Annotated in this window: 75 protein-coding genes (2 of these 75 running past the window's edge); 67 read left to right on the forward strand and 8 right to left on the reverse strand. The window is 47.4% G+C overall.

Annotated features, from left to right (window positions below):
- The 13 genes from bshA to nth all read left to right on the forward strand — a co-directional run.
- A protein-coding gene (bshA, locus tag KNP87_RS02280) for an N-acetyl-alpha-D-glucosaminyl L-malate synthase BshA (protein ID WP_026832715.1) crosses the window boundary here: on the forward strand, nt 1-163 show its 3' portion. 980 nt of this gene lie to the left of the window's left edge; 163 of the gene's 1,143 nt are visible here — the last part of the coding sequence; the start codon falls outside the window, past its left edge; the stop codon is at nt 161-163.
- The gene (locus KNP87_RS02285) at nt 150-1,295 is read left to right on the forward strand and encodes a CCA tRNA nucleotidyltransferase (RefSeq protein WP_251135377.1); all 1,146 of its coding nucleotides are present in this window, start codon (nt 150-152) and stop codon (nt 1,293-1,295) included. The genes bshA and KNP87_RS02285 overlap by 14 nt, the downstream gene beginning before the upstream one ends.
- The gene (locus KNP87_RS02290; protein WP_214720669.1) at nt 1,256-2,227 is read left to right on the forward strand and encodes a biotin--[acetyl-CoA-carboxylase] ligase; all 972 of its coding nucleotides are present in this window, start codon (nt 1,256-1,258) and stop codon (nt 2,225-2,227) included. Before KNP87_RS02285 ends, KNP87_RS02290 begins: the two co-directional genes overlap by 40 nt.
- A 242-nt stretch (nt 2,228-2,469) precedes the next feature.
- Nucleotides 2,470-3,309: a 3-methyl-2-oxobutanoate hydroxymethyltransferase gene (gene panB, locus KNP87_RS02295; protein WP_214720670.1), complete on the forward strand. Its 840-nt coding sequence runs from the start codon at nt 2,470-2,472 to the stop codon at nt 3,307-3,309.
- Nucleotides 3,306-4,136, forward strand: coding sequence for a pantoate--beta-alanine ligase (gene panC, locus KNP87_RS02300; RefSeq protein ID WP_214720671.1), 831 nt, complete (start codon nt 3,306-3,308; stop codon nt 4,134-4,136). The genes panB and panC overlap by 4 nt, the downstream gene beginning before the upstream one ends.
- Nucleotides 4,137-4,138: 2 nt before the next feature.
- Nucleotides 4,139-4,522: an aspartate 1-decarboxylase gene (panD, locus tag KNP87_RS02305; protein WP_026832720.1), complete on the forward strand. Its 384-nt coding sequence runs from the start codon at nt 4,139-4,141 to the stop codon at nt 4,520-4,522.
- Nucleotides 4,523-4,622: 100 nt separating this feature from the next.
- A complete protein-coding gene (gene dinG / locus KNP87_RS02310) occupies nt 4,623-7,436 on the forward strand; it encodes an ATP-dependent DNA helicase DinG (RefSeq protein WP_214720672.1) in 2,814 nt (937 codons plus the stop codon).
- 62 nt (nt 7,437-7,498) lie between these two features.
- A complete protein-coding gene (locus tag KNP87_RS02315; protein WP_064506551.1) occupies nt 7,499-7,669 on the forward strand; it encodes a YpmA family protein in 171 nt (56 codons plus the stop codon).
- The gene (locus KNP87_RS02320) at nt 7,666-8,133 is read left to right on the forward strand and encodes a hypothetical protein (RefSeq protein WP_214720673.1); all 468 of its coding nucleotides are present in this window, start codon (nt 7,666-7,668) and stop codon (nt 8,131-8,133) included. The genes KNP87_RS02315 and KNP87_RS02320 overlap by 4 nt, the downstream gene beginning before the upstream one ends.
- A gap of 16 nt (nt 8,134-8,149) precedes the next feature.
- Nucleotides 8,150-9,331 (forward strand): pyridoxal phosphate-dependent aminotransferase, encoded by a 1,182-nt coding sequence (locus KNP87_RS02325; RefSeq protein WP_028106069.1) that lies wholly within the window; start codon nt 8,150-8,152, stop codon nt 9,329-9,331.
- Between the two features lie 29 nt (nt 9,332-9,360).
- Nucleotides 9,361-10,650 carry an asparagine--tRNA ligase gene (gene asnS, locus KNP87_RS02330; protein ID WP_119923378.1) on the forward strand — a complete coding sequence of 430 codons (1,290 nt, stop codon included), beginning with the start codon at nt 9,361-9,363 and terminating at the stop codon, nt 10,648-10,650.
- Between the two features lie 71 nt (nt 10,651-10,721).
- Complete coding sequence (locus tag KNP87_RS02335; RefSeq protein WP_026832725.1) at nt 10,722-11,300, forward strand: DnaD domain-containing protein; 579 nt, start codon at nt 10,722-10,724, stop codon at nt 11,298-11,300.
- A gap of 5 nt (nt 11,301-11,305) precedes the next feature.
- Nucleotides 11,306-11,974: an endonuclease III gene (gene nth / locus KNP87_RS02340; protein WP_214720674.1), complete on the forward strand. Its 669-nt coding sequence runs from the start codon at nt 11,306-11,308 to the stop codon at nt 11,972-11,974.
- Nucleotides 11,975-12,021: 47 nt separating this feature from the next.
- On the opposite strand, the gene KNP87_RS02345 is transcribed toward nth, so the two are convergent.
- A complete protein-coding gene (locus tag KNP87_RS02345) occupies nt 12,022-12,936 on the reverse strand; it encodes a DUF3800 domain-containing protein (RefSeq protein WP_214720675.1) in 915 nt (304 codons plus the stop codon).
- Between the two features lie 23 nt (nt 12,937-12,959).
- Nucleotides 12,960-14,081: a site-specific integrase gene (locus KNP87_RS02350; RefSeq protein ID WP_214720676.1), complete on the reverse strand. Its 1,122-nt coding sequence runs from the start codon at nt 14,079-14,081 to the stop codon at nt 12,960-12,962.
- 248 nt (nt 14,082-14,329) lie between these two features.
- Between KNP87_RS02350 and KNP87_RS02355 the strand changes: the two genes are divergently transcribed.
- From KNP87_RS02355 to KNP87_RS02375, 5 genes are all read left to right on the forward strand, one after another.
- Nucleotides 14,330-14,794, forward strand: a complete 465-nt coding sequence (locus tag KNP87_RS02355) for a Panacea domain-containing protein (RefSeq protein ID WP_214720677.1) — start codon at nt 14,330-14,332, stop codon at nt 14,792-14,794.
- A gap of 5 nt (nt 14,795-14,799) precedes the next feature.
- A complete protein-coding gene (locus tag KNP87_RS02360; RefSeq protein WP_214720678.1) occupies nt 14,800-15,477 on the forward strand; it encodes a hypothetical protein in 678 nt (225 codons plus the stop codon).
- Nucleotides 15,478-15,800: 323 nt separating this feature from the next.
- The gene (locus KNP87_RS02365; protein ID WP_214720679.1) at nt 15,801-16,184 is read left to right on the forward strand and encodes a hypothetical protein; all 384 of its coding nucleotides are present in this window, start codon (nt 15,801-15,803) and stop codon (nt 16,182-16,184) included.
- Nucleotides 16,181-17,443, forward strand: a complete 1,263-nt coding sequence (locus tag KNP87_RS02370; RefSeq protein ID WP_214720680.1) for a hypothetical protein — start codon at nt 16,181-16,183, stop codon at nt 17,441-17,443. The genes KNP87_RS02365 and KNP87_RS02370 overlap by 4 nt, the downstream gene beginning before the upstream one ends.
- Nucleotides 17,444-17,627: 184 nt before the next feature.
- Complete coding sequence (locus tag KNP87_RS02375) at nt 17,628-18,299, forward strand: HNH endonuclease (protein WP_214720681.1); 672 nt, start codon at nt 17,628-17,630, stop codon at nt 18,297-18,299.
- On the opposite strand, the gene KNP87_RS02380 is transcribed toward KNP87_RS02375, so the two are convergent.
- The 5 genes from KNP87_RS02380 to KNP87_RS02400 form a co-directional block, all read right to left on the reverse strand.
- Nucleotides 18,296-19,636, reverse strand: coding sequence for an ISL3 family transposase (locus KNP87_RS02380; protein ID WP_214720682.1), 1,341 nt, complete (start codon nt 19,634-19,636; stop codon nt 18,296-18,298). The two genes, KNP87_RS02375 and KNP87_RS02380, sit on opposite strands and share 4 nt — an antisense overlap.
- Before the next feature lie 5 nt (nt 19,637-19,641).
- Entirely contained in the window at nt 19,642-20,430 is a 789-nt protein-coding gene (locus KNP87_RS02385; RefSeq protein WP_214720683.1) for a BRO family protein, read from the reverse strand.
- Nucleotides 20,427-20,681, reverse strand: a complete 255-nt coding sequence (locus KNP87_RS02390) for a hypothetical protein (protein WP_214720684.1) — start codon at nt 20,679-20,681, stop codon at nt 20,427-20,429. The genes KNP87_RS02385 and KNP87_RS02390 overlap by 4 nt, the downstream gene beginning before the upstream one ends.
- Before the next feature lie 135 nt (nt 20,682-20,816).
- Nucleotides 20,817-20,963, reverse strand: a complete 147-nt coding sequence (locus tag KNP87_RS17365) for a toxin-antitoxin system HicB family antitoxin (RefSeq protein ID WP_214720685.1) — start codon at nt 20,961-20,963, stop codon at nt 20,817-20,819.
- Nucleotides 20,964-21,338: 375 nt separating this feature from the next.
- Nucleotides 21,339-21,971, reverse strand: a complete 633-nt coding sequence (locus tag KNP87_RS02400; RefSeq protein ID WP_214720686.1) for a hypothetical protein — start codon at nt 21,969-21,971, stop codon at nt 21,339-21,341.
- 335 nt (nt 21,972-22,306) lie between these two features.
- Between KNP87_RS02400 and KNP87_RS02405 the strand changes: the two genes are divergently transcribed.
- Complete coding sequence (locus KNP87_RS02405; RefSeq protein WP_214720687.1) at nt 22,307-22,477, forward strand: hypothetical protein; 171 nt, start codon at nt 22,307-22,309, stop codon at nt 22,475-22,477.
- Nucleotides 22,478-22,485: 8 nt separating this feature from the next.
- Here KNP87_RS02405 and KNP87_RS02410 read toward each other — a convergent pair whose 3' ends face one another.
- Nucleotides 22,486-22,878: a helix-turn-helix domain-containing protein gene (locus tag KNP87_RS02410; RefSeq protein ID WP_214720688.1), complete on the reverse strand. Its 393-nt coding sequence runs from the start codon at nt 22,876-22,878 to the stop codon at nt 22,486-22,488.
- A 142-nt stretch (nt 22,879-23,020) separates the two neighbouring features.
- On the opposite strand from KNP87_RS02410, the gene KNP87_RS02415 reads away from it, so the two are divergent.
- From KNP87_RS02415 to KNP87_RS02650, 48 genes are all read left to right on the forward strand, one after another.
- A complete protein-coding gene (locus KNP87_RS02415) occupies nt 23,021-23,251 on the forward strand; it encodes a helix-turn-helix domain-containing protein (protein WP_214720689.1) in 231 nt (76 codons plus the stop codon).
- Nucleotides 23,252-23,320: 69 nt separating this feature from the next.
- Nucleotides 23,321-23,992 carry a BRO family protein gene (locus KNP87_RS02420; RefSeq protein ID WP_214720690.1) on the forward strand — a complete coding sequence of 224 codons (672 nt, stop codon included), beginning with the start codon at nt 23,321-23,323 and terminating at the stop codon, nt 23,990-23,992.
- Nucleotides 23,993-24,010: 18 nt separating this feature from the next.
- Nucleotides 24,011-24,304, forward strand: a complete 294-nt coding sequence (locus tag KNP87_RS02425) for a helix-turn-helix domain-containing protein (RefSeq protein WP_214720691.1) — start codon at nt 24,011-24,013, stop codon at nt 24,302-24,304.
- On the forward strand, nt 24,291-24,587 hold the full coding sequence (locus KNP87_RS02430; protein WP_214720692.1) for a hypothetical protein: 297 nt from the start codon (nt 24,291-24,293) through the stop codon (nt 24,585-24,587). The genes KNP87_RS02425 and KNP87_RS02430 overlap by 14 nt, the downstream gene beginning before the upstream one ends.
- A gap of 103 nt (nt 24,588-24,690) precedes the next feature.
- Nucleotides 24,691-24,843 (forward strand): hypothetical protein, encoded by a 153-nt coding sequence (locus KNP87_RS02435; protein ID WP_214720693.1) that lies wholly within the window; start codon nt 24,691-24,693, stop codon nt 24,841-24,843.
- Between the two features lie 55 nt (nt 24,844-24,898).
- Nucleotides 24,899-25,219, forward strand: coding sequence for a hypothetical protein (locus tag KNP87_RS02440; protein WP_214720694.1), 321 nt, complete (start codon nt 24,899-24,901; stop codon nt 25,217-25,219).
- Nucleotides 25,220-25,252: 33 nt separating this feature from the next.
- Nucleotides 25,253-26,209 carry a DnaD domain protein gene (locus KNP87_RS02445; RefSeq protein WP_214720695.1) on the forward strand — a complete coding sequence of 319 codons (957 nt, stop codon included), beginning with the start codon at nt 25,253-25,255 and terminating at the stop codon, nt 26,207-26,209.
- A 29-nt stretch (nt 26,210-26,238) separates the two neighbouring features.
- Nucleotides 26,239-26,466: a hypothetical protein gene (locus KNP87_RS02450; RefSeq protein ID WP_214720696.1), complete on the forward strand. Its 228-nt coding sequence runs from the start codon at nt 26,239-26,241 to the stop codon at nt 26,464-26,466.
- A gap of 65 nt (nt 26,467-26,531) precedes the next feature.
- The gene (locus KNP87_RS02455; protein ID WP_214720697.1) at nt 26,532-26,870 is read left to right on the forward strand and encodes a hypothetical protein; all 339 of its coding nucleotides are present in this window, start codon (nt 26,532-26,534) and stop codon (nt 26,868-26,870) included.
- A 38-nt stretch (nt 26,871-26,908) separates the two neighbouring features.
- Nucleotides 26,909-27,361, forward strand: a complete 453-nt coding sequence (locus tag KNP87_RS02460) for a hypothetical protein (RefSeq protein WP_214720698.1) — start codon at nt 26,909-26,911, stop codon at nt 27,359-27,361.
- A gap of 101 nt (nt 27,362-27,462) precedes the next feature.
- Nucleotides 27,463-28,026, forward strand: a complete 564-nt coding sequence (locus KNP87_RS02465; protein WP_214720699.1) for a Holliday junction resolvase RecU — start codon at nt 27,463-27,465, stop codon at nt 28,024-28,026.
- Between the two features lie 63 nt (nt 28,027-28,089).
- Nucleotides 28,090-28,398, forward strand: coding sequence for a hypothetical protein (locus KNP87_RS02470; protein WP_214720700.1), 309 nt, complete (start codon nt 28,090-28,092; stop codon nt 28,396-28,398).
- The gene (locus tag KNP87_RS02475; protein WP_214720701.1) at nt 28,395-28,637 is read left to right on the forward strand and encodes a hypothetical protein; all 243 of its coding nucleotides are present in this window, start codon (nt 28,395-28,397) and stop codon (nt 28,635-28,637) included. The genes KNP87_RS02470 and KNP87_RS02475 overlap by 4 nt, the downstream gene beginning before the upstream one ends.
- Before the next feature lie 53 nt (nt 28,638-28,690).
- Nucleotides 28,691-28,996 (forward strand): phage antirepressor KilAC domain-containing protein, encoded by a 306-nt coding sequence (locus KNP87_RS02480; RefSeq protein ID WP_214720702.1) that lies wholly within the window; start codon nt 28,691-28,693, stop codon nt 28,994-28,996.
- Nucleotides 28,997-29,010: 14 nt separating this feature from the next.
- Nucleotides 29,011-29,469 carry a replication terminator protein gene (locus tag KNP87_RS02485; RefSeq protein WP_214720703.1) on the forward strand — a complete coding sequence of 153 codons (459 nt, stop codon included), beginning with the start codon at nt 29,011-29,013 and terminating at the stop codon, nt 29,467-29,469.
- A 91-nt stretch (nt 29,470-29,560) separates the two neighbouring features.
- Nucleotides 29,561-30,274: a hypothetical protein gene (locus KNP87_RS02490; RefSeq protein WP_214720704.1), complete on the forward strand. Its 714-nt coding sequence runs from the start codon at nt 29,561-29,563 to the stop codon at nt 30,272-30,274.
- Between the two features lie 77 nt (nt 30,275-30,351).
- Nucleotides 30,352-30,690 carry a hypothetical protein gene (locus KNP87_RS02495; protein WP_214720705.1) on the forward strand — a complete coding sequence of 113 codons (339 nt, stop codon included), beginning with the start codon at nt 30,352-30,354 and terminating at the stop codon, nt 30,688-30,690.
- A complete protein-coding gene (locus KNP87_RS02500; RefSeq protein WP_214720706.1) occupies nt 30,668-31,114 on the forward strand; it encodes a hypothetical protein in 447 nt (148 codons plus the stop codon). Before KNP87_RS02495 ends, KNP87_RS02500 begins: the two co-directional genes overlap by 23 nt.
- A complete protein-coding gene (locus KNP87_RS02505) occupies nt 31,111-31,611 on the forward strand; it encodes a dUTP diphosphatase (RefSeq protein ID WP_214720707.1) in 501 nt (166 codons plus the stop codon). Before KNP87_RS02500 ends, KNP87_RS02505 begins: the two co-directional genes overlap by 4 nt.
- Nucleotides 31,612-31,780: 169 nt before the next feature.
- The gene (locus KNP87_RS02510) at nt 31,781-31,987 is read left to right on the forward strand and encodes a hypothetical protein (RefSeq protein WP_214720708.1); all 207 of its coding nucleotides are present in this window, start codon (nt 31,781-31,783) and stop codon (nt 31,985-31,987) included.
- Nucleotides 31,988-32,088: 101 nt separating this feature from the next.
- The gene (locus tag KNP87_RS02515) at nt 32,089-32,313 is read left to right on the forward strand and encodes a hypothetical protein (protein ID WP_214720709.1); all 225 of its coding nucleotides are present in this window, start codon (nt 32,089-32,091) and stop codon (nt 32,311-32,313) included.
- Between the two features lie 201 nt (nt 32,314-32,514).
- Nucleotides 32,515-32,946 carry a hypothetical protein gene (locus KNP87_RS02520; protein ID WP_214720710.1) on the forward strand — a complete coding sequence of 144 codons (432 nt, stop codon included), beginning with the start codon at nt 32,515-32,517 and terminating at the stop codon, nt 32,944-32,946.
- Nucleotides 32,947-33,103: 157 nt separating this feature from the next.
- The gene (locus KNP87_RS02525; protein ID WP_214720711.1) at nt 33,104-33,364 is read left to right on the forward strand and encodes a YjcQ family protein; all 261 of its coding nucleotides are present in this window, start codon (nt 33,104-33,106) and stop codon (nt 33,362-33,364) included.
- A gap of 364 nt (nt 33,365-33,728) precedes the next feature.
- Complete coding sequence (locus tag KNP87_RS02530) at nt 33,729-34,052, forward strand: hypothetical protein (RefSeq protein WP_214720712.1); 324 nt, start codon at nt 33,729-33,731, stop codon at nt 34,050-34,052.
- Between the two features lie 402 nt (nt 34,053-34,454).
- Nucleotides 34,455-35,051 (forward strand): hypothetical protein, encoded by a 597-nt coding sequence (locus KNP87_RS02535; RefSeq protein ID WP_214720713.1) that lies wholly within the window; start codon nt 34,455-34,457, stop codon nt 35,049-35,051.
- Nucleotides 35,029-36,819, forward strand: coding sequence for a phage terminase large subunit family protein (locus tag KNP87_RS02540; protein ID WP_214720714.1), 1,791 nt, complete (start codon nt 35,029-35,031; stop codon nt 36,817-36,819). Before KNP87_RS02535 ends, KNP87_RS02540 begins: the two co-directional genes overlap by 23 nt.
- Nucleotide 36,820: 1 nt before the next feature.
- The gene (locus tag KNP87_RS02545; RefSeq protein WP_214720715.1) at nt 36,821-37,048 is read left to right on the forward strand and encodes a DUF6148 family protein; all 228 of its coding nucleotides are present in this window, start codon (nt 36,821-36,823) and stop codon (nt 37,046-37,048) included.
- Between the two features lie 16 nt (nt 37,049-37,064).
- Nucleotides 37,065-38,642 carry a phage portal protein gene (locus KNP87_RS02550; RefSeq protein ID WP_353049347.1) on the forward strand — a complete coding sequence of 526 codons (1,578 nt, stop codon included), beginning with the start codon at nt 37,065-37,067 and terminating at the stop codon, nt 38,640-38,642.
- Nucleotides 38,632-39,714, forward strand: a complete 1,083-nt coding sequence (locus KNP87_RS02555; RefSeq protein ID WP_214720716.1) for a head maturation protease, ClpP-related — start codon at nt 38,632-38,634, stop codon at nt 39,712-39,714. Before KNP87_RS02550 ends, KNP87_RS02555 begins: the two co-directional genes overlap by 11 nt.
- Entirely contained in the window at nt 39,711-40,085 is a 375-nt protein-coding gene (locus KNP87_RS02560) for a head decoration protein (protein WP_214720717.1), read from the forward strand. Before KNP87_RS02555 ends, KNP87_RS02560 begins: the two co-directional genes overlap by 4 nt.
- A gap of 15 nt (nt 40,086-40,100) precedes the next feature.
- Complete coding sequence (locus tag KNP87_RS02565) at nt 40,101-41,135, forward strand: major capsid protein (protein ID WP_214720718.1); 1,035 nt, start codon at nt 40,101-40,103, stop codon at nt 41,133-41,135.
- Nucleotides 41,136-41,137: 2 nt separating this feature from the next.
- Nucleotides 41,138-41,512, forward strand: coding sequence for a hypothetical protein (locus tag KNP87_RS02570; protein ID WP_214720719.1), 375 nt, complete (start codon nt 41,138-41,140; stop codon nt 41,510-41,512).
- 9 nt (nt 41,513-41,521) lie between these two features.
- Nucleotides 41,522-41,842, forward strand: a complete 321-nt coding sequence (locus KNP87_RS02575; protein WP_214720720.1) for a hypothetical protein — start codon at nt 41,522-41,524, stop codon at nt 41,840-41,842.
- Complete coding sequence (locus KNP87_RS02580) at nt 41,839-42,405, forward strand: phage tail protein (protein ID WP_214720721.1); 567 nt, start codon at nt 41,839-41,841, stop codon at nt 42,403-42,405. The genes KNP87_RS02575 and KNP87_RS02580 overlap by 4 nt, the downstream gene beginning before the upstream one ends.
- Nucleotides 42,402-42,884 carry a hypothetical protein gene (locus KNP87_RS02585; RefSeq protein ID WP_214720722.1) on the forward strand — a complete coding sequence of 161 codons (483 nt, stop codon included), beginning with the start codon at nt 42,402-42,404 and terminating at the stop codon, nt 42,882-42,884. Before KNP87_RS02580 ends, KNP87_RS02585 begins: the two co-directional genes overlap by 4 nt.
- On the forward strand, nt 42,881-43,210 hold the full coding sequence (locus tag KNP87_RS02590) for a hypothetical protein (RefSeq protein ID WP_214720723.1): 330 nt from the start codon (nt 42,881-42,883) through the stop codon (nt 43,208-43,210). Before KNP87_RS02585 ends, KNP87_RS02590 begins: the two co-directional genes overlap by 4 nt.
- Nucleotides 43,210-44,661, forward strand: coding sequence for a phage tail sheath family protein (locus tag KNP87_RS02595; RefSeq protein ID WP_214720724.1), 1,452 nt, complete (start codon nt 43,210-43,212; stop codon nt 44,659-44,661). The genes KNP87_RS02590 and KNP87_RS02595 overlap by 1 nt, the downstream gene beginning before the upstream one ends.
- Nucleotides 44,661-45,179, forward strand: a complete 519-nt coding sequence (locus KNP87_RS02600) for a phage major tail tube protein (protein ID WP_214720725.1) — start codon at nt 44,661-44,663, stop codon at nt 45,177-45,179. Before KNP87_RS02595 ends, KNP87_RS02600 begins: the two co-directional genes overlap by 1 nt.
- 32 nt (nt 45,180-45,211) lie before the next feature.
- The gene (locus tag KNP87_RS02605) at nt 45,212-45,556 is read left to right on the forward strand and encodes a hypothetical protein (RefSeq protein WP_214720726.1); all 345 of its coding nucleotides are present in this window, start codon (nt 45,212-45,214) and stop codon (nt 45,554-45,556) included.
- A gap of 171 nt (nt 45,557-45,727) precedes the next feature.
- Nucleotides 45,728-49,771, forward strand: coding sequence for a transglycosylase SLT domain-containing protein (locus KNP87_RS02610; RefSeq protein WP_214720727.1), 4,044 nt, complete (start codon nt 45,728-45,730; stop codon nt 49,769-49,771).
- Between the two features lie 12 nt (nt 49,772-49,783).
- Nucleotides 49,784-50,041: a tail protein X gene (locus KNP87_RS02615; protein ID WP_214720728.1), complete on the forward strand. Its 258-nt coding sequence runs from the start codon at nt 49,784-49,786 to the stop codon at nt 50,039-50,041.
- Nucleotides 50,038-51,060, forward strand: coding sequence for a phage late control D family protein (locus KNP87_RS02620; RefSeq protein ID WP_214720729.1), 1,023 nt, complete (start codon nt 50,038-50,040; stop codon nt 51,058-51,060). Before KNP87_RS02615 ends, KNP87_RS02620 begins: the two co-directional genes overlap by 4 nt.
- The gene (locus KNP87_RS02625; RefSeq protein ID WP_214720730.1) at nt 51,060-51,464 is read left to right on the forward strand and encodes a phage baseplate assembly protein V; all 405 of its coding nucleotides are present in this window, start codon (nt 51,060-51,062) and stop codon (nt 51,462-51,464) included. Before KNP87_RS02620 ends, KNP87_RS02625 begins: the two co-directional genes overlap by 1 nt.
- A gap of 19 nt (nt 51,465-51,483) precedes the next feature.
- Nucleotides 51,484-52,146 carry a phage tail protein gene (locus KNP87_RS02630; RefSeq protein ID WP_214720731.1) on the forward strand — a complete coding sequence of 221 codons (663 nt, stop codon included), beginning with the start codon at nt 51,484-51,486 and terminating at the stop codon, nt 52,144-52,146.
- A 17-nt stretch (nt 52,147-52,163) separates the two neighbouring features.
- A complete protein-coding gene (locus KNP87_RS02635; RefSeq protein ID WP_214720732.1) occupies nt 52,164-52,487 on the forward strand; it encodes a GPW/gp25 family protein in 324 nt (107 codons plus the stop codon).
- The gene (locus tag KNP87_RS02640) at nt 52,471-53,583 is read left to right on the forward strand and encodes a baseplate assembly protein (protein ID WP_214720733.1); all 1,113 of its coding nucleotides are present in this window, start codon (nt 52,471-52,473) and stop codon (nt 53,581-53,583) included. Before KNP87_RS02635 ends, KNP87_RS02640 begins: the two co-directional genes overlap by 17 nt.
- A complete protein-coding gene (locus KNP87_RS02645; protein WP_214720734.1) occupies nt 53,576-54,559 on the forward strand; it encodes a phage tail protein I in 984 nt (327 codons plus the stop codon). The genes KNP87_RS02640 and KNP87_RS02645 overlap by 8 nt, the downstream gene beginning before the upstream one ends.
- On the forward strand, nt 54,556-54,746 hold the 5' portion of the coding sequence (locus tag KNP87_RS02650) for a hemolysin (protein ID WP_214720735.1). It continues 112 nt past the right edge of the window; 191 of the gene's 303 nt are visible here — the first part of the coding sequence; its start codon is at nt 54,556-54,558; the stop codon falls past the right edge of the window. The genes KNP87_RS02645 and KNP87_RS02650 overlap by 4 nt, the downstream gene beginning before the upstream one ends.

Consider the following 54,746-nt stretch of genomic DNA (forward strand, 5'->3'; position numbering starts at 1 on the left):
AGCAGCAGAGCGGATCGGACGGTTGGCGGATGACGCGAGACTCCGGGAAGAGTTCGCGGAAGAAGGCATTCGTGATACCCGCAGACGATTCGATTCCAATCAAGTTGTCCGAGCGTATGAACTTTTGTATGAACGGGTGTGTGCACGTTATGAAAATGCTTGAGTATGCCAATCATATCATTCGGACGATTGAATGCGCCGGGGGCGAAGCGTATATCGTCGGCGGGGCAGTCCGGGACATGTTGCTGAAGCGATCTCCCGGTGATTACGATTTGGCCACGTCGCTGTTGCCGCAGGACGTCATGAAGCTTTTCCCTGTCGTCGTCCCGACCGGACTCGATCATGGGACGGTCACGGTCGTAATCGACCATCTGCCGTTTGAAGTGACGACGTTTCGTTCCGAAAGCACCTACAGTGACCGCCGTCGTCCGGATGAGGTGACACTCGGGGTCAGCTTAGAGGAAGATTTGACACGTCGTGATTTTACGATCAATGCGATGGCGCTCAAGCCGACCGGTCTCGTCGATCTGTTTGGCGGTCAACATGACTTGGCAGCCAAAATCGTCCGGACGGTCGGTCGGGCGGAGGAACGGTTCGACGAAGATGCGTTGCGGATGATCCGCGCCTTTCGATTCATGAGTCAACTCGAGTTTTCACTGGATCGTCAAACGGAACAAGCAATTCTTGTAAAAAAACAACACCTGTCATCGGTGGCAATGGAACGAATTGCCGTCGAATTTGAAAAAATCTTACTCGGACCCGGTCGCGCGACAGCATTACAAGCGATGATCCGGACAGGTATCCCTGAGTATTTGCCGCATCTTGATCCATCGATCCTTGAACGTTTGATCGAAATGCCGTTAAACGGCGTCTCGACCGACGACGTCTGGACGCTCGTCCTTGTCGCCGGGATACGACCGGAAGCGTTACGGGCATGGAAACGTTCAAAAAAGCAACAAACCCGCGCGAAAACACTGGCCCCCCTTGTCAACGAAGAAACGTTATCCGATTGGCAACGGTATTGCTTGTCGGATGAAGAATTATTACGGCTAAACGAAATGACCGGGCGTCATCATCAGGACCGGTCGACGCTGCCGATCCGGCAATTAAAGGATTTGGCCGTCAATGGACGTGATATGATGGCCCTCGGATTACAGAAACAAGCGATCAAGGAAGCGTTGGTCCACTTGGAGCAGCAAGTGGTCGTTCACCGGCTCGACAATCAACGGGAGACTTTACTAAGGGAAGTGATGATGTGGAAAAAACAACACGAGACCGGATCCTCCATGCCTTGATGCAGACGGACTGGATATCAGGTCAAGAACTGGCGGATCAACTAAATATTTCACGTACCGCTATTTGGAAACAAATCGTTTCTTTAAAAGAAGCCGGGTACGCCATTGAATCCCATAAGAAAACGGGATACCATCTCATTGATCAAGGGGATCGTCTGACCCCTCTTGCCATCGAACAACATCTTCAGACCAAACAATTAGGCCGCAAGATTTTTCATCTCGAGGAGACGGAGACGACACAACGCATCGCGCATGAACAAGCGCAACAAGGAGCACCGGAGGGAACCCTGATTGTCTGTGATTTTCAAACAAACGGACGGGGACAACTCGGTCGTACCTGGCATGAAGCACGAGGTGCAGGGATTGCCATGAGTTTGATTTTACGTCCGGAGGCGCCGTTGCATCAAGCCGGTCAATTGACGTTAATCGCAGGGATTGCTTTAACGAAGGTGCTGCGGACACTTCAAGTGCCTGTGACCATCAAATGGCCAAACGATCTGTTGATTGCGAATCGGAAGGTGGCTGGCATTTTAACGGAAATGCAGACGGAGGCCGATCGGATCAATTCCGTCATCATCGGAATCGGGATCAATGTCCAACATAAAGACTTTCCGGAAGTGTTGGCGGACCGGGCGACCTCGTTAAAGCTGGCGACGGGTCAGTCATTTGCCCGTGCAGAAATCGTGGCCTTGTTTTTAAACGAATTCGAACACATGTATCAACGCTGGCTGATAGACGGGTTTGCGTCATTCGTCTCAGAATGGGAAGATCACGCTGACCGGTTGAATCAAGAAGTAACGCTCCGGACCCGGCAAGTGTCTGTGACCGGATATCTCCGGGGAATCCAATCAGACGGAACGTTACAAGTCGAGACAGTCGAAGGAATCAAAACGTTCCATTCTGCGGAATTGGTCTACTGGACGGAAACGTAAGACGGGACGTTTGCAGTCTGCTTTTTGAATCGGGTATACTAAAAACGAGGATGATATCCGTTCGGAATCATACCGGTTGAAGGCTTTGATTGATCATTTATTTTTTTTACTGCCTTGATCCCACTCGGACAGGGACAGAAGGACGATGTTGCACTTATTCACGCCTTCTTTCCTATGGATTGCTTTAGGAAAAGAAGGCGTTTCCTTTTGTCCTCTCTAAATCAAGTAAGGAGAGAACACACATGCATACGATGACACCTTTATTAAAAAAACAACACGCGGGAGAAAAGCTGGTCATGCTGACCGCCTACGATTATCCTTCGGCGAAATTGGCGGAAGCAGGGCAAGTCGACCTGTTGCTCGTCGGCGACTCGTTAGGAAATGTGATTCTCGGCTACGATTCGACGATTGCCGTTACAGTCGACGACATGGTTCACCATGCCCGTGCCGTCCGTCGAGGGGCACCGAACACGTTTATGGTCGTAGATATGCCGTTTGCGAGTTACCATGGATCGTTTGACCGGACGCTTGACGCAGCAGCGCGTATTTTCCAAGAAAGCCAGGCCGATGCTTTGAAATTAGAAGGGGCAGGTGACATCCTGACAACGATTCGTCGTCTGACGGATGCCGGTATGCCGTGTGTCGCCCATTTAGGACTGACACCTCAATCGGTTGGGGTTTTGGAAGGGTTTAAAGTTCAAGGAAAGTCGCTTGCAGCAGCGGAACAGTTGATTGCCGACAGTTTGGCGGCTGAACAAGCCGGAGCGAAGATGCTTGTGTTGGAATGTGTCCCGCATCCGTTGGCAAAACGTGTCCAAGAATTGTTGACGATTCCCGTAATCGGAATTGGTGCCGGTCCTGACGTCGCCGGACAAGTCTTGGTGTATCATGACATTCTGACGTACGGCGTGGGACGTCTGCCGAAATTCGTCAAGGCGTATGCTGACTGGAACACATCCGGGACGGAAGCGATCGCCGCTTTCGTCAAAGAAGTCAAGACAGGGGCATTTCCTGAACTTGCGCACTCGTTCATGATGGACGAGGAACTGATTGGCGCCTTGTACGGGGGAACAAAAGAATGAAAATCATCCGGAACGTCGAACAATTACGACAAGAATTAGACGGGCAGACATCGATCGGATTCGTTCCGACGATGGGTTTTTTGCATGAGGGTCATGCCTCGTTGCTGAAGCAGGCGCGCCAAGAAAATGACATCGTCGTCCTGAGTATCTTCGTGAATCCGACTCAGTTTGGTCCCAATGAAGATTTAGACCGTTATCCGCGCGATGCGGAGCGGGATCAAGCACTGGCGGAAGCCGCTGCGGTCGACTATCTCTTTTATCCGACAAACGAGACGATGTATCCACTCGATATGGCACGGGTCACGGTGCGTTCAGGGGATGACGTCTTATGCGGCGCCTCGCGTCCAGGACATTTTGACGGGGTATTGACGGTTGTCAGTAAACTGTTTAATATCGTTCGACCGACCCGCGCCTACTTCGGTCTGAAAGATGCCCAACAATTGGCATTGATTGAAGGGTACGTCGCGGACTACTTTGTTCCGGTCGAAATCAGACGCTGTCCAATTATCCGTGAAACGGATGGTCTGGCAAAGTCGTCTCGGAATGTCTATCTGTCTGACTTGGAACGGGAGCAGGCACCCGGGGTTCAACAGGCATTGGTGCAAGCCAAGTCCTGGTTGGATGACGGGCAGCCGATCGAACAGATCGTGGAACAAACACGGGCGTTGCTTCAGTTCGAAGGGACGTCAATCGATTATGTCGAAGCAGTTTCCTATCCGGCACTTGGACCGGTCACAGCAACAACCGAAACAATTTTATTGGCTGTTGCCGTTCAGTTCCAATCGGCACGGTTGATTGATAACTTACTTTATACGAGAGGAGCATGAACATGTTACGGACATTCATGCACGCAAAATTACACAAAGCCCGCGTAACGGAGGCCAACCTCCATTACGTCGGCTCCATTACGATTGACGAAGATCTGCTTGATGCAGTCGGCATTCTCGAAAATGAGAAGGTTCAGGTAACGAATAACCAGAACGGGGCGCGGATTGAGACGTATGCAATCAAAGGAGCGCGCGGTTCAGGCGTGATCTGTTTAAACGGGGCAGCAGCCCGTCATTTCCAAATCGGGGATGAAGTCATCATCATGGCGTATGCTCAGTTGACGAATGAAGAAATCACGACACATGTCCCAAAAGTAGCGGTACTGGATCAGGATAACTCGATCAAACAGATGTTATCGCAAGAAATCGCACATACGATCTTATGATTTTGAGGGACCCGAGATACATTCGGGTCTCTTTTTTGTTAAGATGGAACTTGAGATGCCATATGCTGAAGCTATGGATGGTTAAAGGTGGAGATAAGTCGTGGAAAAGAAGTTTGTTGTAGTGGATCTAGAAACGACCGGACATTCGATTAAATCCGGCGATGAAATGATTGAAATCGGAATGGCGGTCATCGAAGAGGGACGGATTACCGAGCGTTTATCGGCTTTTGTCCGACCACAAAAACCGATTCCGCCGTTTATTTCTCAATTAACCGGGATTACGGACGAAGATGTCGTAGAGGCTGAGACATTTGATGTCATTGCCCCACGTGTTCTTCAATTGCTCGATGGGGGCGTCTTCGTCGCCCACAACGTCCAGTTTGATTTGACCTTCTTGAACGAAGCCTTGGAAGAAGAAGGGTATCTGCCTTATACCGGACCTGTCATCGATACGGTCGAGTTGGCGCGGATTTTGTTACCGACAGCTGAGAGTCATTCCCTGTCGCACCTGACAGACTTGTTGGAGTTGACGCACCATGAAGCACACCGGGCGGGGAGTGATGCCGAGGCGACAGCCGAACTGTTGCTTCATCTCCTGGCACGTTTGGAGGATCTGCCGCTGGATACGTTGCGGCATTTACGCCGCTTAGCGGGAAAACTCTTCAGTGCGATCGAACAAGAGATTGAACAGGCGATTCAAACCGTTGGACTGGAAGCCGATGAGCGGTTCGACAGTTTCCGGAAAATCGCTTTGAAAAAACGGCTTGAACCAACCGAACAGACCGCGGTGTCCCAACTGGAACCGTTCAGCCCGTTTGTTGATCGTCTTAACGTGTCGGTATTCCCCAAGCTGTTTCCCGGATATGAAGCACGAACCGGGCAACTGGAGATGATGCGGCACGTCTATCAATCACTCGACCAGGAAACACCATTGCTCGTCGAAGCAGGAACCGGAACAGGGAAATCACTCGGTTATTTGGTGCCGGCTGCTCATTATGCGATTGAACACGAGACACCGATTATCGTCAGTACACATACGATTCAGTTGCAGGAACAATTATTTGCACGCGATTTGCCGCTCTTACGCCAATTGTTTGACGCACCGGTCGAGATTACGTTATTAAAGGGTCGCAGCAACTACATGGATTTACGGAAATTCGAGTTTTTCCTCAGTGAGACGGAAGAGCCGTACAACTTTACGTTAGCGAAAGCGATCTTGCTCGTCTGGTTGACCCAGACGGAGACGGGGGATCTGGAAGAAGTCAGTTTGCCGGGAGGAGCGGCCCAAGGGAACATCGCCATCAAACAGCTGATCCAGTCGGACAGTCAATCGCAACTGGGACGATTTGATCCGTGGTACAGCCGTGATTTTTTCCATCATGCCGTCCGCAGAGCAAAAGATGCGACCATCATCGTGACGAATCATGCGTTGTTGTTCAGTGATATCCAGTACGAGGCCGGCGTCTTGCCTAAAGGCTGTCCATTGATTTTGGACGAAGCCCATCAAATCGAAGAGGTGGCGAGTCATCATTTCGGATTAGTTTTTGACGGTCACTCTTTTGACCGGATCTTCAGACAACTGGGATTTTCGTCCGATAAAAAATTATTGACGCGTCTGGTCAGTCTGTCGGATCAATTTGATCTGACGGAATTGGTCGAAGCGCACAGCGAAACAATTGATGAGACATTAACGGAGTTGTTGGAAGAAGCCGACGGTCTGTTGACGATCATTCAAGCGTACGGACTGGAACTCGCTTCCCGGAAAGAACGGCGGGAAGGGCGTGTCACGGTCCGCTTCAAACGACTTGATCAGTCGATGCGGGCAGTGCAGGAAAGCGCGAAACGTGTGGAACTGGTCTTGCGACGGCTCCGCCAGGCGATTCGGGCGATCCATAAATTGTTCCATGATCAACGGGAACATATGAGTTACCGGGAACGGTCCGTCGTCGCAGATTTAAAGACGGTGATCGGACAGTTGGAAGATGTGGAGCAGGCGATTTTTGAAACGATGCTCGCCCCGCATGACGAAACCGTTTCCTGGATTGAAACGACCGTTAAAAACCGCAAATTGACGCGGATTTACACGCAACCAATCGATATTTCCGACCGTCTCCACCGGGAAGTCTTCTCGAAGCGGACGTGTATCCTGACGTCGGCGACATTGACGGTCTCAAATAAGTTCCAGTTCATCGAGAAACGACTCGGTTTGTCGGAACTTGAGACGCGCCGGTTCATCGTTCCGTCTCCGTTTGGATACGCGGAAAAAGTCCGGCTGATGATTCCGACGGACCTGCCGTTGTTGCAAGACGTCCCGCAAGCGACGTATTCTGAAGTCATCGCAGATGCCATCATTCGGATTGCGGAAGTGACGGAGGGACGGATGCTGGTGTTGTTCACCTCAAACGAGATGTTACGGCAAACGCATGATGCGACAAAAGCCGCGTTACCGGACCGGTTTACGTTGTTGTCCCAAGGGATTACCCAAGGATCCCGGCAACGTCTGATGAAACAATTCAAACAGCTCGATGCCTGTCTTCTGTTCGGAACAGCAAGTTTCTGGGAGGGGGTTGATGTGCCGGGTGACGATTTGAGTTGCCTGGTCATCGTTCGTCTGCCGTTCGCCCCACCCGACCAACCGATCGTCCAGGCCCGTTCGGAACAGATTGAGCAACAAGGAAAATCATCCTTTTTTGAATACAGTTTACCGCAAGCAATCATTCGCTTTAAGCAAGGATTCGGACGTTTGATTCGGACGACAAACGACCGGGGTGTCGTGTTCGTCTTTGATCGGCGGATTGAAACAACCCGGTACGGAAAACGGTTTGTGTCGAGTTTACCAAGTGTGCCAGTTTTAGCGAAACCGTTGGATGAACTGACAGCCGAACTGGAATTGTTCTTAAATGATACGGATTGAGTCTATCCAGATAAGCATTATCGCATTATAATAGATGTAGAAAAATGAGGGAGGACAATAAGATGGATTCGAAAATCGAGACGCTAGCAACAGTCAAGGTCAATCGCCATGATGATACGTACAAGATTGTAGATGTATTGAATCGCACGTTAAAAACAGAGGATTTGATGTTTGGTCTGGCATTGGACGAAAAAGATAAGGAGCAGATGGTCTTTACCATCTACCGCACATGAATTGGAAGATCGTCCTCGGTCTTGTCGGCTTCATCCTTCTCGTCACGTTAATCGGTACAGGGATTTATCAATTTACGGTGGCGGAAGCCAAAGACCGTGAACAAACAGTTGTCCAGAAAGCGGAAACACGTTTGAAAAAAGAAATCGCACCCGACGAAATCAAGTTTGAACATGTATTTAATGGTGAAACCCAATACAGTGTCTTTACGATTCAGCAAGACGGAGAAGCCTTGCGGGCATTCGTTCCGAAAAAAGGAAAAATCGAAACGAGACGGGTGGCGGACGGGATGAAGATTGCAGACGTCATCCAAAAAGCCGGTAACCCAGCAAACATCGTCTCGGCCAAATATGGGTTCGACCAACGGGCATTGATTGAAATCGTCACCAAAACGAAGTCAGGATACGACTATTCGTATTACACCTATCAAGAAGGATCGTTCCTGAAACGATTACGGATCAATTAAAAAAGGAGTGTGCGAGATGTTATCAAAACGTGTACAACAATTGACACCGTCAACGACATTGGCGATTACAGCAAAAGCAAAAGCCTTACGGGAAGAAGGACAAGACATCATCGGTTTAGGGGCTGGAGAGCCGGACTTCAACACACCGGAATTCATCATCCAAGCAGCGTTTGCTGCGGCTGAAGCTGGAGATACAAAATACACGCCGTCCGGCGGAACCGTTGCCTTGAAAGATGCCATCATTGAAAAAACGCGTCGTGATCTCTGGTTATCGTACGACCGTTCGGAAGTTATGGTTGCGTCAGGAGCAAAACATGCCTTATCGACGTTATTCCAAGCGATTCTCGATCCGGGTGACGAAGTGATTGTCCCGGCACCTTACTGGGTCAGTTATCCGGAACAGATTAAATTAAGCGACGGTGTTCCTGTCATTTTAGAGACGACGGAACAGTCGCGGTTCAAGGTGACACGTGAGTTGCTCGAGCAACACATTACACCCAAAACAAAAGCGCTCATCTTGAACTCCCCGTCTAACCCGACCGGAATGGTCTATACGAAGGAAGAACTCGAAATGGTGGCAGATGTGGCGATGGCGCATAATCTGCTTGTGATCAGTGATGAGATTTACGAAAAGCTGCTTTACAACGGTGTCACGCATCTGTCGATTGCGACGTTACCGAACATGCGCGAACGGACAATCATCGTCAATGGGGTGTCGAAATCCCATGCGATGACAGGATGGCGGATTGGTTACGCGATTGGCCCGAAGGACATCATCAGTGCAATGACGAACCTTGCGAGCCATTCGACGTCAAATCCGACATCGATTGCCCAGGCAGCGTCTGTGGCCGCCTACGCCGAAGGAGACGCTCCGGTCGAGGCAATGCGGGTCGTGTTCGAAGAACGCTTGGAGCAGATTTATGATCGGTTGATTCAAATTCCCGGTTTAACGTGTCTGAAGCCGGAAGGTGCCTTTTATCTGTTCCCGCATGCATTGCGGGCAGCCGAAATGTGCGGTTTCTCAAACGTTGACGACTGGTGTACCGCTGTCTTGTCGGAAGCGAAAGTCGCCTTGATTCCAGGATCCGGCTTTGGCGCACCAGAATATGTCCGGTTATCATATGCGACAGACCCGAAACGGGTGCTGGAAGCATTAGACCGGATCGAAGGATTTATCACGGCGCATACGGCCGTTTAATAGAGAGAGGATGTTGACTTTTGAAAGCAATGATTCGTGATGTAGAAAAGCACGTCGGAGAAGAAATTACGATCGGATGTTGGTTAGCAAACAAACGATCGAGCGGTAAAATCGCGTTTCTTCAGTTACGTGATGGTTCCGGCTTCATGCAGGGAGTCGTCGTGAAGGAAACGGTCGGCGAAGAGTTATTTAAGACCGCTAAAGGATTAACACAAGAGTCTTCGATGTGGGTGACAGGGGTCATCAAATCAGATGGAGGACGGACAGCGATTGGTCATGAGATGGAGATCACGGCAATTGAAGTGATTCATGAAGCGATCGATTATCCGATCACACCAAAAGCACACGGAACGGACTTCCTGATGGATAACCGTCATCTTTGGTTGCGTTCAAAACGCCAACATGCCGTCATGGTCGTTCGGAACGAACTGATCCGTGCCACGTACGAATTCTTTAACCAAGAAGGATTCATCAAAGTCGACCCGCCAATCCTGACAGGAAGTGCACCGGAAGGAACAACGGAATTGTTCCATACAAAATACTTTGATGAAGATGCGTACTTGTCACAATCAGGCCAGTTATACATGGAAGCGGCTGCGATGGCGCTTGGAAAAGTCTTCTCGTTTGGTCCGACTTTCCGTGCTGAAAAATCAAAAACGCGCCGTCACCTCATCGAATTTTGGATGATGGAGCCGGAAATGGCGTTTTATGATCACGAGATGAACTTGGAAGTCCAAGAAAACTACGTCTCGCATCTCGTCCAGTCGGCACTAACAAACTGTCGTGCTGAACTGGAGTTGTTGGAACGCGACTTGACGGTCTTGGAAAACATCAAAGCGCCGTTCCCACGCGTCACGTATACAGAAGCAATCGCGATGTTGAAAGAACAAGGTTTTGACGACATTGAATTCGGAGACGATTTTGGTGCGCCGCATGAGACGGCAATCGCCAACACGTTTGCGCGTCCGGTCTTCATCACGCATTGGCCAAAAGACATCAAACCGTTTTACATGAAAGAAGACCCGGAAAACCCGGGATTCGTCTTATGTGACGATTTGATTGCTCCTGAAGGATATGGTGAAATCGTTGGTGGTTCACAACGCGAAGAAGATTTCGAGAAGTTACGTGCCGGCATGAAAGCACATGATTTAGATGAGACGGGTGCCTATAAGTGGTATCTGGAAACACGTAAGTATGGATCGGTCCCACACAGTGGTTTTGGTCTTGGACTCGAACGGACAGTCGCCTGGATTACAGGTGTCGAACATGTACGTGAGACGATTCCGTTCCCACGTCTGTTGAACCGTTTGTATCCGTAATAGTGATTAAAATCGACCCATCCCTCGGACGGGTCGATTTCTTGCTTATCATAAAGAATCGAGGAAGAGCCATGGATCATAATTTAATTCAGCTCTTTGAGGAAGGGACGGTTGTGCTTCCCAAACGGCTGTTTACGGAAGCGAAACGCCTCGGCATCAGTTTCGTTGAATTTACGTTGATTGGACAACTGTTTGCCTGTCGCGCTGAAGGCATGGAAATGCCCTCGCCGGAAGAGTTAAGTAATCGGCTTGGATTATCCGAGACGGAAACCATCGAGACGACACTGGGTCTCTTGCAAAAAGGATTGCTTGCGATGGAGAACATCGGGGGATCAGAACGGTATTCTTTGGTTCCGTTATATGAAAAACTGATGGCGCCACCTGAACAAGAAGCACCGAACTTTGATACGATCAATCCGTCCGTTTTCCAACACTTTGAGCGAGAACTGGGGATGATGTCACCGTTTCAGATGGAGCAAATCATCCAGTGGTTGACGATTGAGAACATTGCGGAAGAACTTGTTCTCGCGGCCTTGCGGGAAGCGGTCTATCATAACGTCCGGAAGATGACGTATATCAATCAAATTCTGCGGACATGGGAACGCGAAGGGATTAAAACACTGGAAGACTTAGCGACGAGAGGGAGCTGACGGGGATGTTACGCAAAGCAGAGATTGAACGAATTGAATCGACCCTGGAGGAGATGTTTCCGGAAGCTTTCTGCGAACTGGTTCATCAAAATCCGTTTGAGCTTGTCGTTGCGGTTGCCTTAAGTGCACAGGCGACAGACGTCTTAGTCAACAAAGTGACACCGGATTTGTTTGCTGCATTTCCGACACCTGATCGATTAGCCGTTGCACCGGTCGAAGAAATTGAAGCAAAAATCAAGCGGCTTGGTTTGTATCGCAATAAAGCGAAAAACATCAAAGCATTAGCCGGACAGCTGCTTGCATTACACGATGGTGAAGTACCGACCGACCGGGCAGGTCTTGAAGCGCTGCCGGGCGTTGGACGGAAAACAGCGAACGTCGTGTTGTCTGTTGCGTTTGACGTACCGGCGTTCGCCGTCGATACACATGTCGAACGGGTCTCGAAACGGCTGGGCATCTGCCGTTGGAAGGACAACGTCACACAAGTCGAACAGACATTGATGAAACGGTTTAAACGGGAAAGATGGTCGAAATTACACCACCAATTTATTTTTTTCGGCCGCTATCACTGTAAAGCACAACGTCCGAATTGCCTCGAGTGTCCCTTGCTCGACATGTGCCGCGATGGGAAAAAACGGACAAAAGGACTGGTTCCACCTCTTGAGAGCGAATAAGCAAAAGCGTCCCGGCATTCACTGCGGGACGCTTTTTTATGTGTCGATTATCCGTTCCATGGCGTATCGGACCACTCACGCCGTTTTTTCGTAATCGGGACTTTTTTGAAACCCCAGTTCCGGAAGTCTTGATCTGGACTGTCCCGACGAATGTAAATCTTATTTTTAATCGCTTTAAAAATCCGGTTTTCGTCCCCGTAATGGACAAACCGTGGTTTTACCTCAATGACTCCACGACGGACGCGGGAGAGGGGGAGGCAGACAAGGTCGGCAATCTCAAGACCGGATTGGTAGAGATCGCTGTCTTTTTCAGCAAAAATGAAGCCTTTGATTTTTTGGCGGCTCTTCTCAACGTCGAGATGCACCGTACCAGAGTTGAAAATATCGAAAAATGCTTTTTGAATCAGCAGGTTTTGATAATCATCCCGACTTTCAAGGACGACCCGGGCACTTGTCGCTTCCGTTTCTTCTAAGAACGCATAAAATGATTTCATCAGATGGGCAAAAGCGACGACGTAAGGATCTTTTGGCGTTGAGTAAAATTCTTGCAACTTTTGTTTATCAACTTCGACGCTGACGATCGTACAGTCGATATCGACCAAGAAATCCGGCAAGGCGACCCAGAAATGGCGCAACATGTCGATCGTAATACCATCTTCTTTTCCATAAGGATGCTCGGCTTTTAAAATTTCTTTGAGATGAAGCGGGATGTGCGGATCTTCAAATACCGACGACTTGAATTCCATCAATCGTTTACGTAACGGACTCGGTTCCCCCGTTTCATCCGAATCGATGGCATACTTGTATTCCATTAAAACACCCGTCAGATTAAACTGTGTGTTCCCTTTTGGCGTTCCAGTCTCGTCGACGAACATGACGTACTTTTTTGCCGTTGGATTTGTAGCCCTAGGAAATCCTTTGACATCAACGTTTTTCACGTTTTTCGGTTCTCTTTTGTTCAATAGAATCTCCTCCAATTGCACATTTATTGCACACTTTTATTGAAAACGAGCACATCGGCTGCCTCTTTATGCAACTTTACACTGACATGGCTATATAAATCCATGGTTATCGCATAACTTGCATGACCTAATCTTTCCTGGACGACTTTCGGGTGCACGCCTTGTTCGAGCAACAGGGTAGCATGCGTATGGCGTAGATCGTGAATTCGGATCCGTGGTACGCCGGCGAGCTCCGACAGCCAATTGAACGCACGGTGGACAATGCTGGTACTTAGGGTACCACCAAGCGTGTTCAGACAGACATAATCACTGTCATTCCGGTAGCCTTGACTGAGTTGATGCGCAGATTGGAGTCGCTTCATACTTTTCAAGTAGTCCATAGCGGTCTCGTTCAACACGATGAGGCGAGAACGGCCGTTTTTAGGGGCTTTCTCGTTTTCGAAGGCTGAGCGGTTATGGTCCGCAATGGAGCGCTTGACGAGGATCGTCTGTTGCTCAAAATCGATATCAGACCAACGCAAGGTAATGACTTCACCGATGCGCATCCCGGTATGCAAGATCAGGATGATAGGAAGGGCACGCAGTTCCTTTTCATGCGTCTGGATGAATAATTCACATTCTTGTTTCGACCAGACCGTGTGGTTCTTGACGGCCCGACGTCGGTCCTGAGCAAGTCCGTTACTCGGATCTTCCCGCAGGTACTCCATCTCGACCGCATAACGGAAGAAGGCACGAACTTGCTGCATCATCGTATTGTAGCTGTTCGCATTCCATTCCCGCAGCTCGGCATACTTCGTCAAGACATCTGATAGATGATGCGTCCGGACGTTCTCGAGCTTCATCTTCCCCAGTTCGATTTCTAACAGGGCTGATATCTTTCGGCGGTTGTAAAGCGTCGCTTTCGCGAGCTGCGGAGCACGACGTTCGTAATAGACCGCAATCAGATCTGCTACCGTCATCTGAGACTTTTGCCGCTTGATGGACCCGTCCTCGCGTTCCTTGAGTAAGTTGGCCATCCAATACTCCAGTTCCCGTTTCGTATCCGCTCTTTTATACTTCTGGATCCGCTTTCCTCGTTCATCGAATCCAAGACTGATCCTGGCTTCCCATTTACCGGTAGTGGGGTTCTTTTTTATATTCGTCATATAGCTTCCCCTTCCTGCATGACTAAACAGTGTTTTCATCTCTCATCTTACCAAATAATTCGAGATTATCAGATATTTTATACAAGAACAGATACGAAGTGACGATAAAGGGTATATACATTTTATTCCTCTGTATTAGTAAAATGTCACATTTTTTTTATTGTGAAATGTACTAAAACTTTTCGATGAATGATATGATTATGGTGTTGCAAGCATACTTTTATGTATGTTAAAAGGGGGTTATATCTATGTACCAAGTCGAAACTGTGGCTGATTTTTTCTTAAGTAAAGCCGCGATGACACCTAAGAAACTTCAAAAACTTTTATACTATGCGTATTCCTGGCATCTAGTCATCATGAACGAGGATCGCGATGATTTGTCGGAGCGGTTGTTTAAAAACCAAATCCAAGCATGGGTTCACGGACCTGTCGTCCCTGAAATTTACAGTAAGTATAAAGATCGTGGTCGTAACAATATCGATCAAAATGAAACATTTAAAGCCAAGGATGAATTCGACAATGATACATTGGACGTTCTCGAGCAGGTCTGGGAAGTGTATGGTGATTTCAATGGAAATGAACTTGAATCCATTTCTCATCAAGAAGAACCTTGGATTGAAGGACGTGGAGATTGTGGCCCGATTGATATTTGCCGTACAGTTATCAAAGACGAAACCATTTTCGAGACATATGGCGCTCGATTAGAAGGCTAACAGGTATGGCTAAAAGAAAAATTCCTAAACAGTCTTTTAGTGAACCAAAACGCACCGTTCAATCAGATGTCAAACCGTCAGATGCCGATGCCCCTAAATTCATTCTTTCAAATGATAAGTGGATGGATGGCGTCCGAGTTGATCATGAAATGACAACGTGCTTGAAAGATCAAGAGCAGTTCGCCAATAAATCAGCTAACATCATGACGAAATTATTGCCGAAGATGATGCAGGATTGGAGAACGATTTTCAAAAATCCTAATGGACAAAATAAACACTGTCACGAGTTAGAAGGTAAAGCCCTTGAACGCGCGAAAAAAGTGATCGCAGCAATCTATGGTGATCGAGTTGATTATGATTCAGAACATCTTCAAAGGATTTGGCAATTTGGATTTGGTCAAGGTGTAAGATTGGTATGTGGAATCACTGATAGTACAGATGTGTTTCCTCTATTTGTAGACTATCATCATTTGATCAGTCCAGATAAGAACTTCAATCAACAGGATTTCATGCGGTATCGTTATTGTCCAAGACGTCAATCAGAGCATGAGATGGAGTATGAAGAAGTCGCCGTTGCTGAATTATCACCTGAGATTATATCGTTCCAACAAGAAGAACTGTTTGATGCAATTACAGATATGTGTGATTCTTGTTCGGATAAGCTTGGAAAGATAATTAAATGATATTAAAGACGTTACTTTTGTAGCGTCTTTTTTGTACAAAAAAAGCACCGGAGAGGGTGCTTAAATATTAATAAATTTCAAAGTTATTCATACCTAAATCATGAATAACACTTATTAAATAATTACAATCTGCTTGTAGCATCTGTCCTCTACTGGAGCGGGCAGCTAAGTTTCTAACTTTGTATAATATATGTAAAACAAGAGCGCTTGTTTGTATTTTATAAATAAATATGTAAAAAAAAGTATTTTTCATCGGATTTCTATTAACTTTTTGTCATGATAAGCCGATGGGGGATTGATATGTAAAAAAGGTGGGGAATAATATGAAATATATAAACGAAGAGTCAATGCCCGAAAAATGTCCTCCAGCGACTGCTAAAAGTGAAGATGTTGAGAATGTATTTAGATTTTTAGAAGAAGCAGAGCCTCAAGAATTAGACTTTGATAACCACTTAAAAAGAAATTTATTTTATACAAAAGACCGATTATGTGAAGCGATAGCTTTATCATTTTTCACTACTGACAAAAAAGTAGCAGAAATGAGAATTAGGTTTCCAGAAAAATTCGAATCTGCGACAATATTAAAAGGAAATATACGCGAAAATGCGGGAGTACATAAAACTAAAAGGCAACATTTAAATTTATGGGTATTCCATGGAGTAAAAATGTTTGAAGAATTTACAAGAAAAGAGGAAGTGGGGAGATGATAAAAAACTATAGAGAATTTAAAGACTTAAATCCTATAATAATTTTCGAGTATTATGATTTTCCAATGTTTTATGTGGCAGAGTCTTCTAAAAGTGAATTGTATATGCATCACTATGTAAATGAAGTTAAGAGTGGTGTAGATAAATGGTTGGTAGCAAGAATCACAAAAAAAGAATATCGAAAATTAGTTAATCAACAAACGGGCGTTTTAGAGTTTTTAAATAAGCTTAGAACTAACGAACGACTATATCATCTATGCTTTGATATACACGAAGAAAATTTAGAAAAAGAATTGATTACAGAACTGATTACAAAAGCGAACTTTAATCCAAAATCTTTTCCTGGAGAAAATTATTTTGTGGATTATGATTACCTTGAGGATCAACCAATCGAAAAAGTAACCGAAAAAGTGATCAATTTAAAATCTTTTAAATTGGTTCTGAAAGATCGTACGAACAAACATGACATTGAACTAAATTATTTTAACAATGTAATGAAAAAATTTCAAAATTCTTTAGATAGCTTAGCGACGCATAATATCAATAAGTTGATTGACCAAAAAAATGATCAATCGATTCATCTGAACTTACTTGCGCTTGAAGCTTCTTCGTTTGGAGTCACTATGATGATTGATCCCAACAACATAGACATATTCAATACTTCTGAAGAAGCAGTTCTTGATTTTATGCATTTAATTGATGACGTTTCGAATGGAACAACTCAGGATATTAATGATCAAATATATATTGACGAGTCATACTCTGTTGAGACGGTAAAACACGTTAAGACTTTCTTAAAAACGATATCAGATAAAAAGTACTCATTCATAGTCGAAGCTAAAGATGAGCAGAACAAAGTGTTCAAAGACGTTTCGTTTAGAGAAGATGCGTATCAAAATATTGAGATCTTGGATAAAATTTTGGAAGAACAAAGTAGCGAAGTGACTGAAACGTTTTCTATTAGTGGAAATTTAACGATGGTAAGCATGCAACGGAACATTTTTAGAATTGAAGACGTTAAATCTGATGACAAAGAAATTATAGTAGAACCTACTATTACAGGTAAGATTTCCAAAGAAGTCATAAAAAGAATAAATGATAGTAATTTGAAATTTTATGTTCCAAGTAAAATTTCCGCAACAATAGAAAGAAAGACAATTACTGATTACGTTAAAGATGAACACTCAAATAAAAGTACATTAATTGAATACGAACAGACTGAAGAGATTGCTCAAGATATTAGTGTATTAAAAAATTAATTGTAATATAAAAAGACTTGGAGAATTAGAGTAAATCTAATCAAGCGAGTCTTTTTTTCTACAAGTGATGGTTACTATTTCATGAAACTACAAATATCAAAGTTAACATGCACATCGTTAAATTAATTTATACTAAATGTGTAGCGTGAACTTAATTGGACTATATAAAAAAGAGGTGAAGAACATGGGAAGAAAACACCGTAGAGAGAAGATTCCTGCTCCCCTAAGAAGACAAATTAGAACTGAAGCTGGCTTTGGTTGTGTTTTTTGTGGAATGCCAATTATCGAATACCATCATATTATTCCTCATGCTATTGTACAGAAACATGAAGCTGAAAATTTGGTGGCTTTATGTGGAAATCATCATAATAGTTTTCATAACAAATTGATACCTGAAGAAGAAGTTTATTATCGAAAAAAAAATCCATTTAACCTGTCTCAAGATGAGATTAAGGGAAATTTTTGGTTGGGGAGTTATGAATCGCTCAAATTAGAATTAGGTTCTTGTACGTTCATTGATACACCCAAAATTTTCGTCGTGAATGACTTCCCTTTGATTGAAATTAAAAAAGACGAATTTGGAAGACCCTTGTTGAACGTTAAATTTTTTGATGAAAAAGATGTGCTAATAGCAGAAATTGTTGATAACGAATGGATTGTAAAAAGGAAGACGGATAAGGTTTGGGATTTGCAGTGGAGCCAAGGAGAGTTAAAAATCAATTCAGCTTCAAGAAAAATTCACCTGACTTTTGTAGTGGACGCAATTAAAAATACAGTCGAACTCAAAGCGGATCTGTATTATAAAAACGTTCTAATTAAAATGGGTTATCGGATTAGGGAGTTGAAAGAGTGTTAAAACTCTCCCGACTCCATAATCCGAACCAAAGTTGAAATGTCTGCTCCAAGCGGTACTTCGACAGGTACATCAGCTAAATAATCAGGGACATTCCATGAGCCGTAATTGCCAAGTGCATGACCGAATACACCACTCATATCGGAACGCTTCGAGTAACGTGTTTTGTGCTCCTTTCTGAATCCTTCTGTAAAGAGTATTTTCGCTCTCAAGGCTTCAAAGGAATAACCACGACCCATACGATTCACTTGGCGTATAAGGCTATTCAGACCTTCCGTATATGCGTTTGTGAGTTTAGGGCTATCAAAGTATGCGAAGAACTCTTCCTCCCAGTTCTCGGAGGCTGTGAGTATCTCCTGGAAGTGTGGTTTGAGTTCTTTTGGTATCTTCTGTTTCCAAGAATGGAATCTGTGATAGGCTTCGACTCGCTTGTCCAAGTCCCAGATGTCGAATAGCTCTTCTTTCAGCTCATAGGCTTCTGCTAACATCGGGAAGTTCATGGTCCACGTCTCCAACAAGAAGATGTCTTGCGGTGTCAGGTCACGCTTACGGGACAAGAGCACCCATCTATCACGCATGAGCTGTCTACGCTGTTTGGTTGGCAAGTCCTTTTTGTGGCTACGTCTAAACTTCTCAAGAGCCTCGTTCGCCTTTTTGACAACGTGAAACTTGTCGATGACGATAGTTGCCTGTGGAAGCACTTGATTAACTGCTGTGCGGTATGGATTCCACATATCAATTGTGACGTACTCGATACGCTCTCTATCAGGCAGAGAAGCCAAATAAGGAGTAACCGTACCCAACTCACGATTACGCAATATATCTACGACTGTGCGGTGTTTGATGTTCGTGACGACAAAGCGAGGCTTCTTGAGAATATGAATCTCATCCAAGCCTAACCATTTCGGAGTCTCGAATTGCGTCTCAGCTTCAAGCTCCGTCACATAGTCCCTGAAGATGTTACGAACGGTCTTCTCATCAATGCCGATTTCTTCAGCGATACTGGTGAACGTGCGTTTGAGCGATGCGTTCCGAATGTAATGTACAAGTCGAGAGGTCATGAAGCGTACATCGTCCATGTCGGGTAACTCTTCCCAAAACGTGTAATTGCACTGCTTACAGCGGTATCTTCTGCGGTCAACGGTGATGCCGACACGCTTATTGTGCATGGTGGTGTCCATGTAGAGTTGTTTCTTCCGCCCGTAATTATAGAAGTCGGGATAACAGCCCATAGGACAAGCAGGTGGAGACGAGATCGTCTCCACCAGGTAATTGTAATTCGATTCATCTTCTTGCCAGTCCTTGATTCGATACATTGTCAGGTTTAAGTGATTGTTCATGTAGTTCATTGCCCTTCTTGTTTGAGTAGTTCAGCTATCTTACGCTTACCAGCCTCGTTGTACTGGAAGGAGCTGACTTGTTTATCGGAGTGACGGGACTTATCCAGCACCCAAATTCCGTATTCTTCGGTCTTGATGTCGTATTTGTTGGCAAGACGACCCACCTTGTTTGCTGAAACGCCCAATGATGCCCCAATTTCGCCCGCTGTGTATGTTTTGGTTATCTGTGGCTTCGGAAGCATCGGAGCGTCTGAAATCAGCTCTGTAGCGTTCCCTATGAGCACTTGGACTTGTTCCTTCGGCAGAATGTCCTTGAACTTGTCTGCGACACTCACGAGCAGGCGTGCCTGACGTGTCTTAGCGTTGCGAAGGCGGGCTTCGGTCTCCATTCTGCGGTTGTTGTCAATATCAGTCGGTACCACTTTGGTATCTACTGAAGGAATGATTTGCGATTCTCCTTTGCGAAGGCTTTCCAGTACGTCATATACAAAGTCGAAGAACGCATCCGCTTTCGCTTGTTTACTCCATCGGCAGATTTCATAAATGCCTTTAGCTGAGTAAACTACTGTGCTGTACTGTTTGTTGTCAGTACCCCTCAGTTTGAGGGTAACTGAAAATCTATCTAATCTATCACTGTGTTTTGCGTGAAGGTTATCAATAGCCTTTTGTGGATTGGCATATTCAAGTGCTTCACCGATTTGTTTTCGTGTCATATAGACTTCGTTGTTGTCACCATAGAAGTCACACTGCATCGAACCGAAAGGGGCTGATTTTACGAGTGCAAGGTTACTCATTGTTTTCCCTCCTTGAACATGCCAGTCTGTGCCATCATCTCTGGATAAGCAGACCATTCAGCGGTCGCAATCCCGAAGATTTTTTGCGAAATCTCGACCGAAGCGTTCAATAACGTTTCACACTGTTCAGCAGTCGGGACTGGTGCACGATACAACACTTTGCAGTTTTCAAGGACAGTACCATCAGTCAATACAATCTTCTCAATGAAGCCTAAGTTCATGTCTAAACGAATCAAATCTACTTTCGACATATTAATTCCTCCTGTTATACCCTTGCCGATAGGAGGACATCCCTTGTATAATAAAGGAGCAACCTCTTCGGAGGGTTGTTGATTTTTAGGGAAGTCGAATCTCTTAGCGGGGGTCATCGGCTTCCTTTTTTGCGTTTACTTGGACTTTTCCAAGTCCTTTTGAATGAGTGACACAACGTAATCTTTCAGTGAAACTCCCTCTTGAGCAATCTTAATTTTGATTGCTTTATGAAGGTCTTCTGAAATTCTTACTGTGATTGTCTTTTCACTAATATTAACCACCTCCTTGTTAATATTTGTAGTATATACTGCAATACTGCAATTAGTCAACAGGTAAGTTGATATTCTTTTCCAAATACAAAAAGACTACCAGCAATGGCAGTCTTCAACTCAATAATCCGTTTTTGATAGTAGTGAACAGATTCATATTTATTTTAGTTTTCAACCGTATAATCCGAATACCCATTAAAATCAATGCTCAATCAATTGAGGCTACAATAAAAGGCCGAGATGCTATTAAAAATAAGGATCAATTGGCGGTCTTTAAAGGAATAACTGTCGAAAGCTGTGGAGCTGGAATTGGTATACAAGTTTAGTAATTTTACTTTTATAGACGTTGCCGGCAGCAACGTCTATTTTTATTTATGAATTGAGTTATTATTTCGTCGGAATCTCGACAGTATATTGTTCAGCCAAAGGTTCAAAGTTTGCGTCACTTGGACCTTCTACGATGTACTTGATCTGCGTAATCTCTTTTGGTTCTGACTCAGCCAAGAAGACGACCTCGCCTGATTTCTTAACTTTTCCGATGAAATCACCACCGACTTGGTCAACGAACATCAGTTCAGATTCAATCTGTTCACCTGTGTTCGTCGTCAATGTCGCTTGATCGGGATAGAAACTGACCGTGTCGTCGCTCGTATTCTCGACGTCCACACCTAAGACGATTAGAGTAACCTCTTCTTTGTCTTCGAACATACCACGTGAAGCCTCATCAATCATCAATCGAGAAGTCTTTACAGTGTTGATTTTAAAGTTCATTGGTCCGAGTTTCGTTGTTATGCCCAAATCGTCCTTCTTGTACTGGATTTTCTCCATGCCGAAGTCCGATTTCTCGGTATTCGGATCAGTCGCTTCCTCTTTCTTCTCAGGCTCTTTAGCTGCAGTTTCCTGAGTTTCCTCTCCTTTGACTTCTGTCGTTTTTTCTTCACTGGTATCAGTAGTAGTTTCCCCACAACCAGCGAGTAGGAGGGCCGCCGTCAATGATGTGCCAACAATTAGTCGTTTCATTCTAAATTACCTCCTTAAATTTACATCACCTTCATTTTACCAATTTTAAAGGGCATAAAAAAACCCTTCTTTCAAGAAAAAGGGAAGATATACGAACTACCGTCCGACAGGTTTCGACAATTCTAATCCAAGTAAATAAAAAAGTGTTCGACAAAAATCTGTATTAGTCACGTTTCACTATTTTGAAAAACAGATTTCTTAATAGAGAAGGAATGTCATAAATTGTCGAATCGTTGAGATTGTAAAGAACAGGGTGATACTTGAAAATAAGGTTTGCATGAGGCATACTAAAAATATTAATAGGAACGTTAGTTCGTAATAGGAGGGCGCTAAGGTTGATCGAACGGCAATTAAAAGAGATGACGTTAGTAATGCATGGTACTCGAACAGAAGTGACCGCATTTTGGAACGAAGAACAAAATAAGTACTTGGTGTTCCCGAATAAAGATATTGAAGAGATAATTAATTTAAAAAAATATGCAAAAAAGCCCCAGCAATCATCGTGATGTTGGGGTTATTTTTCTTCGATTTTCGCTAACTTGTATTGTTCATCCATATACTTAATTACATTCTCTAAACGTTCTTGGGGAAGTTCTTTTAATTTTTCCTCACTAAAAAACGAACCGATAAACTCGTATTTTTTTAAAGCTTCTCTCAAATATTCATCGTGCGTTGATTGTGGGTCTTCGACAAGACCGAGTAAATAATCAGTAGACACGTTAAAAAGTTCAGCCATCATGATTATCATTTCTGGGTCGGGTTGCTTTTTCCCATTTTCAATACGAGACATCGTGCTTGTATTTGTTTTTAAGAGTCGAGCCATCTCATCTTGTTGTATTCCGCGTTTTATTCTGCATTCTTTAAGTCGCTCACTCCGGAATCGTTTTTCCATCATCATCAACTCCATATCATCCCCACCTTAAAGTTTATACTTTTTCTAAAACAGAAAAAATAAAATTGCTGAAATAGCAACAATAGTTCTTTACAATTGCTGAAATAGCAATTATAGTTAAGTTGTAGACATGCTAAAACAGAAAGGAGAGACGATGATGACGATTTCGGAGCAACCCAGAATTGACCCATCTTTGCTGAAAAAAGCAAGGGAAGAAAAAAAGATGATGCTAAGAGAAGTTTCTAAAAAACTTGGATTTAAAAGCGAATCTATGCTTTCAAAACGAGAAAATGGAATCTATAAATTTTCCATAGAAGAGTTATTTTTCTTAGCGAAATTATATGATCAACCGATCGAAAATTTTTTTATGGATGACTTGCTAAAATAGCAATAAAAGGTTGTTTATTACTACTACCCGATTTCTAAAACTGAAAATCCTATCAGGAGGTCATTGTACATGAATCAACTTACAAAAGTTTTTAAAGGCAGCGAAATTCGAATGATCGGAAACAACACTGCACCATTATTCGTTGCTTCGGATGTTGCGAAAGCACTTGGATATAAAGAACCGCATAAGGCAGTTGGTCGTCACTGCAAGGGTGGGACGAAACATCCCGTCCTTACAAACGGTGGTACACAGGACATGATCGTCATCCGCGAACCCGATGTCTATCGACTCGTCACCAATTCAAAATTACCTGCAGCACAAGCATTCGAAAACTGGGTTATGGAAGACGTGCTTCCATCAATTCGCAATACCGGATCATATGAGGTGCCGAAGAACGTTCCATTCGCTCAACTGTTTCAAGCGACCGCACAACTGCTCGAGAAACAAGACGAGACAGAGGCAGCCATTACGACACTGAATGACAAAATCGATCAACGCATGACACTGGATTACGGTCAACAACTCGTCATCGAAAGTGCGAAGAAATCACGTGCTGAAGCTTTGTGGGATGAGATTTCACAGTTCAACTCCGAACTGTACGATTCAAAGCGCAAACTATATGGTCGCTTCGGTAGTGACATCAAGCGAGCATTCGCCGTCGCGTCATACCGGGATATCAAACAAAGTCAGTTCGAAGAGGCACTTGCCTACGTCAAGTCATGGCGGCCATCGCTCGTCTAAATCGTGAGGAGGTAAGACATGTTGTTCAACGAGGAAGAATTCAAGCGCATGATCGCTGAAGGAATCGCGGATTCACTCGCAGAGATTGCCAAAAAACGTGAATATCTCACGGTACCGGAAGTCTGCGAGGAACTACGCTGCAGTCGGAGCATGATCGACAAACAAATTCGTGAGAACGGACTGCCGATCACACGCGTCGATGGAAGAGTCATCGTCCGACGGGAGCATTTATACGACTGGCTCGACAAACGAGTCGAAAGCAATAACTGGGACCAAACAATCGAAGGAGTGAAACGACATGCCACTTTATAAAAATCTTGATGTCTTAGCCAATAAACTCGTGGATCGGTTCCACGAAAACCCAACGCTGCAACCGTTGATCAACGTTGAGGACGTCGTCTCAAGCATCCTCGTCGATGTGACACGAGAGATGGTGGAAGAATCGGAACAAGACGCTTTGGTCCAGTTCAAACGGATGGTCAAAGAAGATCCGATCGTTGTGATCGACGCCGTCAACAAGAAACATGTTCTGCATCTCATGGAAGACACGTTCGACATGCACCTGCTTCGAATGGACCCGATCCACCTGAAATGAATGCATTTGTCATTTATGGAATCGCACTATTGGCTTTTTCCATCGCATTTGGTGGCTGGTGGTGGGATGAACGGAAGAGTCGCAAGGAAAGGAGGTGAATTTTATGTCACCGGAAGCATTTGTCATGATGATGACCGTTTGGGTCGCATCGTTGTTCGTGGTCGTACCGCTCTTCATCATCGAAGGACGGGAAGAACGCGAAGTGGAACGGAAACAAGCAGGCATGAAAAAATGCCATCACTCTGAAGAGCGATGACACACTTAGACGTAGGAATTTAAGTGTATCACGCCTTCGACGAAGGAGGAAGACCATGCGTACGAAAGACCGACTGATCCGACTGAAACAACTGCTTTCGCTCCAACAGGAAACGAATACGGATCAAGCTTTACAGGAAGAACTGGAAAACATCGATTATACGTCCGCTGTGATTCGGAAACGTCTGGACGACCTGGAATATGTCTTAGGTGACTACTCACCCTATCAGGCGATGCTGGACGTCATCCGGCACGATCTCAGACGAATCGAACGGTCATCTACTCACATCAAGACTTTACATCATATGCCGGAAACGGAACGACCGGATCCACAACTCGTTCGTCGAGTGGAACACATCATCGTACCGAACAACTGATTTAGAAAGACTGGGGTGATTTACATGTCCATCATGCGAATTCAGAAGAAAGACAATTATGTCGTCATTGATAAGACGCTCTTGAACAACCGGGAATTGAGTTGGAAAGCGAAAGGGCTGCATAGCTACCTGATGTCCTTGCCGGACGACTGGAAAGTCCAAGAGGCGGATCTCGTCAAACGGTCAAAGGACGGAAAGGAAAGTACACGATCGGCCATCAAGGAGTTGATTGAAGCCGGATATATCAAACGGATTAGCATTCGGGAGAAAGGCAAAATCAAGTCGTGGGAGTTCGTCGTGTATGAATTACCGACTTTCGACGTCGAAGTTGCGGACGAACCGAAACCGAATGAGGTTCCGAATGAGTCGAAGCCAAACGAACCACAATCGGAAAACCCGAAAGTGGCTCAACCAGATTCGGGTTTTCCAGATGTGGAAAAACCAGATGTGGGAAAACCAGATCTGGAAAACCCGCCACTACTAAGTAATAAAGGTACTAAAGAACCAAAAGAACTAAAAAAAGAAGTAGTAGTAGACGCGGGCGCGAAGCAGGACGCAACGACAGAACTGATTGAGTTCTACAAGCAAAACATCGAACCACTTGCTCCTCCGTTCACGATCGAGAAAATTCTGGACGACATCGAAAGCTATGGAGTCGAGTTGGTCCGATTCGCGGTCGAGACGGCCATTCTTTCAAACGTCCGAAAGTACGCCTATATCGCCGGCATCCTCACGACATGGGCACAAGCAGGTATCAAGACCATCGAACAAGCTCGTCACCAAGCGAATGAGTTCCGAGAACGACAACGGACTCGAGGTGGTAAACGAACAGGTGGGTTATCGGGCATGAAGGCTCCGGCGTGGCTAGAAGGCGAGAAGCAAAAGCAACAGGAACACGAAGCGAAGCAAAAAGCGGAAGCCGCAGCCACGGTACCAGACGACGAAGAGCTCAACGCCATCTTGCAAGACTTGAAGGGATTGGAGCAGTGATGAAGACTCTTAAACCGGAGGGAACACAAATGGACATCTTCGACGCGATGAAAGGCATCACGATCGGCGTCTTGAAATGGGCAGAACTCGAACTGCCGGACGGCACGATCCGGATGGAACTCGATGCAGACAACAGAAATTTGGTGAAGCGCGTCCGGCATCACGGGGATGACCGTTTCTACAAGGCGGCGTTCCAAGGACTCACTCGATCAGAGTACGAGGCGAACTGGACGGTTGAACCGAATTACCAGTACTAAAAAGTGATCGATGGGCTCTGGATGGAAAGTTGGCAACGAAGTCAAACGAACTGGGGAGGCACGACATGAATAGCATGGGACAGACACAACCGTCGAACGCATCACCTTCGCACAGCAAGACCTACGTGTTCAAGCGGCGAGAACGGGAGCAAGAAACGCTCGTCCTGATCTCGGATCAGATTCGTCGCTTCACGACACGATCCGGACAAATCGTCCATGTCGAGGAGGACGTGAAACCGATCAGCGCTGCGTATTCGATTCTGTCCGATCTTACGGGATGGACGTATGACGGCATGCTGCTCGAAACACACGACGTCATTCTACAACTCCGGGCTGAGGGTTTGCTTCAGGACTCGGCGCATGCATCACTTCGGTCACACATGAAAGTCGGTGACGGCCGTTAACTACACCACTGCTGGGCATCAGCAAGAAGGAGCGCAGAATGGAACCACTAATCACGCATAAACTCACCAAAGTGCAACGGGCTGCGGCTGAAACGAAGTTGAGACACTACTTCTCGCTCCCGGCACGCATCTCATCGTTACAACTGCAGTCAGAGACATCGATCACGGCAGGGTATCAAGCAAGCGAGGTCCAGCGTAACAGTCGACCAAGCTCGAACGTCGAGAAGGCGGTCATGGTACTCGATCAAATCCGACTGGCGGAAGCTGAGTATCGCTTACTCGTCGGGATCCGGACGGAACTCGAGGAGATTGCACCGGAACTGATCGACATCTGGGATTTACGGTACCGACCGCGTCTCCGTCATACGGACCTCGTCGTCATGTCGAGTCTCTGCTACGGAAACCGGAACGCGTATTACAAGGCAAAAGACAAGTTGCTCGGCATCATCGCTGACCGCTTCAACCTCTGGAACGACGCGCATGATCATTGACGTCAAAACGTATCTCTGGCGCAAGACGGTCCTCGGTGAATCCAAGGAACGAGCCCGACAGTTAGCCGATCACACCTATCTCTATCCGCAGGAAGGAATGCATGCATCTGACACACGTGACTTACAAGAACCGCGGCAAACGCTTCGAGACGATGCTCGACAACACGAACCGGACGTATGCCTTACAGAAACGAGCCCACTTCCGCAAGACGTTCCCAGAGGTGAAACTCCTACTCGGACCTAAAGGGCAAATCAGGAAACATTGGTTCGAACGATCGGGTGGACTGGACTACATCGGACTCTACGAGAACCGGTTCGTCAGCTTCGATGCCAAATCGACACAGAACAAGACGTCGTTCCCGCCGCAAAACGTCGAGCCACATCAATTCGACGAACTTCGCCGGGTGCAGGACTACGGAGGCATCAGCTTCCTGTTGATCCATTTCGAAGAACACAACGAGACATACTACCTGTCCGCCGATGATGCCTTGGACTGGGCGAATCAGACTGAACGGAAGTCGATTCCCTACGAGTGGTTCAAAAATCACACGAAACGCGTCCTACAAGGTCGTCACGTCCTTTTAGACTACTTAGCCATAGTCGCTTTACGAATCGAGCAGGAACAGATGTTCGAGACGCGAGAAACGACAGGCAGAGTCGAGTGAACGCCGGTCAGTCAGCTACACCATGAAAATCGGACAATCCAATCATGAAACGGGGAGACACACATGATCACAGCAGAAAAGGTGATTCGACGGGGACGGTTATACGTCGAAGACACGTATCTAGAACTTGGGGTAAGCGGTACGGGTGGACAACGCGCCATCTTGGTCGAAGCGATGGCCTTGCTCGACAACGTACTGAAGACAGGTCAGACAGATCAGGAGTATGAACAGGGCTTCATGCATGCCATCACTCGTCTGGAACACGTCCAACAGGACATGCAAGGTATCCGGTTCATGAAAGAGCGGTCCTTCACGAAAGAACTGATCGAGTCGTTGCAACGGATTGCGCAGGATGAAGAGGTGAGCGTATGAAGCCAGCTCGTCATTTCAACGCCTGGACGGTCGAAGAATTGATTTCCCTGTCGCATCTCATCAAGTCAGGTAAGGCAGCGGACGGAGCATTGTTCCAGCATGCCGATCAGTATGACCGAACGCACAGCAGCGTCAAGTCGATGAGTCACAAATTACACAAGACCGGCACATGGCAACACTGGATCAAATGTGCGGCACAGCGGGATAAACGGATGGCAACGGGCAACCCGTCGTCCTGATATTTCGACTACCGTATGTCAATCCTTCACAGGAAAGGATACCACTCATGAAGATGTCAAAAGACCCACAACTGGAACACATCATGGCGAGTACACAAACGATGACGACAACGGCCGTCGCTCGGGAATACGGGATGACTGCTCGGAAATTGAATCAGTTACTCGAGTCGGCCGGCGTCCAACGCAAGGTCAACAAAAATTGGGAACTGTGTACCGCGCATCAAAAACGAGGGCTTGTCACGATCAACGAGTATCCCTTCATGCATAAAGGTGGTCAGCTCGATGCAGCCATCACGATGAAATGGACACAGATCGGGCGTCTCCTGATCCATGACATCATCCACAATCACTCAAACTAATCGGAGGTAATCACATGTCACAACCTAAAATCAACCTGAATGAGTTCGCAAACGGCGCACTCGCTGAACGTGTCAACATCGCCATGAACGAGGTCTATGCGAACATCGCGGACCAAAACACGGATCCAACGAAGAAACGGAAGGTCGTCATCACGATGGTGTTATCGGCAGATGAGGAACGGGACCTCGCAATGGTCGACATCGAAGTCAAGACGACGTTGACACCAGCCCGGACGGTCGGCTCGAAGATCATCATCGATAAGAATGCTGCTGGTCAGGTCGTTGGCCAAGAACTGAAGTCGGGTTCGCCGGGACAGATGATGATCTCGCAAGACGGAGAAATCGTCAGTGACGTCGGGATACCGATTGATGTAGTCGAACAGGCGAAGTATGAAGTGCCGGAAGTTGAAGTGGTCCAAGACGGAAACGTCATCGATTTCCGCGCGACATCACCGTCAGCAGCACAGCGGTAATACCTGCAGTAATGATTTGTTCGACAGATTCATCAGATAGACCAGTTACACGTGATACACCAAAATCCAACACACAAAGGGAGATACTCACATGTCATTACTCAAAGACGCTTTCAACTGGATCAAGGAACACGGTGAATTTCAAACAACGGAGGTACACGGTCGCACGGTTTCTGACCGTGACCTCCATGCCATTACAGCACCAACGGCAAATCCGTTAAAGGTCCACACGTTGACGGCACTCGTCGAGTACGTCAAAAGCGAGTTCGATACGAGTGAAGGTCTACTAATCCACATCAAGGACCCAGAGACGGTCACGATCATGAATAAACTCAACAGTGACATGAACCGCAGCCACTTCATCCAAGCCCATGCCTACGTCCCAACCTTCCGATTCGATTCGTATTACGACACGGAAGACATCAACATCAAGTTGCAGTCCGTCTTCGTCCCGAACCGCGATCAGGAAATCATCCTGAAAATCGTCGGCACGATGAAAGAAGATAATGTCCGGACAATCGGAGACGATGGTATCTCGCAAGCGGTCACGGTGAAAACAGGTGTCGCGACTGTCGGGGATGCGAAAGTCATCAATCCCGTCACGCTTGCTCCATACCGGACGTTTACAGAGGTTGCACAACCAGAAAGCAAGTTCGTCCTCCGGATGCAGTCCGGTCCGAAAGTCGCCTTGTTCGAGGCAGACGGTGGAGCATGGAAGAACGAAGCCATCAAAAACATCGAACAGTACCTTACAGAAGAATTGAGTGACGCAATCGACGCAGAGAAAATCACGATCATCGCCTAAAACAATCAACCAACCGAACAGGCCAGGCGCACGTCCTGGCTGTTCTTTACTCAACGTTTAGAAAGTGGGATTTAATCATGCAGTTAGACCAATGGCTTCTCATCATCACCGCATCGTTCATATTGCTTTTATTCATGATCGATGTCGCCAAAGAATTGATCAATAAGAAAAAACAGAGGAAAGCGAAGCAATATGCAGCAAACAATCGTGCCTTCGAGGAGACATTCACACGACTCCGGGAAGAGACGGAAACAAAACGAGCTGAAATCAAGCAAACGTTCCGGGCACAACCACCGATCACAACACGAACGACATCCACGAAAGAGACACTCTACTATCCGTTACTTCAGACGGAAGACTACACCACAAACCACTCACAGGGGGAGCAGGGCGATGGGTCATACTCAGCTGATTGATAAGATGTCGCACAACACAGCCATCCGGCGTTTAAACAACCGGACAGAACCGGCAATACCTGAAGAAATGAAACGGTATTTCCACCATCCCTACGGAATGGCCTACTACATCGACGGAAAATGGGTACCGTGTCCTGGATACGGCGAATCGTCTGCCATCCCGGTTTCGATCAAAGCACGACCGCGGAAATCGACGTCTGCAGAATGGCGTCCGAAGAAACCGACGCCGCCGGTCATTCAACCGAGAGTAATCTGTCCACCACGCGAGGAACTGGATCGATTGATCGAAAAGAAGGGGATGTCACTCGCTGCAATCAGTCGCCTTAAAAAGTGTAGCGTGACGACCGTTCATAATTGGTTCAAACAACACAAACTCGAAACCCCGGCAGAACGAAAAAAAATAGCGAAGGAGAAACAATCATGATTCTGACACTCAATACATGGCTTCTGCTGTGCGAGAAACAAGCGCAGTTTGACCGACATGTACTCGATCAATACAAACTGACCGGTGTACCCATTTGGGAACGGACAACCGCGTATCGTGTCGAGGCAGCGGAATGCATCAACGAACTGAAAGGGGCATGGAAATGGTGGACCGTCAAAGAGCCGCAGCGGAAACAGTTTGTCGAAGAATTGGCCGATGCCTTGAAGTTCATCGCCGGCATTGCCTCGATTGATCTCGTGAGTGGTGGCCCCATCGGATATCACGCCATGATCCATCGCGCCTATACGCATCACAGTCGCAAGAATGATGAAATGAAACGGTTATGTCACGCTGCAGTCGATGCCTCTACAATCCGCCGGTCATTCGGTGCCCTGTTGATGATTGCAGAACACCTCAACGTGTCAGAATTGGAGATTGTCGAAGCATTCGACGCCAAGACAGAAACGAATCTCGAACGCATCCTGACGAACTACTGACATGTGGGTCCGCATCTATTACGAAAAAGGTGGCGCAAAAGAGACATGCGTCACCTGGGCGGCCAATAAAGCATAATGCGAAAAGCTTGCTGAGGACTTGGGTGGCGTCTTGTTGCAGGTGGAGAGTTATCCAGCGGCTAAACAGTAAATTTTATAGGGGGAATGGAATATGTATCGGTACTTTGTTTCTTTTCACGTTAAAGGTAGAGATCGAGTTGGTACATTCAGCGGGTTTGCGCAAGGTGAGTTCCATATGGATAATCCGATCACGGGGGCTGAAGATATAAGAAAAGTAACTGAGTTTTTCGAGGAACAAAATGGCTATCCAACTGGTTCTGTCGTTGTGATTAACTTCGTAAAATTCGAAGAAAGTTAAAATGTTGATCAATCGATAAAAGGATAAAAGTTTGATTTGATATGCGGCTGCATCAAAAGGGTAAAGAGAAACTAACTAATAGAAATGAGGTGAATATAATCATGAATGGTGAAGTTTGGACAATACAAGCTTATGTTCCTGGAGGACAAGATCCAGAAATTGAGAAGAGTCATACGGATGAAAAAACCACAATTGAATCAGCTCGAAAAATGGCCGATGAAAATCCAAATCTACACGTCTATGTCACTTACAACCGTCGTCGAGATGCAGTAGAATGTTCTATGAATAAAGACGGAAATTATGATGATGTCGGTCGTCGATGGTAACTGAAGAAATATCAGAAAAAATTGTAAGACAATATTGATACAAAAACTTTCTTCACCTTTGTTATTTTATCTGGATTAGTAAAGCGCACTCGAGGAAAACCATGCTTTATTGAATAAAATAAATGTAGTCTGTGTGAAAGCGACTTTCAACTTATAACCCTTTATAATATGAATTAGTAGACAAATAAAGGGGTGTTAAGAATGTTCAATGGAGAAATGTTTAAAGAAATGGCAACTAGGTTGCATGAACATAATCAAGAAACGAAACGCATGCTTAATCGGGAAAAGGACTTCTTTGATGCACATAAAATAGAAACTATGAAATTGGCTGAGAAGTTAGGTAAAGAAATGTATGAAAAAGAACAAGAAGAGAAAAGAATGCAAATTAAAACAATAGAATTGTTGAGTGAACAAAATGAATCTTTAAAAAGATTAGTAGAAGACAGTAAGAACGCTGTTGAGCAAAGGAATGCTATTATACACTTCATGGTTGAAGAAATGATAAAAAGTGAGCAACCGAAAGAAATTAAGAGAGATTTTTTGTTGAACTTACTAGTACCAATAGCTACAGTATCGAGTGGAGCTGGCGATTTGATGCAGATGGTTAAAAGTAGTTTGGAATCAATTAATTAATTAAGTCCTATTCAGCATCCTACGGGATGCTTATTTTATATTCCACTTAACAAGTATCATCTATATTGAGTGTCACATAACGAAAGAAGCAAAATGTTAGACCCTCTGAAGTTATCGTTATATGATTACATAAAATTACATATTAGGGGGAATTAGTATGAATGACGGTTCATCAACATCGATGTTGAAATTATTGAGTGCAATTAAAGAAAAGAATAAACAGTACAGAAGAAGAGATATCAATATTCATGCTTTAGGATTTGATAGTTACCAGTTTAATCAAGTGTTCAGAGAAGCCAAATTAAGAGGCTTTGTAGAAGGTGGAAAGTTTCAAGATGTGAAAGGGACTCTATATCACTTTACTGCTGATATGGAGTTGACACCAAAAGGAGAATATTATCTAGAAGCAAATACATAAAAAATATACACGACGTTTTATTTTGTTGAAAATAATTGTGGGGAGATAAATAACTGATACATTTTTAATACTCTTTTGATACAGTGTTGATACGATTCCTTGACGGATTGATGCTATGCTAGTTACGTGGAATGAAGCGGGCGCGGCTAAGGTTGCGTTATTCTGCAACACATCTTACATCATACATGGTCGAACGAAACGCCCTGAAACGGATAGGGCGTTTTTTGGTACCCGTAATTATCCTAGCGAGAGGAGATCCCCGTCTCGGTGTGCAGCTCACCTGTAGTCTTACCCCAGTCCTACTCGTCAACTGCATGCTCGCTCGGATAGCTATGTGTACCAATCCAGTAAGGAGGTGACAGCAATGCAGAAACAATTAGATGATAGACAAGTAACGGATTTCACTGAAGCAATTAAGGTGCTCACTTGTAAGGTGAGTCTGTTTTTTAAGCGGATCAAGCGAGTTGTTGATCAAGCCATCGCATGGCTCTTAGATAAGTTAGGTAAGCGAACACAAGCCATGACTACATCACCGGTGCGACGAACACTCGATGCAAAGGGGAACAAGACATGGGACAAGGCGAGGATGCTACATCCACATGCATCGACGATCGTGATGAAGAAGAGAAGTCGAGCACATCAAGACCAACGCATGATGAAGCGAGCACGTTCGACGCTTAAGTCATGATTGGTTAGTCCATTGCTAATGGCGCATGAGGGGTCAAACACATTCATTCAGGTCTGGCGACCGATCCATCATACACGGACCCGTATCATGCGCCACTAGCAGGGGATTATCCTCTGCTTCGTGTATTCCTACCTCTGGGAAGACGCCTTCGGGCGTCTTTTTGTATGTTGCAAAGCAATCGTGACTGGCGTGGATCCCATTCGTGATTGCTTTGGAACATATAGACAGAAAAAATTTGAACGTGTGAAGTCGAGAGGGGGTGCTTTGGGTCCTCCGACGGTATAAAAAGGGTTACGGGTGCATACGAGCCCGGAAACGTGCTAGTTTCAATCTTAAAAAGGTCGTTTCGCTTTCGCATTTGAAATCTTGGGAAATAATTTTTAGAGAGTGGGTGAACCGTTGGTGCGTAAAGAATCAGACAATCATGCGCCTGTTGTAACGACAGCGCAAATAAGCGAAATTCTCGACGTATCGACGCGTCGAATTCAGCAATTAGCGAAAGAAGGTGTCCTCGTTCGCATTTCGCATGGCTCTTTCGACTTGAAAGCCTCTATCAAATCGTACATCGAATTTCGTGTTTCAAGGGAACAAGAGGACGATGAACTCGATAAAACGACCGAAGAAGCGTTATGGACACGGGCGAGACGGCAGAAAACGGAGCTCGAGCTGCAGATCATGCGCGGTGATTTACATCGGTCAGAGGATGTAAAACGGGTCATGAATGACATGATCGGGGCATTTCGGGCAAGGATTCTGTCAATTCCGTCTAAATTTGCGCCACAGTTGGTCGGAAAGACAGAAATTCCGCCGATTAAAGCGATTTTGAAGAATGCAGTGTTCGAAACACTCGAGGAACTAGCGGAATATGATCCGGTGGCATTTTACGACATGAGTAAGGACAAACTACTCCTCGATGATGACGAGGACACCGAATCGAAGATAGACGACATTGAATCGGATGGAGAGTCGGTGCCTCGTGGCCGCCAAACGAAGAAGTAAGAATACGGAAGCGTTGTTTCGTGACATCATACGTGGCACGCTGCCGCCTCCACCGGACCTTACCGTTTCTGAATGGGCGGACGCCTACCGCAAGCTGTCATCGGAGTCCTCGGCAGAACCCGGACAATGGCGAACAGATCGAGCACCCTATCAACGCGCCATCATGGATGCCGTCAATGATCCAGAACTCGAAAAGATCGTCATCATGTCGAGTGCGCAGGTCGGAAAGACGGAATTGATCCTGAATACACTCGGGTATCATATCGATTTCGACCCAGCACCCATCATGATCATGCAACCGACTGTCGCGCTGGCTCAAAGTTTTTCGAAAGAACGACTGGCACCGATGATTCGGGATACACCGGCGATCAAAAATAAAGTCTCGGACGCAAAGAGTCGGGACAGTGGAAACACGACCCTACAGAAATCGTTCCCAGGTGGTTATGTCGCGATGGTCGGAGCGAACGCCCCGAGTGGATTGGCTTCACGGCCGATTCGGATTTTGCTAGCCGATGAGATTGACCGGTTTCCTGTTTCGGCAGGGACGGAAGGTGATCCGTTATCACTTGCTGAGAAGCGGACGAACAACTTCTATAACCGGAAAAAGATTTTCGTATCGACACCGACCAACAAAGGGACATCACGGATTGAGGTCGAGTATGAACTGAGCACGAAAGAGCGTTGGAATCTGGCATGCCCGTCTTGCGACGCCTTTCAGCCCTTAAAATGGGCACAAATCATCTTTGATTCGCATTCGGCTGCTTGTGAACATTGCGGAGCAGTCCACAATGAATACGAATGGAAGTCCCAACCCGGTAAATGGATCCAAGAAAACCCCGGCGCACGTAGCCGGGGTTTTCATTTGAACGAATTGGTATCCCCGTGGAAGAAGTGGCATGAAATCATTGCTGAATTCCTAGAAGCCAAGAAAAAAGGGCAGGAAGCGATGAAGGTGTGGGTCAATACCTCGCTCGGAGAAACATGGGAGGAAGAGGGCGAAGAAGTCGATGCGGACGGACTGGACGGACGACGTGAGCGTTATGCTGCGGAAGTGCCGGAAGGTGTCAGTATTTTGACGGCAGCCGTCGATACGCAGGATGACCGGTTTGAAATCGAGGTCGTCGGTTGGGGACGTGGCAAAGAATCATGGGGCATCGAGTACCAAGTCATCTATGGCGATTTGAATCAACCGCAGATTTGGAACGATCTCGATGAATACCTCTCACGGACCTGGGCAAAACAAGACGGCCGACGATTCGGAATCAGTTGCACCTGCATGGACTCCGGTGGTCACTTCACACAAGAGGTCTATCGCTTCACGAAAGCTCGTGAAACCCGTCGGATCTATGCCATCAAAGGGAAATCGGCGAAACCGGGGGATTACACGCCACTCGTCGCGGGTTATTCGCGAACGAAGTTGTCGAAAGCCATCCTCGTTAGTCTCGGTGTCGATGACGGAAAAGCACGGATCATGTCCAATCTTCAACTCGAAGAAGTGGGTCCGAACTATTGTCACTTCCCAGAAGGACGTGGGTACGGAACGGAATACTTCAAGGGACTCACGGCGGAACGTCTCGAGACACGGTACGAAAAAGGGATTCCTTACAAGGTGTGGCGTAAAGTCAGAAACCGAAACGAACCACTCGACGTTCGCGTCTACAATATTGCGGCATTAGAAATTCTAAATCCGAACTTGGAGAAAGAATATGCCATCGGAACGGTCAAACGAAAGAAAAAACGACGGAAGTCGACGAGAGGAGTGACGTGATGTGGAGGAATTGATGCCACTGGAACGAGCCAGACTACATCTGGATGCTTGGTATAAGGCAGAATTAGCCGTTTCGACAGGACAGAGTTACACGATTGGATCTCGTTCACTGACGCGAGCTAACCTCAAAGAAATTCGAGGCCAGATTGCGTACTGGGAAAAGCGAGTCGGTTCGATGCAAGGTGTCAGACGAAGACGTGCGAAACGGATTATTCCACGTGACTTATGAAAGGAGGGAATGTTAGGTGAACCTAATTGACAATGTGATCAGTTATTTCAATCCACGTGCTGGACTGGAACGAACGTTGGCACGGAAGAAACAGACCGTCCTGAATGAAGGATACGGAAACCATGGTGCCAGCGGAAAAAAGAACAGCATGATTGGATGGTTGACGAATAGCGGGTCAGCGCTCGAAGACATCGAACGTAACATTCCCACTTTACGCGAACGTTCACGGGATTTGTACATGGGAGCTCCGTTAGCGACAGGGGCCCTTAAAACGTTGCGGACGAACGTCATCGGATCCGGACTGAAGCTGAATGCACAGATCGACGCTGAATTACTTGGGATGACCCGGGAACAGGCGGACCAGTGGGAAACGAAGGTCGAACGTGAGTTTTCGCTTTGGGCAGACTCGATTCATTGCGATTCACAACGCATGAGTAACTTTTATCAACTGCAACAACTTGCCTTCCTATCCTGGATGATGAGTGGCGATACATTTTGCTTGCTGCCCTTGATTCCACGGAAAAACATGCCGTACGACTTACGTATTCAATTGATCGAGGCGGACCGGGTCAGTGATCCGAATCAATTCGTCTCCTTGTTTGACACGAAGGTCGTCAATGGGGTCGAAATCAACCCGACCGGTGAAGTCGTCGCTTATCATATTGCGGATCGTCACCCGAACTCCATTGCAGGTGCCGTCAACAAGTGGACACGCATCGAGAAGTTCGGCAAGAAGACAGGGCGTGCGAATGTGCTGCATCTGATTGAACTGGAACGACCGGAACAACGACGCGGTGTCCCTGTTTTAGCACCTGTCATCGAGACGATGAAACAACTCGCCCGATACAGTGACGCGGAATTGATGGCCGCCGTCATCAATGCCTTCTATTCGGTCTTCATCACGACGGACGGCGATAGCGAAACCGATGATTTCGGAAGTATCGCACCGGAAGACGAGCTGGCCGGCAGTGATGAGACACAAATCGAATTGGGTACCGGAACTGTGAACTTCCTAGCGGAAGGTGAAAAGGTCCAAGAAGCAAGTCCGGGGCGACCGAATGCTAACTTTGACGGATTCGTCACGGCGATGTGCCGACAAATCGGTGCTGCACTCGAAATTCCCTATGAAGTCTTGATGAAAAACTTCACGTCGTCCTATTCAGCCTCTCGCGGGGCGTTACTCGAAGCGTGGAAGATGTTCAAGATGCGTCGGCAATGGATGGCGGATTCGTTCTGTCAGCCGATCTACGAAGAATTTCTGGCCGAAGCAGTGGCAAAGGGACGTATCGACGCACCTGGCTTCTTCACGGATCCATTGATTCGTAAAGCGTATGCCCAAGCGGAATGGAATGGTCCTTCACAGGGACAACTCGATCCGTTGAAAGAAGTGAATGCTGCCGAGAAACGTGTCAACAATGGTTTTACGACACGGACGCAGGAGACTGTCGCTTTAGGTGGCGGGGATTGGTTCCGCAATCACGAGTTACGCGTCGCGGAAGAACGGTTGCGTCGTGAAGGCAATCTCGTCACCGATGCCAGCGGGCAACTGGTGACGACAGAAGACGAGAAAGGAGGTGAAGAAGATGAAAATTAATATCAAAGGTCCAATCATCCCGACGTCGAGTCAATGGATTTATGACTACTTCGAAATGGAAGCAGTCAGTCCAAAGCGGGTAGCGGATTTAATCGAGCAAGCAAACGGTGAACCATTGGATGTCGAAATCAACAGTGGGGGGGGATCCGTCTTTGATGCATCAGAGATCTACTACGCGCTGAAAAATTATGCTGGGGATGTCGTCGTCACAATCGTCGGTTTAGCGGCCAGTGCCGCCTCCGTCATTGCGATGGCTGGTAAGAACGTCCGGATTGCCCCGACGGCCCAAATGATGATCCACAATGCCTCGACGATTCAAGCGGGTGATTACCGTGACATGCAACATACGGCAGAGTTTCTGAAGAACACGAATAAAACGATTACTGCAGCGTATCGATTGAAGTCAGGAAAGACGGATGAAGAACTGCTGGCGTTGATGGACGAAGAAACATGGTTCACAGCGGAGCAAGCCTTGAAAAATGGTCTGGTCGACGAAGTATTATTCGATAGTCCGATTCAAGCCGTCGCATCGGTGGACTCGATCACACTGCCTCAGGCGTTCATCGATAAGATCCGAAATGATGTCCGGTTCCGACCGGATGGAAGCCTCGCCAATCAAGCACCATCTCAAGCACCATCGACGACACCGTCGAATCAGAAGGAGGGAAATAAAGACATGGAGTTAGAAGAATTAAAAAACACGCATCCTGCACTATTCGAACAAGTCGTAGCGCTTGGCCGAACGGAAGGGGCGACTGCAGAAATTAAACGAATTGAAGCGATCGACAGTTTGAAGAAACCACAGGACATCTCGGCGGAAGCCTTCAACGAGATTGTCCACGATGCGAAGTTCGTGTCCAATGCCACAGCAGGAGACACAGCGATGAAGATTTTGAACAGTGCCTCGCTTAATGCACAACAAGCCAAAGATAGCTTTTTAGAAAACGTGCAGCGTGATGCATCAAACGTCAATGCAGTTCCAGGTGGCGACGCCTCGAATCAACACGCATCGAAAGACGACGAACAGGTCAATGATCTCGTCGCAGCATTCGGAGGAGGGAAACGAGCATGAAACAGTTAATCGAAACGGTGGATCAATCCAATTCGGATGAGTTGATTTATGACACGACACATCCGTTATCAACTAAGGGTGTCGAACTGAAATTGAACCAAGGGGTGTTGTTGCGCGGGACGGTGCTCGGCATCGTCACGGCGACAGGAAAAGCGGTACCGGTCGATAAGGATGCGGTGGACGGATCGAACAAAGCCGATTGTGTTTTAGCAAATGACGTCGATACGAACACGACAGGAACACTCGTCGAAGTCGCGTATTCATCCGGGAGCTTCAACCGCAAGGCGATGTTCGTCGGTGCAGGTGACATCGTCGAAGACCATGAACTACGTTTACGAGAAGTCGGAATTTATCTCAAAGATAAACTTTAATTAGGAGGAATCAACATGCCGTTGTACAAAACGTTAACGTTGCTTAAGGCAGCGGAACAAATGCCGCCAGTGCGCTCATTCTTGAAAGATACGTTTTTCCCGGGCGTCGAAACATTCGTCACGGAAGAAGTATTGCTTGATGTTAAAAAAGGAACACAGAAGATGGCACCGTTCGTCGCGCCTCGCGTCGGGGGTGTCACGATCGAACGAGAAGGTTTCCGGACGGACAAATACAAGGCGCCACGCATCGCGCCACAACGCCCGGTGACGATTGATGACATCTCGTCACGTGGATACGGCGAGAACGTCATCAGTACGAAAACGCCAGCTCAACGCCAGTCAGAGATCGTCGCAAAAGATATGCAAGAATTCGATGAGATGATCAGTCGTCGCGAAGAGTGGATGGCAGCACAGATTCTGTTCTATGGAAAAGCGATCCTAAAAGGATACACGGATTCCGATGACAAACGTTTCGTCGAGCAGATGCTCGATTACTCGTTCACGAATAAGGAAGAACTCGTGGGTGCGGAACAATGGGGAGCGGGCGGCGATATCTATTCGCAAATCGAAGAATGGCGTCTTGACCTTATTCAGAAAACAGGTGTTGCGCCGACGATGATGGTGCTGGGTCGTACAGCGATGCAAAAACTACGCAACGACGAAAATATGCGGAAGCTGCTCGACATCCGAAACATGAACTTCGGCGAATTGAAACCGAGTGTTCAAGCAGACGGCACGACGTTCATCGGTCGCCTCGCTGAGTTTGGACTCGACTTGTACACGTATGACGCGTGGTACAAAGATGAACTGGGTGTCATGAAACCATTCGTTCCACAAGATCACGTCCTGATGGGTTCGCCGAACCTTGGGACATTTGTATATGGCGCGGTCACACAATTAGAAGATAAAACGTTCAAAACGTATGAAGGTTCACGTGTCCCGAAAATGTGGGCAGATGAGAATGCAGAAGCGGTCATGATGCGTCTATCGAGTCGTCCGATTCCAAAGCCGACTGACATCGACGCGTGGTTCTCGGCGAAGGTGGTGTAACCATGACGACACTTAAATTTACGACAGGTGTCCGTTTTCAAGGGAAACGATACGCCGTCAATGCAGTGGTCAACGGTTTTTCGAAAGAAGAGACGGAAGTCCTCGTTTCAGGAGGTCTTGCTTTTGTCGTCGGTCTTCCAAGTGAAGCAGAAGTAGAGGATGGTGCGGGTGATTTGGGTAAACCGCCCGTCCCACCAGTGGATGAAGAAGCGCTAGCCAAAGAATTGGACGCGAATTGGACACTAAAAGAACTGAAGACTGACGCACTTCTCCACGGTATTGATCTTGAAAAAGTGCCATCGAAAGAAGCAGCCATCAAGAAGATCATCGAAGAAGGAAAAGCGGATGCTTTCCTTGCGATGCTTGAAGACGAGTAAGGTCTCGTCATGAGTATGTTCAAGGAACAGATCACAGCGGATTTATTCGGTACCTTCTTCAATGCGGAAGAATTCGCAGACGAGGTCATCATCGGTGTCGATACCCTCCCGGTCGTGTTTGATGAATATGCGTTAGAAAAATACAATTTCAAAGCAGATGGTGAGGGGCTTACACGTGGTGAGCTCCTTTTCTATGCACCTAGCGTCCTGTTCACCAAACGTCCGTTCCGTGGACAGCGGTTGCGCATCCAGAACGTCAGCTATTCCATCATCGAACTGAAAGAGTCAGCCGGCGTCTACACGATTGTGCTCGAAGGGATGATGTCATGAGACCGACGATCAATGTCAACGAATCCATCACGGATGATGTCAAACGACGACTGGGCGCATTCGAGAAGAAAGCCCCGCAAGTCGTCGCTTCTGCTTTAAACCGTGCCATGACGAATGTCGCGACGAACATCAGCAAGGAAACGCGGAAGAGTTATCACATCAAAGCGACGGACATCAAGAAGACGATTTCGAAAACACGTGCGACACGCGCCAACATCGATGCCATCGTCGTCAGTCGCGGCAATCTGATTCCACTCGACCGGTTCAAGGTGTCACCGAGAAAGGTATCACCTAATCGGAAAACACCGATCAAGGCAGCCGTCAAGAAAACGGGCGCTAAGAAACTGAAAGGTGCTTTCGTCGCCGACGTGCATGGTATCAAAGTCTTCAAACGGCAAACGGACCGCCGACTTCCGATTGACCGGTTGTTCGGTCCGTCGGTGCCACAGATGCTCGACAACGATGTCAACCGCAGACAGATCAACGTGGAAGGGCGCAATACCTTTTATCGCCGGTTGGATCATGAAATCGACCGCATCTTGAGCAGGGGGTTACAAGAATGATTCCGATTGGTTTACAAACGACGCTGGAATCCCGATTGAAAGACCTGTTCGCTGATAAACGTTTTCCGACGCCGAACGGGACGGATGCAACGATCTCCATTCATAAACAACGCCTACCCGAAAAGATGAGCGAAGAAGATTCACCTTTCCCGTTCATCATCGTCAAGATGATTGAGGGGAGCGGGCAGACGGATGATGTTCAACCGATGTCAAAAATCGGTTTGATCGTCGGCACCTATGATGTGTACGAAGCATCGGGCATCTCGACCAACATCGGATACACCGATTTGGTACGCGTCATGAACGACATCGAAGAGGACTTAATCAAGAAACCAGTCATTGATGGGAAGTACGAATTGGAACTGCCACTGAAATGGCGGATCAACGAAGAGGATACAGATCCTTACTTCATCGGAGTTCTCGAACTAGACTTTGCAACACCAAATCACACAAGAACGGATGTGGAATCTTTACTATGAGTACAAGAAGAGACAAGCAAGTCGACCTTAATCGTACAGCTGATGCAGAGTCGACAGGTGTTCAAGAAGCGCAAGAAGTACAGCAACAACAAGCCATCACGTTGATCTATGTCGGACCGAGCCTGAAGACGTTACAGAAGTATTCCGTCTTCCAGAACGGGCTACCGGCTTACGTGGACGAGCATATCGAAAAATGTCCGGCAATTCGCGGTCTGTTGATCCCGGTCGATCAATTGGCAGCGGCCGAACAATCCGCAAAGGAAATGGGTTCGAAAGAAGCCATCTTATCTCAAACCATTTCAGACTACGCAGGGAGTGAACAATAATGCCTTACGAACACGGAATTAACCTACTGGAAAACCCGACGTCCGTCACACCGCCGATTACGGCAGATTCCAGCATCCAAGTCGTCATCGGTACCGCACCTGTCCATTTGACAGCTGATCCGACGGCAGCCGTCAACAAACCGATCTTGGCGTATACACGCAATGCAGCGGTCGACAAGTTAGGCTACAGCGACAACTTCAGTGCGTTCACATTATGTGAAGCCATCTATGCATCGTTCCAAGTCGCATCTGTCGCGCCGGTCGTGTTCATCAACGTGTTGGACCCAGCGGTTCACAAAGTCAATGTTCCGACGCATCCATTGACGTTGATTTCAGGAAAAGGCGTCGTCAATGTCGATGGCGTATTGCTGAACTCAGTCGTCGTCAAGCAAAACACGACGACACTCGTCAAGAACGTCGATTACATCATCGCCTTCAATAAGGATGGGAAACCTGCCTTAACGCTTCTCAGCACGGTCGTCCCGGCAAATGCGTCCTTGACGTTGTCATTCGACAAATTGGATCCGTCACTCGTCACGAAAACCGACATCATCGGTGGATATGATGCCATTACGAAGAAATATAAGGGTGCGGAATTGATTCGCTCCGTCTACCCGATGTTCAACGTGTTACCTGGATTGATCTTGGCACCGGGTTGGAGTCACATTCCGGAGGTCGGTATCATTCTCGACGCAAAAGCGAAGAGTATCAACGGGACATTCAAGGCGATGGCAGTCTGTGACCTGAACAGCGATACGGTCAAGTCCTATGAAGATGTAGCAGCGTGGAAAGAGACGAACGGTTATACGAGCGAATACACGATCGCTTGTTGGCCAATGGTCAAGATCGGCGACCGGAAACTGCATTTCTCAAGCGTTTACGCGGCGACAATCGCATCGGTCGATGCACGAAACGACTCGGTACCGTTCGAGTCCCCATCCAACGAACGATTCCCGATCACGGCAGCGGTTCGAAAAGATGGGGTCGAAGTCTACCTCGATCAGCTGGAAGCAAACCACTTGAACGGAAATGGTGTCGTCACAGCATTGAACTGGAACGGATGGAAGACATGGGGGAACAATACGGCAGCGTACCCGAACACGACCGATCCGAAAGACCGCTTCATCGCCATCCGTCGTATGTTCAACTGGTGGGGCAACACGTTCATCCTGACGTACTTCCAAAAGGTCGATGACCCGACGAACTACCGTCTCATCGAATCCATCGTCGACAGCGAAAACGTTCGAGCGAACGGATATGTCGCGCGGGGTCAGATTGCCGGAGCGGTCATGGAATTCCGGGAAGAACTGAACCCGGTCACGAACATCCTGAACGGCAAGATCGTCTTCATCCAACGGTTCGCGGCGTTCCCGCCAGCGGAACAAATTACGAACATCTTAGAGTTCGATCCAACGATTTTGACTAACGCATTATTTGGAGGAGGGCAATAATGAGTAATCCAATCCCTGAAAAAATTGTCAATTACAACGTCTATGACGATACGAACAAACTGGTCGCGGTCACGGGAGAAGTCACGTTACCGAACCTCGAACCACTTACGGAAACCGTATCCGGTGCCGGCATCCTGGGGGAATACGACAGCGTGTCTCCCGGGCACTTCGGTCCGATGTCCGTCGAAATCCAATTCCGTGCTTTGCTCGATAAGTCGTTTGATTTACAGCGGAATAAGAACCGGTCCATCGTCCTGCGTGCAGCACAACAGAGTTACGACCTGGCATCCGGTGTCGTATCCTACCGCGGTCTGAAAATCACGCTCAAAGGGCAACCGAAGGGATTGAACCCCGGCAAAATCGGTGTCAACGTCCAAACGGAGACGACAAGTGTCCTCGAAGTCATCTACATGAAGGTTGAACTCAACGGCAAGGTTTTGCTCGAGCTCGACAAGATCAACTTCATCTACAAGCTCAATGGAGAAGATCAGCTGGGCGGCATGAAAAAACTTATCTAAAAAACTTATCTGACAGAGGAGAATGATTTGCGATGAAAGACACTACTGCGTTAGAAACACCAGTCGAAGCAACACAGGAGCCAATCGAGAAAAAGGAAGGCGTCATCATCTTCAAAAAACCGTATGTCTTCGAAGGAACGACCTTCACGCACATTGACTTGTCAGGAATTGATGAGTTAACAGGTGAAGATCTGCTCGAAGCGGACCGCGTCTACTCTGCAGGTGGCAACATGTCACCGATCCCGGAACTTTCGATGGGGTATGCCTTCGCCATTGCAGCGAACGTATTGAAACAGCCGACACAGTTTTTCGACAAACTGCCGGCAAAAGAAGCGATCATCGTCAAGAATACGGTGATCACTTTTTTGAACGCTTAGGCGTCGTCGAAACACAGAACTATCGACACTATATCAAGGTGACCGGGCGGATCGTACGTAAAGTATGCATCCGCCTTTCGTCTGCCTCGCATACGAGCGTCGAGTACTTTTTAAAATTACGTTTGTTCGAGCTGAGTGACTTTGTGACAGACATGAAAGAGGTGAGCAAGGATGGCTAGTCCACGGGTATACGAAATTGCATTCCACTTAGCAGGGCAGGTCAATTCCTCCATGCGCGCTGCTTTCAGCTCTGCGCATCGTCAAATCTCACGCTTGGAGGAAAAAACCGAAGACGCGCGTGACAAGATGGCAAAGATGTCAGTCACGACGTTGAAAGCGGTCAGTGCCGTTTCTGCGATCACGAATGCATTAGGTGGCGTTACTGCCATCACAGCACCCGTCATCGCGGGAGTCGGTGCCGTTGGTGCTTCTTTTGCGGCAGCAGGTGTGGGAGCAGCGGCTTATGGTGTCGTCGCGACCGCCGCGTTGCAAAAGGTATTTGATGCAGCGGACGAAGTGAAAAAAGCAGAAGATAAGATTGCGAGTGCCGATACGGCAGAAGCGCGCAAGAAAGCTCAGCAAGAACTGGCAGCCGTCTATGCGGACATGAGTAAGGCACAAGTCGGGGCACTTAAAAATCTACAAAGTTTTAAGAAGTATTGGAAAGGGTTCGTCGTCAGTTTGGAAGAACCGATCTTCAAAGGATTTGCTACCTCGCTTTCGATTGCGAAAAAAGGATTGGAATTGCTCAAGCCGACGATTCGCAACGTGAGCGGAGCAGTCAATGGATTGCTGAAGGATATGCAAACCAATCTCGGGTCCAAGGACATGAAAAATATTTTCAACTGGATTTCGGAAAGTGCAGCGGGTTCGCTCGTTGCCTTGATGAAGACGATTGGTCATACGACGCAAGGGCTGTTCAGTCTCCTGCAAGCCTTCGCACCGCTCACGGCATCCGTTGAAAGTGGGATGGTCGGAGCGGCGAGAGGCTTTTCGCAATGGGCAGCCAGTCTATCGAAATCAGATGGGTTCAAGACGTTCATCGAATACGCGAAACAAAACACGCCGACGTTCCTGAATCTACTTGGGAATCTAGGCGGTATTTTGGGTGGTGTGATCAAACAGGTCGCACCGTTAGGGCCTGCCGTCTTGGTTGGACTCGATGCCCTCACCGGATTGATCAGTAAAGCGTTGAATGCCGGGATTGCCATCAAGAGTTTTGCCCAAGTCATCCAAGAGATGGTCACGGGATCAACCGAACAGTTTGACTCGCTGCGGTCCCGCGTGACGACCGTCCTGCAAAATATCGCCCCGACGTTCCGGGCACTTGGTCAGCAAGCGATGATTGCATTTCGGGGGATTGCGACGGTCGCAACCCAAGCCTTTATGACCCTGTATACCTTTTGGCAGAATAACGGTCCGATGATTGTCTCTGCCGCATCGAACATCTTCAAAGCGGTCGGTGCGGTCATTGGCGGAGTCATCGGCGTCGTTCGGACCATTTTAACGGTTTTAAAGCCGATTTTTGTTCAAATCGGGACGTTCATCATGAGTATCGCCCGGCAAATCATTTCATTTTGGGCAACGGACGGTGCGCAAATTGTCCAAGCGGTTAAGAATGTGTTTGCCGGAATTTCAAAAATCATCCAATTTTTAGCACCCGTGATTGTTCCGATTTTGATGTCGATTTGGAAAAACGTACAAGGCGTCATACAAGGTGCGATGAACATGATCATGGGGATTGTCCGGATTTTTGCCGGGTTATTCACCGGTGATTTTTCAAAAATGTGGCAAGGTGTCAAGCAGCTCTTTTTCGGAGCCATCCAATTCGTCTGGAATTACGTCAACTTGATGTTCCTCGGTCGAATCATCGGCGGTGTCAAGACGTTTGGTCTTGGCATGGTCAACAGTATCAAGGCGTTGTGGGTCTCGATCAAAGCATCGTTTACCCGCGGCGTCGATGATGCGTATCTGTTGATCGGTGGATGGGGCACGAAAATCGGGCAGGGACTGATCCGTTTGAAAACGACGGCAGTTTCGCATATTTCCAGCATGTGGTCAGGCATCAAATCACTCTTTTCTGCTGGTGTAACTGGCGCGTATAATTTCGTGCTGAGTTTGTTTGTCAAAACGATCACACGCTTCCAAAGTGCCCGTTCGACCATCGTCAGTACTGTACTCCAACTTTGGAATTCAGTGAAAGCGAACTTCTTGTCTGGTGCGAACATGGCATACAGCTATGCCGCGAACCTTGTCATGAAGGCACTTCAGATTTTCAGAAACTTGAAATCGAATGCGGTCAATACAATCATGCAACTTTGGAATTCAGTAAAGTCTTACTTCTTGTCGGGGGCGAATACAGCATACAACTATGCTGCGAATCTCGTAGCGAAGGCGCTCCAAATTTTCGGGAACTTGAAGACGAATACTACCAACACAATCATGCAGCTTTGGAATTCAGTGAAGTCCTACTTCTTGTCTGGTGCGAACACAGCGTACAACTACGCTTCGGCGCTTGTTTCAAAAGCACTTCGAATCTTCGGAAATCTGAAATCAAACGCGACGACGATCATATCAAATCTATGGTCCGCTATTAAATCCGCCTTTTCTTCAGGTGTCACGACGGCGCAAAATTTCGTGACAAATATGGGTTCAAAGATTGCGAGCGGCTTCCGCAACGCAAAAGATTCAGCGGTCGCGATCGCTAAATCGATGTGGAGTGGTGTCAAAAAGATTTTTGATGACATCGTCTCCGGAGCACGTGCCTTACCAGGGAAAATGGGTGAAGGAATCCGTAACATGGCGAGTAAAGCACAATCTGGCATCACGTCACTCGGCAACAAATTGCTAAAAGGAATCGGAAAAGTAGTCAATGGCGTCATCAAAGGTCTGAACTGGGCACTTGGAAAAGTCGGCGTGGATATCACGCTCGAACAATGGCCGGTTCCTCAGTACGCCAGAGGAACGAAAGGACACCCTGGTGGTCCAGCCATCCTCGGTGACGGACGAGGCACAAATGCAGGTCCGGAACTGTACCGTACGCCGAGCGGCTTCGTCGGGATGAGTCCAGCGCGAGATACGCTGATGAACTTACCGAAAGGGACGCAAGTCATCAATGCCCGAGATACGCGGATGTTGATGGAACGGTACAACATACCGGCCTATAAAAACGGTACAGTGACGGATGCGCTGAAAACAGCGGGCAGTTACGTCAAAGAAAAAGCGACGACGGCAAAAGATTACGCAATGGACAAGGCTGGAAAAGCGAAGGACATTGCGTTTGATGTCTACGATTACGTTTCGAATCCATCGAAGTTGCTATCAAAAGCGTTAGAAGTCTTCGGTGTCGGGCTACCGGACTTACCGAAGAATTTACGTTCCATCACAAGCGGTGCCTTCTCGATGATCAAAAAGCATGCGACGACGTACCTCAAAGGGAAGTTACCGGACATGTCCGGATCTAGTCTCGGTGCGAAGTTCAACGGACAAGGTGCCGAAATGGCGAAGAAAGCCATCTCGCAAGCCTTGATGATGACGAATAAACCACTTAGCTTACTAGGACCGATGATGACGATTGCACAAAAGGAATCCGGATTTAATCCAAATGCAATCAATGACTGGGATATCAACGCACAGCGTGGTGACCCGTCTGTCGGACTCTTCCAAGTCATCAACTCGACGTTCCAACGCTGGAAGTACCCGGGACACAACAACCGGAGAAATCCGCTCGACTCCGCACTGGCTGCAATCCGCTATATGGACGGTCGGTACGGTGGCATCATGAACCATCCGGGTATCCGGAGCATGATAGGTGGAGGTGCCTACTTGCCATATAAAAACGGCGGCATCATCAATCGCCCTCACATGGGGCTCGTCGGGGAAGATGGCCCAGAAGCCATCATCCCATTGTCCCCAAGCAAACGCGGACGAGCAGCACACCTGCTGACGACGATTGGGTCACGACTCGGTATGACGCAAGAACGGACGGTCAATCCGCTCCGGAACTTGTTCACGACAGATTCGAATCAATCCTCGCAGGCATCAACCAGTTCGACTGCTCAATTCGTCTATTCGCCTGTCTATCACATTAAAGGCAATGTCGATGAAGAGATGCTCAGACGGATCGATGAAGAGAAGGAAGCAGATTTAGAAGCAAAATTCATGCGTTGGTTACGGCAACATGAATCAGATCGGAACCGGACACGGTTTGCATAAGGAGGTGCAGGGATGAAAACTTATATCACGCAGTCGGGCGATACCTTTGATCGAATCGCCCTACGCGAACTTGGAAGTGAATATTTGTTCCCGGAGATTGTAGCGAGTAATCCGCGGCATCGTCTGACCCTCATTTTTTCCGCGGGTATGTCGTTGCAAATTCCGGAACCGCCGCAAGAAATGATTTACACCGACGAACCGGAATGGCTTGAAGGGGATGGCGACTCAGAAATGACAGAACTTCCGCTCGGGGTAGGTGCATACGGATGAGTGGCGTCGGTAGAAGAATTCGCCCCGATGTCATCTATGACAACGTGAACGTCACGACCGAGATTGAAGACTTCATCGAGACGTTATCGTTTCGCGATAACCTCTCGGGGGAGTCCGATAGTCTCAGCTTGACACTCAGCGATCGGGAAGGGCGCTGGAACAACCAATGGCGTCCGAAAAAAGGTTCGGTCTTAAAGGCATCCCTGCTCGTCTCGACAGGATGGGATGACCCGAAAGCGAAATCCCGCTTCCTTGGTATCTTTGAGATTGACGAGCTGGGAATCAGTGGACCACCGATGACATCGAATGTCCGCGGTCTGTCTGTCCCTGAAAGTTCTTCCTTACGCAAATCCGGCAAATCACGTGCGTGGGAAAAAAGCAGCTTAAAAGCAGTAGCGGGTGCCATCGCTAAAGTGAACGGAATGTCGCTCTACTTTTCAGCGGACGAAAACCCTTCGTATGACCGGATTGACCAAGAAGGACAAACTGATCTGGCCTTTCTGATGAAGCTATGCGGAGATGCCGGTCTGTCTTTGAAGGTCGCAAATAAAAAAATCATCATCTTGGACGAAGAACGTCTTGAAAAAGGAACAAGCGTCATGACCATCTCACGCAAGGATAAGGCGATGAAGTCGTACAGTGGCAAAGATGCCTTGACGACGATGTACCGCTCCTGTTCCGTCAAATACACGGATCCGAAAAAGAAGAAGACGTATCGATATGTCTTCACACCGTCCAAGGCACCCGCGACATCACGCGTTCTGTACATCAACGAAGAAGTGAAGTCCTCAGCGGCAGCGGCGACGCTCGCCCGGAAGAAACTTCGCGAAGCCAACAAGGACGCCATGACCTTTTCTGTCGTATTGGCAGGATTTTTGAATGTGTTCGCCGGCCAAGTGGTGACACTAAAAGAATTCGGATCCTTCGATGGACGATACCTCGTCACATCGATGTCCGCGAGCGTCAGCAAGGGAACGGATACATCACTCGAATTACGCAAATGTTTGGAGGGATATTGATGCGTCTGTTGGATCACGGCTATGTCACGGCCATCTATCCGGATCGTGCGACGGTCCGCGTCAAATTCGAAGACAAAGGGTCTGACGATATCGTGTCGCGTGAACTGTCGATGCTCGTCCGAGGGGTTCAGAAAGATAAAGACATCTGGTACCCGGACATCGGTGAGCTCGTCTTATGCGCCTTTTTAGAAGGGACATCCAAGCGAGGGTACGTGCTCGGAAGTGCCTATAACGATGAAGATTTACCGCCGACGGACGTGAAGACGAAACGTCATCTTCAGTTCAAGGATGGTTCATACGTCGAATATGATGAGAAAACGAAGAAGATGACGATCAACCTGCATCCGGATGGAGAACTGGTCGTCAATGGGACGATCAAGGCAGACGCCTTCGTCACGAAATGAGTAAAAAGGGGGAATCCGGATGCGGATTGGAAGTTTTGCCGGTGTCGTGTTCGAGGTCTCTTCCAAGAAAGCGTTGACCTTCGACGACCTGTCACGGTCCAGTAGTGCAAGGTGGGCCGTACATGACATCAATCTTCAAAAGCCGCTCCCTGAATTTGTGGGGGCAGGACAAGAAAGTGTCAGTTTTAAGGTGCTGCTGAAAGGGACGCATGGTGTCAATCCGGAATCGACGATGAAGACGTTACGTGCTTTCCGGGATGCCGGCAAGTATTCCTCGTTGATCATCGGTAGCAAGCCAGTCACGAGCGGCTATTTCTATTTAGAAGACATCCAGGAGACGCATCGGAATATCGACAACAGAGGCGTGTCCCATACGATTGAAGCGACGTTGACCTTGAAAGAATACCCGAAGAACAAACCGATTCGGAACAAACCGAAAAAGAAACCACCTGCGAAAAAACCGTCTACGAAATCGACGACAGGTACCGCGACGGTGAAGGTCGGAATGTTGAACTGTCGGGTCAGTCCGAACTTGAATGCGCGAATCGTCCGCGTCCTGCGGAAAGGATATTCTTTCAAGGTGTACAAGATCGTATCAGGCAGCGGCATCAAATGGTATTACCTTGGGAACGGTCAGTATGTTTCTGCCGTCTCGACGTATACCAACTTTAAAAAATCTTGATTCGAAGGAGGGAAGGCATGGACACATACAGCGTATCGTCATCCGTGGATGGAGCCATCGATTATGGCGCGACGGGCGTCTTCGCCACGTTGCAAAGTATCGCGTTTCTTTTATCCACGCTCGTCGATTCTTGTCCATTACACCGCGAATTCGGATTAGATCCACCAATCGACGATCCGACGTCGTATGCAAGGGCATCACTATCGGCACAGATTATCGAAAAAATTGAACGGTCGATTCCTGAAGTGGATGTGGTCGACGTTCTGATTGAAGACCAGCCATTAGAAGGTAAGTTATCCGCGACGGTAAAGGTGGTGATTACAAATGACAGCGAGATTTAACCTGCCGGAAATCGAATACATCTCGAGTGACGTCGAGGAATTAGAAAATTTAGGTGTCTCGACGTTCGAAGGACTGATTGGAACGACACTGAACGAAGCGGACCCGCGGCGAAAGTTATTGCAATCGGTCGCGTTTGTCGCGTCAATGCTAGCGAATAACATCGATTTCACCGGCAAGCAGACCCGTCTGACGTATGCCCAGGGCGATTACTTGGATCACATCGGTTCTGAACGTGAAGTACCGCGTCTCGAAGCGCAACCAGCAGAAGCCACATTCCGGTTCGAAGTGACGAATACGACGCCGTTCACGATTTTTCAAGGCTTCTTGATTGGTGCAGGTGAAACACGGTTCGAGACCAAAGCAGATACATTCGTCCCGGCGAACATTGGACAGATTGACATCATCGGACGTTGCGTCGAAAGTGGCGTCATCGGTAACGGCTATCTGCCCGGGCAAATCAATCAACTGATCGAACCGATCCCGCATGTCGCTGCCGTCTCCAACATGACCGAAAGTTTTGGTGGGACCGACCGGGAAGAAGACGACCCGTATGCGGAACGCATCTGGTTGTCACCAGAAGGTTTCTCGACGGCGGGACCGGAACTCGCCTATGTCTATCATGCGAAGTCCGCTCACCAAGGCATCATCGATGTCGCACCCGTCACACCGTCACCCGGGCGTGTCGTCTTGTACGTCTTGATGGAACAAGGAGCACTGCCGTCGCCGGAAGTCTTACAGAAGGTCAGTGAGACGTGTAATGATAAATCGATTCGGCCATTGACGGACTTCGTCACGGTAGCCGCTGCCGAACGCGTTCTATACGATTTGACGGTGTCCTACTATTTACCGGAAAGCGCACGTGCGTTGCAATCGTACTACCAACAACAGGTGACGGATGCGATTCGTGATTATCATCTCTGGCAACGTTCCAAGATGGGCCGAGGCGTCGACCCCGGTGAACTCTATTCACGCATTCAACAGGCAGGCGCGAAACGGGTCATCGTCGAACCGAACCAGTTCATCTCATTAGGGAAACATCAAGTGGCGTTCGAACGCACCATCAACGTCACGTTTGGAGGGTTTGTCAGTGATTGACCTACAAGCCTTTTCACTCAATGACATCCTGCCGGCATCGATCAAAAACAACGAGGAAAACCGGGCATTGGCAGAAGCTATCACACTGATGCTGCAGCAAGTATTCGAAGAGACGTCCATCCTGGATCCACGGATGCCACTGGCCGAACGATTGTTGGACATCGTCGCCAAAGAAAACCACGTCGATTATTACGACGAAACGCTGTCGCCGGATCAAAAACGTCAACTGATTCGGAATTCATGGCGAATCCATCGCCGGAAGGGGACGGTCGCTGCCATCGAAGAAGTGGTATCGATTCTCTTGGATCGTGCCCAGGTCGTCGAATGGTTCGATTATGACGGAGAACCCTACTTCTTCAAGATTGAGATTGACGGACCGTTACGAAGCGAGAAAGACCTGCCAGTTGTCTTCCGTGCAGTCAACGCCAATAAGCGATTCAGTTCCCGTCTCGAAGCCATTTGGTTCAAGCGTGGCGAGGGCATTTATTACCGTGTCATCTATAAAAACAGCAAGATTCATATTCATCCGGTCATCGCGGTCCGGTCTGGGATTCAGATGCCCGGGCGGTCGACCCTCGTTTTATCACGTGCCATCAGCTCATACAAAAACGGGACCGGTGCGATTCGAATCAGCGGGAGCATCTTCTCCGGTGAAAAAGAAAACCAAATCAACGTCGGTCGGAAAAACGACACGACGTTATTTGTCGTGGAAGAAAGCATCATGGGGACGGCATCCGTTCCTCAGGTCGCGAACGAACTCCTAAACGGATTCACCGGAACGGCGACCAAAGAAGAATTAGAATGGCAGTCCGTCCAGCAAGCAGGGACGGCGAGTCCACCGAAGACGTCCTATCAGGCAAGCAATGAGGGTGTGCAGGAAGATACGTTGAACCGTACACAAAGTACCTATCAAGGCGGCACATCCAAATTGCCATTCTCAGGCGTCACGTTTACATCGAAAGGAGAAAACGGATGAGTATCCTTCAACCGATCGCAGTCAGCGATCTGGCCAAGACGATTGATGCCAACTGTGTATCGGCAGACTATACGATCGGCGCGACGACCTATACAGCAAAAGTTCGCCGGTCTATCGTCTCCGGCGATACGGTGATCAAACATGTCTACTTGACGACGCGATCACCGATTGGATTGGTATCGCGTGT

Origin of the sequence: Exiguobacterium sp. s192, assembly GCF_018618795.1 — a bacterium.
In the GTDB taxonomy this organism is placed as follows: Bacteria; Bacillota; Bacilli; order Exiguobacteriales; family Exiguobacteriaceae; genus Exiguobacterium_A; species Exiguobacterium_A undae.

Excerpts from the sequence above, each read along its gene's own strand:
- KNP87_RS02505 (WP_214720707.1), top strand. The coding sequence starts at position 31,111 with ATGATTCTGACACTCAATACATGGCTTCTGCTGTGCGAGAAACAAGCG.
- KNP87_RS02605 (WP_214720726.1), top strand. The coding sequence starts at position 45,212 with ATGAAAGACACTACTGCGTTAGAAACACCAGTCGAAGCAACACAGGAG.
- KNP87_RS02365 (WP_214720679.1), top strand. The coding sequence starts at position 15,801 with ATGAAATATATAAACGAAGAGTCAATGCCCGAAAAATGTCCTCCAGCG.
- KNP87_RS02460 (WP_214720698.1), top strand. The coding sequence starts at position 26,909 with ATGGAACCACTAATCACGCATAAACTCACCAAAGTGCAACGGGCTGCG.
- KNP87_RS02455 (WP_214720697.1), top strand. The coding sequence starts at position 26,532 with ATGAATAGCATGGGACAGACACAACCGTCGAACGCATCACCTTCGCAC.
- KNP87_RS02560 (WP_214720717.1), top strand. The coding sequence starts at position 39,711 with ATGAAACAGTTAATCGAAACGGTGGATCAATCCAATTCGGATGAGTTG.
- KNP87_RS02625 (WP_214720730.1), top strand. The coding sequence starts at position 51,060 with ATGCGTCTGTTGGATCACGGCTATGTCACGGCCATCTATCCGGATCGT.
- KNP87_RS02335 (WP_026832725.1), top strand. The coding sequence starts at position 10,722 with ATGGATCATAATTTAATTCAGCTCTTTGAGGAAGGGACGGTTGTGCTT.
- KNP87_RS02285 (WP_251135377.1), top strand. The coding sequence starts at position 150 with ATGAAAATGCTTGAGTATGCCAATCATATCATTCGGACGATTGAATGC.
- KNP87_RS02325 (WP_028106069.1), top strand. The coding sequence starts at position 8,150 with ATGTTATCAAAACGTGTACAACAATTGACACCGTCAACGACATTGGCG.
- KNP87_RS02470 (WP_214720700.1), top strand. The coding sequence starts at position 28,090 with ATGATCACAGCAGAAAAGGTGATTCGACGGGGACGGTTATACGTCGAA.
- KNP87_RS02375 (WP_214720681.1), top strand. The coding sequence starts at position 17,628 with ATGGGAAGAAAACACCGTAGAGAGAAGATTCCTGCTCCCCTAAGAAGA.
- KNP87_RS02440 (WP_214720694.1), top strand. The coding sequence starts at position 24,899 with ATGCGTACGAAAGACCGACTGATCCGACTGAAACAACTGCTTTCGCTC.
- KNP87_RS02580 (WP_214720721.1), top strand. The coding sequence starts at position 41,839 with ATGAGACCGACGATCAATGTCAACGAATCCATCACGGATGATGTCAAA.
- KNP87_RS02400 (WP_214720686.1), bottom strand. The coding sequence starts at position 21,971 with ATGAAACGACTAATTGTTGGCACATCATTGACGGCGGCCCTCCTACTC.
- KNP87_RS02370 (WP_214720680.1), top strand. The coding sequence starts at position 16,181 with ATGATAAAAAACTATAGAGAATTTAAAGACTTAAATCCTATAATAATT.
- KNP87_RS02640 (WP_214720733.1), top strand. The coding sequence starts at position 52,471 with ATGACAGCGAGATTTAACCTGCCGGAAATCGAATACATCTCGAGTGAC.
- KNP87_RS02585 (WP_214720722.1), top strand. The coding sequence starts at position 42,402 with ATGATTCCGATTGGTTTACAAACGACGCTGGAATCCCGATTGAAAGAC.
- KNP87_RS02610 (WP_214720727.1), top strand. The coding sequence starts at position 45,728 with ATGGCTAGTCCACGGGTATACGAAATTGCATTCCACTTAGCAGGGCAG.
- KNP87_RS02525 (WP_214720711.1), top strand. The coding sequence starts at position 33,104 with ATGAATGACGGTTCATCAACATCGATGTTGAAATTATTGAGTGCAATT.
- KNP87_RS02590 (WP_214720723.1), top strand. The coding sequence starts at position 42,881 with ATGAGTACAAGAAGAGACAAGCAAGTCGACCTTAATCGTACAGCTGAT.
- KNP87_RS02480 (WP_214720702.1), top strand. The coding sequence starts at position 28,691 with ATGTCAAAAGACCCACAACTGGAACACATCATGGCGAGTACACAAACG.
- KNP87_RS02315 (WP_064506551.1), top strand. The coding sequence starts at position 7,499 with ATGGATTCGAAAATCGAGACGCTAGCAACAGTCAAGGTCAATCGCCAT.
- KNP87_RS02425 (WP_214720691.1), top strand. The coding sequence starts at position 24,011 with ATGTTGTTCAACGAGGAAGAATTCAAGCGCATGATCGCTGAAGGAATC.
- nth (WP_214720674.1), top strand. The coding sequence starts at position 11,306 with ATGTTACGCAAAGCAGAGATTGAACGAATTGAATCGACCCTGGAGGAG.
- KNP87_RS02620 (WP_214720729.1), top strand. The coding sequence starts at position 50,038 with ATGAGTGGCGTCGGTAGAAGAATTCGCCCCGATGTCATCTATGACAAC.
- panB (WP_214720670.1), top strand. The coding sequence starts at position 2,470 with ATGCATACGATGACACCTTTATTAAAAAAACAACACGCGGGAGAAAAG.
- asnS (WP_119923378.1), top strand. The coding sequence starts at position 9,361 with ATGATTCGTGATGTAGAAAAGCACGTCGGAGAAGAAATTACGATCGGA.
- KNP87_RS02510 (WP_214720708.1), top strand. The coding sequence starts at position 31,781 with ATGTATCGGTACTTTGTTTCTTTTCACGTTAAAGGTAGAGATCGAGTT.
- KNP87_RS02385 (WP_214720683.1), bottom strand. The coding sequence starts at position 20,430 with ATGAGTAACCTTGCACTCGTAAAATCAGCCCCTTTCGGTTCGATGCAG.
- KNP87_RS02615 (WP_214720728.1), top strand. The coding sequence starts at position 49,784 with ATGAAAACTTATATCACGCAGTCGGGCGATACCTTTGATCGAATCGCC.
- KNP87_RS02630 (WP_214720731.1), top strand. The coding sequence starts at position 51,484 with ATGCGGATTGGAAGTTTTGCCGGTGTCGTGTTCGAGGTCTCTTCCAAG.
- KNP87_RS02355 (WP_214720677.1), top strand. The coding sequence starts at position 14,330 with ATGTACCAAGTCGAAACTGTGGCTGATTTTTTCTTAAGTAAAGCCGCG.
- KNP87_RS02380 (WP_214720682.1), bottom strand. The coding sequence starts at position 19,636 with ATGAACAATCACTTAAACCTGACAATGTATCGAATCAAGGACTGGCAA.
- KNP87_RS02635 (WP_214720732.1), top strand. The coding sequence starts at position 52,164 with ATGGACACATACAGCGTATCGTCATCCGTGGATGGAGCCATCGATTAT.
- panD (WP_026832720.1), top strand. The coding sequence starts at position 4,139 with ATGTTACGGACATTCATGCACGCAAAATTACACAAAGCCCGCGTAACG.
- KNP87_RS02530 (WP_214720712.1), top strand. The coding sequence starts at position 33,729 with ATGCAGAAACAATTAGATGATAGACAAGTAACGGATTTCACTGAAGCA.
- KNP87_RS02415 (WP_214720689.1), top strand. The coding sequence starts at position 23,021 with ATGACGATTTCGGAGCAACCCAGAATTGACCCATCTTTGCTGAAAAAA.
- KNP87_RS02420 (WP_214720690.1), top strand. The coding sequence starts at position 23,321 with ATGAATCAACTTACAAAAGTTTTTAAAGGCAGCGAAATTCGAATGATC.
- KNP87_RS02465 (WP_214720699.1), top strand. The coding sequence starts at position 27,463 with ATGCATCTGACACACGTGACTTACAAGAACCGCGGCAAACGCTTCGAG.
- KNP87_RS02595 (WP_214720724.1), top strand. The coding sequence starts at position 43,210 with ATGCCTTACGAACACGGAATTAACCTACTGGAAAACCCGACGTCCGTC.
- KNP87_RS02570 (WP_214720719.1), top strand. The coding sequence starts at position 41,138 with ATGACGACACTTAAATTTACGACAGGTGTCCGTTTTCAAGGGAAACGA.
- KNP87_RS02450 (WP_214720696.1), top strand. The coding sequence starts at position 26,239 with ATGGACATCTTCGACGCGATGAAAGGCATCACGATCGGCGTCTTGAAA.
- panC (WP_214720671.1), top strand. The coding sequence starts at position 3,306 with ATGAAAATCATCCGGAACGTCGAACAATTACGACAAGAATTAGACGGG.
- KNP87_RS02410 (WP_214720688.1), bottom strand. The coding sequence starts at position 22,878 with ATGGAGTTGATGATGATGGAAAAACGATTCCGGAGTGAGCGACTTAAA.
- KNP87_RS02360 (WP_214720678.1), top strand. The coding sequence starts at position 14,800 with ATGGCTAAAAGAAAAATTCCTAAACAGTCTTTTAGTGAACCAAAACGC.
- KNP87_RS02575 (WP_214720720.1), top strand. The coding sequence starts at position 41,522 with ATGAGTATGTTCAAGGAACAGATCACAGCGGATTTATTCGGTACCTTC.
- KNP87_RS02430 (WP_214720692.1), top strand. The coding sequence starts at position 24,291 with ATGCCACTTTATAAAAATCTTGATGTCTTAGCCAATAAACTCGTGGAT.
- KNP87_RS02555 (WP_214720716.1), top strand. The coding sequence starts at position 38,632 with ATGAAAATTAATATCAAAGGTCCAATCATCCCGACGTCGAGTCAATGG.
- KNP87_RS02485 (WP_214720703.1), top strand. The coding sequence starts at position 29,011 with ATGTCACAACCTAAAATCAACCTGAATGAGTTCGCAAACGGCGCACTC.
- KNP87_RS02390 (WP_214720684.1), bottom strand. The coding sequence starts at position 20,681 with ATGTCGAAAGTAGATTTGATTCGTTTAGACATGAACTTAGGCTTCATT.
- KNP87_RS02320 (WP_214720673.1), top strand. The coding sequence starts at position 7,666 with ATGAATTGGAAGATCGTCCTCGGTCTTGTCGGCTTCATCCTTCTCGTC.
- KNP87_RS02520 (WP_214720710.1), top strand. The coding sequence starts at position 32,515 with ATGTTCAATGGAGAAATGTTTAAAGAAATGGCAACTAGGTTGCATGAA.
- KNP87_RS02435 (WP_214720693.1), top strand. The coding sequence starts at position 24,691 with ATGTCACCGGAAGCATTTGTCATGATGATGACCGTTTGGGTCGCATCG.
- KNP87_RS02495 (WP_214720705.1), top strand. The coding sequence starts at position 30,352 with ATGCAGTTAGACCAATGGCTTCTCATCATCACCGCATCGTTCATATTG.
- KNP87_RS02565 (WP_214720718.1), top strand. The coding sequence starts at position 40,101 with ATGCCGTTGTACAAAACGTTAACGTTGCTTAAGGCAGCGGAACAAATG.
- KNP87_RS02500 (WP_214720706.1), top strand. The coding sequence starts at position 30,668 with ATGGGTCATACTCAGCTGATTGATAAGATGTCGCACAACACAGCCATC.
- KNP87_RS02475 (WP_214720701.1), top strand. The coding sequence starts at position 28,395 with ATGAAGCCAGCTCGTCATTTCAACGCCTGGACGGTCGAAGAATTGATT.
- KNP87_RS02350 (WP_214720676.1), bottom strand. The coding sequence starts at position 14,081 with ATGACGAATATAAAAAAGAACCCCACTACCGGTAAATGGGAAGCCAGG.
- KNP87_RS02600 (WP_214720725.1), top strand. The coding sequence starts at position 44,661 with ATGAGTAATCCAATCCCTGAAAAAATTGTCAATTACAACGTCTATGAC.
- KNP87_RS02515 (WP_214720709.1), top strand. The coding sequence starts at position 32,089 with ATGAATGGTGAAGTTTGGACAATACAAGCTTATGTTCCTGGAGGACAA.
- KNP87_RS02490 (WP_214720704.1), top strand. The coding sequence starts at position 29,561 with ATGTCATTACTCAAAGACGCTTTCAACTGGATCAAGGAACACGGTGAA.
- KNP87_RS02445 (WP_214720695.1), top strand. The coding sequence starts at position 25,253 with ATGCGAATTCAGAAGAAAGACAATTATGTCGTCATTGATAAGACGCTC.